The sequence below is a fragment of the Roseateles sp. YR242 genome, from assembly GCF_900109745.1.
In the GTDB taxonomy this organism is placed as follows: domain Bacteria; phylum Pseudomonadota; class Gammaproteobacteria; order Burkholderiales; family Burkholderiaceae_C; genus Roseateles.
On sequence record NZ_FOAV01000002.1, the window covers coordinates 755889 to 813559 of the forward strand.

At 67.3% G+C, this 57671-nt stretch carries 43 protein-coding genes (2 of these 43 cut by a window edge); 17 read left to right on the top strand and 26 right to left on the bottom strand.

What is annotated here, in order from left to right; all coding sequences use genetic code 11:
• The 3 genes in view from BMY53_RS06935 to BMY53_RS06945 are tightly spaced (each overlapping or abutting the next) and all read left to right on the top strand, a layout consistent with a single transcriptional unit that may run on beyond the window.
• Positions 1–392: the 3' portion of an MFS transporter gene (locus BMY53_RS06935; protein ID WP_404947857.1), read on the top strand. Its footprint begins 1315 nt before the window's first position; 392 of the gene's 1707 nt are visible here — the last part of the coding sequence; its start codon lies off the left edge, out of view; the stop codon is at positions 390–392.
• Positions 389–1654, top strand: a complete 1266-nt coding sequence (locus BMY53_RS06940) for an HlyD family secretion protein (RefSeq protein WP_092944969.1) — start codon at positions 389–391, stop codon at positions 1652–1654. Before BMY53_RS06935 ends, BMY53_RS06940 begins: the two co-directional genes overlap by 4 nt.
• Positions 1651–3114 carry an efflux transporter outer membrane subunit gene (locus tag BMY53_RS06945; protein WP_255370060.1) on the top strand — a complete coding sequence of 488 codons (1464 nt, stop codon included), beginning with the start codon at positions 1651–1653 and terminating at the stop codon, positions 3112–3114. The genes BMY53_RS06940 and BMY53_RS06945 overlap by 4 nt, the downstream gene beginning before the upstream one ends.
• A 50-nt stretch (positions 3115–3164) precedes the next feature.
• On the opposite strand, the gene BMY53_RS06950 is transcribed toward BMY53_RS06945, so the two are convergent.
• A complete protein-coding gene (locus BMY53_RS06950; RefSeq protein ID WP_092944971.1) occupies positions 3165–5198 on the bottom strand; it encodes an alkaline phosphatase in 2034 nt (677 codons plus the stop codon).
• Positions 5195–5839, bottom strand: coding sequence for a hypothetical protein (locus tag BMY53_RS06955; protein ID WP_092944973.1), 645 nt, complete (start codon positions 5837–5839; stop codon positions 5195–5197). Before BMY53_RS06955 ends, BMY53_RS06950 begins: the two co-directional genes overlap by 4 nt.
• 256 nt (positions 5840–6095) lie before the next feature.
• Between BMY53_RS06955 and BMY53_RS06960 the strand changes: the two genes are divergently transcribed.
• On the top strand, positions 6096–6731 hold the full coding sequence (locus tag BMY53_RS06960; RefSeq protein WP_092944975.1) for a class I SAM-dependent methyltransferase: 636 nt from the start codon (positions 6096–6098) through the stop codon (positions 6729–6731).
• A 145-nt stretch (positions 6732–6876) separates the two neighbouring features.
• Here the strand turns inward: BMY53_RS06960 and BMY53_RS06965 are convergent, their stop codons facing one another.
• A complete protein-coding gene (locus BMY53_RS06965; RefSeq protein WP_092944977.1) occupies positions 6877–7260 on the bottom strand; it encodes a PspC domain-containing protein in 384 nt (127 codons plus the stop codon).
• Between the two features lie 257 nt (positions 7261–7517).
• Here BMY53_RS06965 and BMY53_RS06970 point away from each other — a divergent pair, with 257 nt between their 5' ends.
• Positions 7518–8201, top strand: a complete 684-nt coding sequence (locus BMY53_RS06970; protein WP_092944979.1) for an alpha/beta hydrolase — start codon at positions 7518–7520, stop codon at positions 8199–8201.
• Positions 8202–8347: 146 nt separating this feature from the next.
• Positions 8348–11683 carry a S9 family peptidase gene (locus tag BMY53_RS06975; protein WP_143073969.1) on the top strand — a complete coding sequence of 1112 codons (3336 nt, stop codon included), beginning with the start codon at positions 8348–8350 and terminating at the stop codon, positions 11681–11683.
• A 14-nt stretch (positions 11684–11697) separates the two neighbouring features.
• Here the strand turns inward: BMY53_RS06975 and BMY53_RS06980 are convergent, their stop codons facing one another.
• From BMY53_RS06980 to BMY53_RS06995, 4 genes are all read right to left on the bottom strand, one after another.
• The gene (locus BMY53_RS06980; protein ID WP_177200767.1) at positions 11698–12840 is read right to left on the bottom strand and encodes a M48 family metallopeptidase; all 1143 of its coding nucleotides are present in this window, start codon (positions 12838–12840) and stop codon (positions 11698–11700) included.
• Positions 12841–12842: 2 nt separating this feature from the next.
• Entirely contained in the window at positions 12843–14471 is a 1629-nt protein-coding gene (locus tag BMY53_RS06985) for a YjgN family protein (RefSeq protein ID WP_092944985.1), read from the bottom strand.
• 177 nt (positions 14472–14648) lie between these two features.
• On the bottom strand, positions 14649–15029 hold the full coding sequence (gene speD, locus BMY53_RS06990; protein ID WP_092944987.1) for an adenosylmethionine decarboxylase: 381 nt from the start codon (positions 15027–15029) through the stop codon (positions 14649–14651).
• A gap of 55 nt (positions 15030–15084) precedes the next feature.
• Entirely contained in the window at positions 15085–15570 is a 486-nt protein-coding gene (locus tag BMY53_RS06995) for a MerR family transcriptional regulator (protein ID WP_092944989.1), read from the bottom strand.
• Between the two features lie 49 nt (positions 15571–15619).
• On the opposite strand from BMY53_RS06995, the gene BMY53_RS07000 reads away from it, so the two are divergent.
• Positions 15620–16675, top strand: a complete 1056-nt coding sequence (locus tag BMY53_RS07000) for an MBL fold metallo-hydrolase (protein WP_092944991.1) — start codon at positions 15620–15622, stop codon at positions 16673–16675.
• A gap of 774 nt (positions 16676–17449) precedes the next feature.
• Here the strand turns inward: BMY53_RS07000 and BMY53_RS07005 are convergent.
• From BMY53_RS07005 to BMY53_RS07035, 7 genes are all read right to left on the bottom strand, one after another.
• Positions 17450–18409, bottom strand: coding sequence for a M48 family metallopeptidase (locus BMY53_RS07005; protein WP_092944993.1), 960 nt, complete (start codon positions 18407–18409; stop codon positions 17450–17452).
• A gap of 15 nt (positions 18410–18424) precedes the next feature.
• Positions 18425–19219: a lysophospholipid acyltransferase family protein gene (locus BMY53_RS07010; protein ID WP_092944995.1), complete on the bottom strand. Its 795-nt coding sequence runs from the start codon at positions 19217–19219 to the stop codon at positions 18425–18427.
• On the bottom strand, positions 19219–19869 hold the full coding sequence (gmhB, locus tag BMY53_RS07015; protein ID WP_255370061.1) for a D-glycero-beta-D-manno-heptose 1,7-bisphosphate 7-phosphatase: 651 nt from the start codon (positions 19867–19869) through the stop codon (positions 19219–19221). The genes BMY53_RS07010 and gmhB overlap by 1 nt, the downstream gene beginning before the upstream one ends.
• A 17-nt stretch (positions 19870–19886) precedes the next feature.
• The gene (gene glyS, locus BMY53_RS07020) at positions 19887–22028 is read right to left on the bottom strand and encodes a glycine--tRNA ligase subunit beta (RefSeq protein ID WP_092944997.1); all 2142 of its coding nucleotides are present in this window, start codon (positions 22026–22028) and stop codon (positions 19887–19889) included.
• A gap of 5 nt (positions 22029–22033) precedes the next feature.
• On the bottom strand, positions 22034–22984 hold the full coding sequence (gene glyQ, locus BMY53_RS07025; RefSeq protein ID WP_092944999.1) for a glycine--tRNA ligase subunit alpha: 951 nt from the start codon (positions 22982–22984) through the stop codon (positions 22034–22036).
• Between the two features lie 73 nt (positions 22985–23057).
• Positions 23058–24554, bottom strand: coding sequence for an apolipoprotein N-acyltransferase (lnt, locus tag BMY53_RS07030; protein ID WP_255370062.1), 1497 nt, complete (start codon positions 24552–24554; stop codon positions 23058–23060).
• A 5-nt stretch (positions 24555–24559) separates the two neighbouring features.
• Complete coding sequence (locus tag BMY53_RS07035) at positions 24560–25444, bottom strand: HlyC/CorC family transporter (RefSeq protein ID WP_255370063.1); 885 nt, start codon at positions 25442–25444, stop codon at positions 24560–24562.
• A 119-nt stretch (positions 25445–25563) separates the two neighbouring features.
• On the opposite strand from BMY53_RS07035, the gene BMY53_RS07040 reads away from it, so the two are divergent.
• From BMY53_RS07040 to BMY53_RS07065, 6 genes are all read left to right on the top strand, one after another.
• Positions 25564–26685 carry a CobW family GTP-binding protein gene (locus BMY53_RS07040; protein WP_092945005.1) on the top strand — a complete coding sequence of 374 codons (1122 nt, stop codon included), beginning with the start codon at positions 25564–25566 and terminating at the stop codon, positions 26683–26685.
• A 218-nt stretch (positions 26686–26903) separates the two neighbouring features.
• Entirely contained in the window at positions 26904–27557 is a 654-nt protein-coding gene (dksA, locus tag BMY53_RS07045; protein WP_177200768.1) for an RNA polymerase-binding protein DksA, read from the top strand.
• A gap of 80 nt (positions 27558–27637) precedes the next feature.
• Complete coding sequence (locus BMY53_RS07050) at positions 27638–29371, top strand: hypothetical protein (RefSeq protein WP_092945007.1); 1734 nt, start codon at positions 27638–27640, stop codon at positions 29369–29371.
• A 707-nt stretch (positions 29372–30078) separates the two neighbouring features.
• Positions 30079–30615, top strand: coding sequence for an ATP-dependent protease subunit HslV (gene hslV / locus BMY53_RS07055; protein ID WP_092945009.1), 537 nt, complete (start codon positions 30079–30081; stop codon positions 30613–30615).
• Entirely contained in the window at positions 30612–31958 is a 1347-nt protein-coding gene (hslU, locus tag BMY53_RS07060; protein ID WP_092945011.1) for an ATP-dependent protease ATPase subunit HslU, read from the top strand. The genes hslV and hslU overlap by 4 nt, the downstream gene beginning before the upstream one ends.
• A 204-nt stretch (positions 31959–32162) precedes the next feature.
• Complete coding sequence (locus BMY53_RS07065; RefSeq protein WP_092945013.1) at positions 32163–32951, top strand: nucleotidyltransferase domain-containing protein; 789 nt, start codon at positions 32163–32165, stop codon at positions 32949–32951.
• 6 nt (positions 32952–32957) lie between these two features.
• Here BMY53_RS07065 and BMY53_RS07070 read toward each other — a convergent pair whose 3' ends face one another.
• Positions 32958–33737 carry a type III pantothenate kinase gene (locus tag BMY53_RS07070; protein WP_092945015.1) on the bottom strand — a complete coding sequence of 260 codons (780 nt, stop codon included), beginning with the start codon at positions 33735–33737 and terminating at the stop codon, positions 32958–32960.
• 163 nt (positions 33738–33900) lie between these two features.
• Here BMY53_RS07070 and BMY53_RS26680 point away from each other — a divergent pair, with 163 nt between their 5' ends.
• On the top strand, positions 33901–35739 hold the full coding sequence (locus BMY53_RS26680) for a methyl-accepting chemotaxis protein (protein ID WP_092945178.1): 1839 nt from the start codon (positions 33901–33903) through the stop codon (positions 35737–35739).
• Positions 35740–35796: 57 nt separating this feature from the next.
• Here BMY53_RS26680 and cobA read toward each other — a convergent pair whose 3' ends face one another.
• The 5 genes from cobA to BMY53_RS07100 are packed head-to-tail and all read right to left on the bottom strand — an operon-like array spanning position 35797 to position 43674.
• Positions 35797–36657, bottom strand: a complete 861-nt coding sequence (gene cobA / locus BMY53_RS07080) for a uroporphyrinogen-III C-methyltransferase (protein WP_092945017.1) — start codon at positions 36655–36657, stop codon at positions 35797–35799.
• Complete coding sequence (locus BMY53_RS07085) at positions 36654–39419, bottom strand: nitrate reductase (RefSeq protein ID WP_092945019.1); 2766 nt, start codon at positions 39417–39419, stop codon at positions 36654–36656. The genes cobA and BMY53_RS07085 overlap by 4 nt, the downstream gene beginning before the upstream one ends.
• Positions 39420–39436: 17 nt before the next feature.
• Complete coding sequence (nirD, locus tag BMY53_RS07090) at positions 39437–39817, bottom strand: nitrite reductase small subunit NirD (RefSeq protein WP_092945021.1); 381 nt, start codon at positions 39815–39817, stop codon at positions 39437–39439.
• A gap of 36 nt (positions 39818–39853) precedes the next feature.
• Positions 39854–42373: a nitrite reductase large subunit NirB gene (nirB, locus tag BMY53_RS07095; protein ID WP_092945023.1), complete on the bottom strand. Its 2520-nt coding sequence runs from the start codon at positions 42371–42373 to the stop codon at positions 39854–39856.
• Positions 42370–43674, bottom strand: a complete 1305-nt coding sequence (locus BMY53_RS07100) for an MFS transporter (protein ID WP_092945025.1) — start codon at positions 43672–43674, stop codon at positions 42370–42372. The genes nirB and BMY53_RS07100 overlap by 4 nt, the downstream gene beginning before the upstream one ends.
• 260 nt (positions 43675–43934) lie before the next feature.
• Here BMY53_RS07100 and BMY53_RS07105 point away from each other — a divergent pair, with 260 nt between their 5' ends.
• On the top strand, positions 43935–45260 hold the full coding sequence (locus BMY53_RS07105) for an ANTAR domain-containing protein (protein ID WP_092945027.1): 1326 nt from the start codon (positions 43935–43937) through the stop codon (positions 45258–45260).
• Positions 45261–45284: 24 nt separating this feature from the next.
• Here the strand turns inward: BMY53_RS07105 and BMY53_RS07110 are convergent, their stop codons facing one another.
• The 4 genes from BMY53_RS07110 to BMY53_RS07125 form a co-directional block, all read right to left on the bottom strand.
• Positions 45285–46100 (bottom strand): ABC transporter ATP-binding protein, encoded by an 816-nt coding sequence (locus tag BMY53_RS07110; RefSeq protein ID WP_177200769.1) that lies wholly within the window; start codon positions 46098–46100, stop codon positions 45285–45287.
• A 64-nt stretch (positions 46101–46164) separates the two neighbouring features.
• Positions 46165–47112 (bottom strand): nitrate ABC transporter permease, encoded by a 948-nt coding sequence (gene ntrB / locus BMY53_RS07115; protein WP_092945029.1) that lies wholly within the window; start codon positions 47110–47112, stop codon positions 46165–46167.
• Between the two features lie 96 nt (positions 47113–47208).
• Positions 47209–48432 (bottom strand): CmpA/NrtA family ABC transporter substrate-binding protein, encoded by a 1224-nt coding sequence (locus tag BMY53_RS07120; protein ID WP_092945181.1) that lies wholly within the window; start codon positions 48430–48432, stop codon positions 47209–47211.
• A 471-nt stretch (positions 48433–48903) separates the two neighbouring features.
• Positions 48904–49584: an ANTAR domain-containing response regulator gene (locus BMY53_RS07125; protein WP_177200770.1), complete on the bottom strand. Its 681-nt coding sequence runs from the start codon at positions 49582–49584 to the stop codon at positions 48904–48906.
• Between the two features lie 330 nt (positions 49585–49914).
• On the opposite strand from BMY53_RS07125, the gene icmF reads away from it, so the two are divergent.
• The gene (gene icmF / locus BMY53_RS07130) at positions 49915–53208 is read left to right on the top strand and encodes a fused isobutyryl-CoA mutase/GTPase IcmF (protein ID WP_092945033.1); all 3294 of its coding nucleotides are present in this window, start codon (positions 49915–49917) and stop codon (positions 53206–53208) included.
• 177 nt (positions 53209–53385) lie between these two features.
• Entirely contained in the window at positions 53386–54918 is a 1533-nt protein-coding gene (locus BMY53_RS26685; protein WP_310732101.1) for a methyl-accepting chemotaxis protein, read from the top strand.
• Positions 54919–55140: 222 nt separating this feature from the next.
• Here BMY53_RS26685 and BMY53_RS07140 read toward each other — a convergent pair whose 3' ends face one another.
• Complete coding sequence (locus tag BMY53_RS07140; RefSeq protein ID WP_092945037.1) at positions 55141–56250, bottom strand: calcium:cation antiporter; 1110 nt, start codon at positions 56248–56250, stop codon at positions 55141–55143.
• A 222-nt stretch (positions 56251–56472) separates the two neighbouring features.
• Positions 56473–57671 carry the 3' portion of a GGDEF domain-containing protein gene (locus tag BMY53_RS07145; RefSeq protein WP_177200771.1) on the bottom strand. Its footprint extends 1 nt past the window's final position, so only the last 1199 of its 1200 coding nucleotides appear in the window; its start codon straddles the right edge of the window (only 2 of its three bases are visible, at positions 57670–57671); its stop codon occupies positions 56473–56475.

Below are 57671 nucleotides of genomic sequence, written 5' to 3' on the forward strand. Positions count from 1 at the left end.
TGTTCTCCATCACGCAGACGCTGGGTGGGTTGATGGGCTCGGCGCTGCTCAACACCTACCAGTTGCAGCGGGAGCACGAGTTCTCCGCCGCGCTGGTGGCCACCATGAGCCGGACCGATCCGCAGGTGGCGCAACGGCTGGCCGCGCAGGGCGCCGCGCTGTCGGGCGTGATGGCCGACCCGACGCTGCGTGCGGCGCAAGGCGCGGCCCAATTGGCCCAGGTGGCGCGGCGGGAATCCAACGTCCGGGCCTACAACGATGTCTTCATGTTCAGCGCCATGACGGCGGTGGCCTTCCTGCTGTGGCTGCTGGCGCTGCTGGGCCGTACCGCCTGGGCCCGGCGTCGTGAGGCAGCTTCTTCCACATCCGTCGTCCAGGGCCCCGCCACATGACCTCTACGCCGCCTTCAGCTCCCGGCAACGAGCCTGCGGCGCCCCTGCCGCCTCCGGCTCATCCGCCCGGCTACCCGCCGGCGCCCGCCCCCACGTCAGCTGGCGTGGCGCTGGCGGCATCGGCGGCAGAAACGGCCGGCGCCAACATCGCGCTGCCGACGGATGGCGAGGGGGCAGCGCCGCCGCCCAAATATCTCAAGGCTTCGCCCACCGCCATCGTCCTGATGCTGGTGGTGCTCCTCGTGGGCGTGACGCTGATCCTGCGTGCCTGGGAAATCGGCCCTTTCGACAGCAGCCTCGAGACCACGGACAACGCCTATGTGCGCGGTGCCGTGACGGTGCTGGCACCCCAGGTGAACGGCTACGTGGTGGAGGTGCTGGTGAAGGACTTCGAGGATGTACGGGCCGGCCAGCCGCTGGTGCGCATCGATGACCGGCTGTATGTGGCCGCCGTGGCGCTGGCCGATGCGCAGCGGGCCAATGCCACGGCACAACTGGAGAACTTCGCGCAGAACCAGGCCCAGAACCAGGCCACCTTGGGGGCCTCTCGCGCGACGATGACATCGGCCGAAGGGGAGCTGGCGCGCTCGGACGCGGAGCTGGCGCGGGTGGAGGATCTGGCCCAGCGCGGGTCGGTCTCGCTCAATGAACGCGACCGCGTGCGCAGCAGCCATCGGCTGGCACAGGCCAATGTGGAAAAAGCCCGCGCCGACATCCGTATTGGCGAGGAGCGCGTCAAGGCCACCACGGTGGGCCGCGCCAGCCTGCGGGCGCAGGTGGAAGCGGCCGAGGCGCAATTGGCGCAGGCGCAGATCAACCTGGCCAACACGGTGGTGAAGGCACCGGCGGACGGTCAGGTGAGCGAGGTGTCGGTTCGGCTGGGGCAGTACGTGACGGCGGGGTCGCAGTTGCTGTTCCTGGTACCGAAGCAGCTGTGGGTGGTGGCGAACTTCAAGGAGACGCAGACCGGGCACATGGACATCGGACAGCCGGTGCACTTCAAGGCGGATGCACTGAAGGACGTGCGCTTCACCGGGCGCATCCAGCAGATCGCCCCAGCCACCGGCTCGGAATTCAGCGTGCTGAAGGCGGACAACGCGACCGGCAATTTCACCAAGGTTGTGCAACGGCTGCCGGTGCGTATTGCATTGGATCCGGACCAGCCCATGGCGTCGCGCCTGCGGCCAGGCATGTCGGTGGTGGTGAGTGTGGATACGGCCGCCTCTGCCCCCGGAGCTGCGGCATCCGGGGCCTCCCGATGAGGCCCGGCACTGCGGCTCTGTGCGCCGGCCTGTTCGCCGGCCTGTTCGCCATGACGGCCGCTGGGCTCAGCGGGTGCGCACCGGTGATCCGGCCGGCGCCTGAGGCCGCGCATGTGGCGATACCGGCGAGCTGGCGCAACCCGCCGGCCTCCGCCGTTGGCGCCTCGGCGGCCCCGGCCTCTTCTCTCCCCACGCCAGCGGGCGCCGACTCCGCAACGGCCGCTGCCAGACACGGTGTCTCCCCCTGGTGGGAATCCTTCCAGGACCCGGTCCTCAACGCGCTGGTGGACCGCGCGCTGGACCACAACAGCGACCTGCTGCTGGCGGGCGCTCGATGGGAAGAGGCCCGCGCCGCGCTGGGTGCCAGCCGCGCGGCGGAGGGACCTGCCGGCAACCTGCAGCTTCCCTACCAGGCCTCGCGCACGCTGCAGGTCACGGGCATCTCCCAGACCCACCTGGTGCAGCCGACGCTGGCGGCCAGCTGGGAGCTGGACCTGTGGGGGCGTAGCCGTGACCTGACCCGTTCCGCCGAGTTGCGGCTGCAAGCCAGCGAAGCGGAGCGCCAGGGCGCAGCGCTGAGCGTCTCTGCGGCCACGGTGCAGTCCTATGTGGCCATGCTGGCGCTCGATGCGCAACTGGCCCTTTCCCGCGCCACGCTGGCGTCTCGCCAGGAAGCGCTGCGGCTGGCGCAGGACCAGGCGCGGGTGGGCTACATCTCACAGCTGCAATTGACGCAGGCACAGGCGGAATACGCCTCGGTGGCGCAGGCCATCCCTCAGCTGGCACTGGCCATCCGCCGCCAGGAGCAGGCGCTGGCCTTGCTGGTGGGCGATACGGCCCGCGAGCAGCCGCGTGGGCTGGCGTTTGACCGCATGGCGCTGCCGGCGCCCCCGGCCTCCATGCCGTCGGCACTGCTGGAACGGCGGCCGGACCTGGTCCAGGCGGCTCGCCAGCTGGCCGCCACGGACGCCACGCTGGCGGCTCGCCGCAGCGCCTTCCTGCCGCAGGTCAACCTCAGCGCCACCGCAGGCAAGCTCTACATCGATGCGCTGGACTATGACCCGATCCGGGTCTGGTCCATCGGGGCCAGTGTGCTGGCACCACTGTTCGACGCGGGCCGGCTGCAGGCCCAGTTCGACGCGGCCACGGCGCAGCGCGACCAGGCGGCCTTCAACTACCGCGCCCGTGTGCTGACGGCGCTGGCGGAGGTCGAGAACGCATTGGCCGGCCTGGACCGGCTGGCGGAGCAGCGCCGTTACGCGATGGAGCGGCGGGATGTGCTGGCCCGCTCCCTGCAGTACGCGCATGACCGCTACGAGGCGGGTTATGCCGGCTACCTGGAAGAACTGGATGCGCAGCGCAATCTCTTCGCGCAGGACAACGAGCTGATCCGCCTGCGGCAGGCCGAGCTGGAGAATCGCATTGCGCTCATCCGCGCGCTGGGGGGCGCGCCGCAATGAAAAAGGCCGCAAGCACGCGCTTGCGGCCCTGGGTCGGGGTGCCGACCTGCTCAGCGTGCGGTGCGCGCAGGCCGCTTGGCACCGGAGGCATCGGCCGGTGCCGTGGTGCCCTTCACGGCGGCCTGGGCCAGCTTGAAGAACACATCGGTGTTGTCGATCACGCCGGTGAAGGCCAGCGCGCCGGGGCCAAAGGCCGACAGCGGGATGTCCGTGGCCGTATGAACCGCCGACTCGCCGGGCACCTGGCCGGTCACCAGGTAGTCGCCCAGGGCGTCATCCCGCTCGGACGGGTTGGGCGGGTACCACTTCAGCGGCTCGCTCTTGGCCAGCGGCTGCTGCGGATCACGCAGCGGCGTGGTGTTGGTGCGCCAGTCTTCATACCGGTCCGCATTGGCGCCGTAGCCCACCAGCAGGCGGTAATCGATGTCGGTGGCCTCGGGGTAGCCGTCGGCGGCCAGGCGGTAACGCGGGAAGCCGGCCTTCTCGTACACGCCCACCACCTTGTCGCGCAGGTGGGCCGCGCCCTTCTTCTGGATGGCTTCCTGCAGCGCCAGGTCGCTCAGCATGGAGCCGCCGATCAGTGCGGCGCCGGAGCATTCGTGGTCGGCGGTGACGATGACCAGCGTGTCGCCGTTCTCGCGGGCGAAGTCCTGCGCCACCTGCACGGCGCGATCGAACTCGATCGTGTCCAGCATCCAGCGCTCGGTGTCCATGTTGTGGGCCTGCTTGTCGATGGAGGCGCCTTCGATCATCAGCACAAAGCCCTTGGGCTGCTTCTTCAGCGTGCCGAGGGCGGCACGGGCCATCTCGTCGAGCATCGGCTGATCGGGGAAGCCGTAGTCGTCCACCACCGTGCCGGTGATGCCCTTTTTCGCGCCGCGGCGGCCGTCGATCTTGTCGAGCGCCACGTTCATGTTGGAGAACGCGAACAGGCCCAGCAGCTTGTCCGCGCCTTCGGCGGCGGCGAGTTCGGTGCGGGTCGGTGCGTAGCGGTAGCCGGCATCCTGAAACGCCTTGATCAGGTCGCGGTCCTTGTCCTTGTTGCCAGGGGCGGCGCCCCAGCGCTTGACGATCTCGGCGGTGTGGGCGTCGGTGCTGGAGAACGCGTAGTCGTTGGACTCGGCACGTTCGGAGCCAGGGGTGCCGGCGGGCAGGAACCACTTGCGGCCACCGCCCAGCAGGACGGTCAGGCCGGTGCGGCTGCGGTCGTCGAAGAACTGGTCCACGATGCCGGTGCCCGCGCCCCGGTTGCTGGTGTGCACGGCGTTGCCGGCGGGCGTGGCGTCAAACACATCGGCGGTGGTCACGATGCCCAGTGCCTTGCCCTCGGTGCGGTGCAGATACTCGGAAAGGTATTCGACGCGCGGATTGTCAAAGGCATCGGTCGTGTCGTCGGGGAACACGCCCTCTTCATTGTTGTTGTTCTTGTTGCCGGAGACGTAGGACGTCATGCCGGGCGACGAATCCGTGACCACCGAATTCAGCGATGCGGTCTTGACCAGCGCCGTTGCGGGGAAGGTGTCCATCGCCAGCGGCGTGATGACCTTGCCCTGCGCATAGCCCCCCTTCACGATGCGGGCGGCAGTGCGTTGGGCAGCGCCCATGCCGTCGCCCAGCAGGATGATCACGTTCTTCACCTTGGGACCCATGGCGGTGGAGAAGGGCACCACGTCGAAGTCGCCCCGGGCGCTGGCGGTCTGGCCGTCGGCCTGCGTGGCTTCGATGCGCAACTCATGGCGGCCGGCCTTGTCCAGGCTCACCGCTCGCACCGTGGCGATGGCAGTCTCGGCGGCCAGGCCCTTCACGCAGCCACTGGCGCAATCACGCAGCGCCACGGTGGCGTCGACCGGCTTGCCGTCGATGAAGAAGCGGGCGGCCGTGATGCGCTGGCCGGCATCCGGCTTGACGGTGGCCTGCAGGTCGAAGCGTTGGCCGGGCAGGAAGCGCGCGATGACGGGTTCCGGCTGGCCGCTGGCGAACAGCTCGCTGGGTGGGGTCAGCCGTGTGACCGTGGGCGCGGCCTGGACGGTGGCCGCCGCCAGGAGGGCACTGGCGGTCGCCAGCAAGGTGGGGAGGTGTTTCATGGATGGGGGGTGACAGATGGAGAGGGAGACGTGGTGCCCGGCTGGGCCTCCAGGGCTTGCGGGGGCAGTTCCAGGCGGATCCAGGACACGCGCCCGGTGTCATCTTCGAAACGCCCGACGCGCAGGCGGCCGGTCAGCACCAGCAGGCCGTCGCGATGAGCGACCAGGCGGTCCTGCTGGGCGGGGTCCAGTTGCACGGTCACGGTGGCGGGGGGCAGGTCGTCGGCTTCGCCGTCGGCGTGTTCGCTCATGCGTACCGGGCGTGGGGTGAGCCAGAAGCGCCCGGCCTTGGGCAGCTCCTGGGCCACCATGTAGCCCACGAGACGAACCTCGCGGCCATTGGCGGCCAGGAGCGCCTCGGACAGCGCCAGGCCATGGTCCCCCACGGGCTGGCGGAAAAACTGGGCAAACTTGAGTTCCAGGGGCGGCGTTGGCGCTTGTGCCGGCTCTTGTGCCGCCTCATGTGCCGCCTCTTGTGCGGTTTTTGGTGCGGACGCTTGTGCGGCCTTGGCGGCCTCCATGCCGGTGATGCCCGGCAGGAGAACCAGGAGTGTGGTCAGCAGCGTGACTCGTGACAGGGCCACCGGCAGGCGGAGGCGGCGATGAGCAAGCGTCATGCCTGCAAAGCGTTGGGCAAACATGGCCGGGCATTGTTCCGGCCGCTCATGACGATGGCGTGACACACCCGCCGCCGCACGGCACCACGCGGGCGCGTACGCATGCCGGTTGAACGGGGGTCCCGCGCCAGTGAACTGATTTTTCTGCGGAAGCAGACGCCGAGAACACGCTTGACGGGCGCCGACGCCATGGCGAAGCTAGGGAAGCTCTGCATCACTCCCGCGAGCCGAGGTGCTTGCGTGTTGCAGGGCGCCTTGAATCAAGGGGAAGGAACCCACGATGAGCTTGTCCATCGAGCGCCTGCAGGCCTTGTACACACGCCGTGCGGCGGTGTATGACTACGAGCTGATGCCGGTAGCGCCGCTGCGTCGTGAGGCCATCGCTGCGCTCGAGCTGGCGCCGGGGCAGACGGTGCTGGATGTGGGCGGCGGCACGGGGCTCAGCCTTCCGGCGCTGACGCAGGCCGTGGGCGAGCGGGGCCGCGTGATTGCCATCGAGCCCTGCACGGCCATGATGTCGCAGGCGCGGCGCAGGGCCGCCGTGGCGGCATGGCGCACGCCCATCGACTTCGTCGACAGCACGGTGGAGGAAGCGCCCCTGGAGACGCTGGTGGCGCCAGGGAGCGCCGACGCCGCGCTGTTCTTCTTCACGCACGACGCCTTGCAGCAACCGCTGGGCTTGTCCCGGGTGCTGGGCGCGCTGAAGCCGGGGGCCCGCGTGGTGGCGGCAGGCCTGGTGTGGGCAGCCCCGTGGTGGCCACTGAGCAACCTCTTTGTGATGGGCGCCGCCATGCACTCCATCATCTCGCCGCAGCGGCTGGACTGCCCCTGGCATGACCTGGCACCGCGCCTGGCCAGCGCCGAGGTGGAGCGGCGCTGGCTGGGGTCGGCCTACTTGCTGAAGGGCTGGCGGTAGCTGCCTTTGCGGCCTTTGCGGCCTTTGCGGCAGTAGCGGCCTTTGCGGCAGTAGCGGCCGTTACGGCCGTTGCCGGCAGTAGCGCGCGATGCAGCGCCTGCGCAGGCCCAGGCCCGTGCAAGGCGATGCCCTGCTGCGCTGGGGCTCAGTCCTCCTGCGGAACGAAGATCCACAGCAGCAGGTACAGCAGGAAGCCGCTGCCGGCGCAGGCCACCAGGAGCACGAACACAATGCGCCAGAACCACGACGGCAAACCGCTCAACCGCGCGATGCCGCCGCACACACCGCCCAGCCAACGGTCGTAGCGGCTGCGGCGCAGTGCGTTGATGGCGTCCACCGCAGGGGCGCGTGGCGCGGTGCTGGCATAGGCACCTGCATTTGAGCTGGCGCTTGAACTGGCGTTGGCACCCGCGCTGTGGGCGTAGTCCCCGCCCAGCACACGCGCCTTGGCCTGTGCAAATTCCTCGTCGCTGAGGATGCCGCGCTGATGCAGGTCGGCAAGTTTTTGGAGTTCTTCGCTGGCGGACATGGAGGGGGGCTCCTTGGTGTGCGGTGAGGGCCGGGGATCGGCTTCTTTCCGTTGATGCTTCGCAGCGTATCGACCCCCGTTTTTTCGGCCATCCGCTTCCGATCAACTGCAGCGGGCCGCGACACATTGCGTGACGAAAGGCGTCAGGCGTTTTGCGCTCGGGCCTTGATGCTTCGTTGGCCTTCGTTGGCGTTCGTTGCCCTTCATTGCACTAGCATGCGCTCATCGCATGACACTCATCTCAGGACCCCCTCACCATGGCCCTCGAAACCATCGAACTGCAAACCCGCGAAACGCCGCGCTTCAGCATCATCGTGCTGCATGGCCTGGGCGCGGACGGCAACGACTTCGTCCCGGTGTGTCAGGCGCTTGATCTGAGCCCGGTGCTGGCCAAGGGCGGGCTGCGTTTTGTGCTCCCCACGGCGCCGACCATCCCGGTCACCATCAACAACGGCATGCGTATGCGTGCCTGGTACGACATCCGCCATGGCGACCTGCGCCAGCGCGAAGATGCCGAGGGCCTGCGGCGTTCACAGTTGCTGGTGAACGAGCTGATCGAACGCGAAGGGCGTGAACGCGGCATCCCGCCTGAACGCATTGTGCTCATGGGCTTCTCGCAGGGATGCGCCATGACCCTGCTCACCGGCCTGCGCTACCCCCACCGCCTGGCGGGCCTCGTTGGCCTGTCGGGCTACCTCCCCCTGCTCGACAGCACCGAACAGGAGCGCCACCCGGCCAACGCGGCCACCCCGATTTTCCTGGCCCACGGCGACAACGACCCCATCGTCGCCCCGGCCCGCGCCCAGGCCAGCCTCGACGAACTGCAGCGGCTGAACTATCCGGTCCAGTGGCAGACCTACCCCATGGGTCATGAGGTCAGCATGGAGGAGATCCAGGCCCTGCAAAACTGGTTGAACGCGTTGCTCATCCAGGAAGGATGAAACCCACCCGCGCTCCGCACACTCGGTCCGCCAATCGACCGTGCATTGCATGTCCCTCGGGAATGCCTTTGTTCCAGAAACGGTGTCGATTGATATAACGGGCGATCCTCTGCCTCTGCCCGTCCTGCGGCTTCGACCTCCGGTTCATGACTTCACTGCTCCGCCCCTCCCTGTCCGCCCTGCCCGCATTGAAGGCCCTCGCTGTGGCCCTGCCCTTCGCCCTCTCGGCGATGCCGGCGGCATTGACGGCCGCCACACTGGAGCGCCATGCGCCCGCCCTGACGCTCAAGCCTGTGGCGGCGGCAGCGGCCGCGGCCGCCACGGCGGTGCCCGTGTCGGCCACCCGGCCCCTCACCTATGACGTCTACGCCAACTGGCGCAGCATCCAGGGCACCCAGCTCAGCCGCGATGGCCAATGGGCGGCCTATGCCCTGGTGGCGCAGGAGGCGGACGGTGAACTCGTGGTCCGCCACCTGACCGATGGCCGTGAATGGCGGGCCGCGCGCGGCACCGCCCCAAGCTTCAGTGCCGATGGTCGTTACCTGGCCTTTGCCGTGCAGCCGACCCGTGCCGCCCTCGACCAGGCCAAGAAGGACAAGAAAAAGGGCGATGACGCCCCCAAGGCGGGTGCAGCGCTCATGGACCTCGCCACCGGCCAGGTCGAGATCGTGGAACGCGTCAAGCGTCTGGCCTGGCCCAAGGAGGGTGGTCATGTACTGGCCCTGCTGCTGGAGACCGCGCCAGGCAAGAAGGAGACAGCCAAGGACGCCGCCACGCAAAAGACGGATGACGCCCTCGTTGCTTCGACCGATGACAGCGACGCCCACGGCGCGGACGAGGTGGCCGATAACGACGTCATCGGCGGCATGGCCTCGCCCATCGACCAGGAAGCCGCGGCCGACGCCGCCCCCGGTGCCGCCGCGAAGAAGACCCCCGGTACGGACCTGATCCTCATCGAGGCTGCCACCCGCAGCCGCCATACGGTGCGTGACGTGGCGGACTTCGCCTGGTCCGATGACGGCCGCCGACTGGCCTATACCGTGTCGGTGAAGGAAACGCCGGCCGCCAAACGCAAGCCCGCCGACACCGACAGCGCCAGCGGCACGGCTTCGCGCAGCGTGGTCCCTCTCACCGCCGAAACCACTGGATCCACCCCGACCCGCGCGGGCACGCCGGACGCTGGTGCCCGCGAAGGTGTCTACCTGCTGGACCCGCTGCAGCCGGACCAGGTCACGACGCTGGTCGCTGGTGCAGGCACCTATCGCCAACTGAAGTGGGCCGACAAGGGTGATCAGCTCGCCTTCGTCAGCAACCGCGATGCGTTGGCGGCGCGTGCGGCCGCCAAGGCCGCAGGCAAGGACAAGACCGGCGACACGGGCACCGGCGACGCCAAGGACACCAAGGAAGCCAAGCCCGATCCCACCCCCTACAAGGTCTTCCTCTGGCGCGACGGCAGCACTGCGGCGGCCGTGCTGGTGAGCGCCGACACCTCCGGCATGCCGGCGAGCTGGAGCCCCAGCGAGCATGCACCGCTGGCGTTCAGCAAGGACGGTCAGCGCCTCTTCCTCGGCACCGCCGAGACCCCCAAGGCCGAGCCTGCCGATGCCCCCGAACCCGTCAAGGTGGACCTCTGGCACTGGAAGGACCCGGAGCTGCAATCCGCGCAGAAGGCCAAGGCGGAACGCGAGAAGGTGCGCAGCTACCGCGCCGTGGTGCACCTGGGCGAGACCGTGGACCAGGCCCGCTTCGTGCAGCTTGGCCGCCAGGACCTGCCCAACATCCAGGTCAACGACAACGCCACCGTGGCCCTGGGCCTGAGCGACCTGCCCTACCGCCCGCTGCGCTCCTGGGACGGTGAGTACACCGACGCCTATGCCGTGAACCTGCAGACCGGCGAGGCTCGCCTGGTCGCCCGGCAATTGCGCCAGGCCCCCACGCTCTCTCCCACCGGCCGCTATGTGCTGGGCTTCGAAGCCCCGCAACGCCGCTGGGTGGCCTGGCAGACGGACACGGGCGCCGCGCGCGTGCTGACCGCCCGCATTTCGGCGCGTTTCGACAATGACGAACGCGACGTGCCCGACCTGCCCGAGCCCTATGGCATGGCGGGCTGGACGCAGGACGACAACAGCGTCGTGCTCTACGACCGCTACGACCTCTGGCAGATCCAGCCCACCACTGGCCAGGCCACCAACCTGACGCAGGGCTGGGGCCGCCGCCAGCATGTGCAGCTGCGCGCCGTGCCCCTGGACCCCGAGGACGCCGACAAGCGCCCCCTGGCGGCCGACACCTGGCTGCTGACCGGCACCCATGATCAGACCCGCGACAGTGGCTACTACAGCGTAGCGCCCACCGGTGGACAGCCCAAGGTGCTGATCCAGGACCAGAAGATGATCGGCGGCCTGATCAAGGCGAAAAACGCCGACCGCATCGTTTTCACCCAGCAGACCTTCAGCGAGTTCCCGGACCTCTGGACCGCCGCCCTGGACCTGGGCCGCCCGCTGAGCCAGCCGGGCCGGATCAGCCAGGCCAATCCCCAGCAATCCCAGTTCGTGTGGGGCACCCAGGAGCAGATCGAATACACCGCCGCCGACGGCCGCAAGCTGCGTGCCCTGCTGGCGAAGCCGGACAACTTCGACCCGGCGAAGAAGTATCCGTTGATGGTCTACATCTACGAGAAGATGACGGACAACCGGTATCGCTACGTGCCACCGGCGCCCAGCCAGAACATCAACGTGACGCGCTATGTGAGCAACGGCTACCTGGTGCTGCGGCCCGACATCGTCTACACCACCGGCCATCCCGGCCGCAGTGCGATGAACACGGTGTTGCCGGCCATCCGTCAGGTGGTGGCGCAGGGCCATGTGGACCCCAAGCGCATCGGCATCCAGGGCCACAGCTGGGGTGCTTATCAGATCAACTACCTGATCACCCACACGACCATGTTCCGTGCGGCCGAGGCAGGCGCCTCGATGGCCAACATGATCAGCGGCTACGGCGGCATCCGTTGGGGTGCGGGCATCAGCCGTGCCTTCCAGTACGAGCATGGCCAGAGCCGCATGGGGACGACGCCGTGGGAGCGGCCCGACCTGTATGTGGAGAACTCACCCATCTTCCAGGTGGACAAGGTGCAGACGCCCTACCTGACCATCCACAACGACGATGACGACGCCGTGCCCTGGTACCAGGGCATCGAGTTCTTCACGGCGCTGCGCCGGCTGGGCAAGGAAGCCTACTGGTTCAACTACAACGGCGAGAAGCACGGCTTGAAGGACCGCGACCACATGAAGCACTACACGGTGCACATGGGCGAATTCTTCGACCACTTCCTGCTGGGTGCGCCCCGGCCGGCCTGGATGGAACAGCCCGTGCCCTACCTGGAACGCGGCAAGCGCGATGTGATGGGGCTGTTCAAGCCCGTGGTGCCTGCGGCGTCGGCGGTGGCCGGTGCGGGCAGCGCAACGGCGGGTGAAGGAAAGAACTAGTTTTCAGCCGGCACTCAGCGGGGCGCCGCCATCGCGCGCTCCGCGCTCTCGATGCGTTCCTGCAGGCTCGGGTGTGTGGACAACAGCGCCGGCAGTGCGCCATCGCCGTCCCCGCCCTTGGCCTGCAGCTTGCGCCACACCTTGGTCAGGGTATCGGGCGGCAGCCCTTCCTCGCGGATCACCCGCTGGGCCTGCGCGTCGGCCTCGCGTTCGGCGTCCCGCCCGTAGTGCAGCGCCTGCACGGTGCCCACGGCCTGGGCCGCGATGCCGGAATAGTCACCCAGCACCACGCGTGCCACGGCAACAAGACCGATGCCCGACACCATGCCGCGCATCACGTGGCGGTACTTCACGTGCGCAATCTCGTGGGCCAGCACGGCCATCAGCTCATCGTCCGAGAGCTCGTTGGCCATGCCGTCGAGCAGGAAGATCGTGCCGTTGGGCAGGGCAAAGGCGTTGTAGCCCCCGCTGTCGTCACGCGTGCCGTCGGACATCTCGATCTGTGCGCGCCCGAAATGAAGTTCCGCATACACGCCGGGGAAGCGGCGCTCCGCCATGGCGTCGAAGCGTGCTTCCAACTGCTTGCGACGGGCCTGGGGCAGCTCGGAGTTTTCCAGCCAGCGACGGGTGATCCGGGTTTGCGCCGCGTCACCGACCGCGATATCCACCGTCTCCGGCACCAGCGGCAGGGCCGCGCTCGCCAGCAGCCCGGCGCCTTGCCGGTCAAACCACGTCACCAGGGCGATCAGCAGCACCAGGCTCAGCAGCACACCGGGCCAGCAGCCGATCAGCCGGGTGGCCAGGCTGCGCGGTGCCAGGGCCTTGGCCACGGCGCTGTCGGGGCTCAGCATCACCGAACCACCATCGGGCAGGAGCACAGACACGGGGGTGTCGCGCCAGCGCTCGCCCACCTGCAGCAGGGCACGGGCGTACTGCCGCGCCGTCCCTTCCACGGGGACGGCGGGGTAGCGGCTCGCCGGGCCGCGACGGGCGGCTTCGGCGTTGCTGCCGCTGCTGCTCGGCAGCGGTCCGGAGGAGTCGTCCCCGAAGTGGGGCACCAGTTCGAGGTGCTCGCCATGGATGCGCACCAGCGCCATCCGGGGCCGGTTGTCGCGGCCGTCGAACCAGCGGGCGTTGGTGGAATAGACGTCGCTCATGCTCACCATCCCAGGTCGAGGCCGAAGGCATCGGCGGCGGCATCACCCACCACGCCGTGCTGGTGGGCCAGCCGCGCCTGCACGATGACATCGACCAGCGGTTGGTCCGCCAGCACGGTCAGGGCTTCGATACGGAGGCGGGCCAGACGCACGGCGAGGAAGGGCCAGTACAGGCCCAGCGTGAGCAGCACCAGCAGGCCATGGGTGGCCAGCACCTTGACCAGGGCGGCGGTGTCGATGTCGTACTGAAACTCGATGCCACCGGCCAGCCGGGTATTGCGCCACACCAGCCGCTGCAGGCGCGCCACGTAAGTGGGCCAGGCCAGCACCAGCGTCACGGCGCCGCTGGCGACACTGATCAGGGCCGAGACGGATTTCGGGTCTACGCCGGTCGATGACAGGGCTCGCAGCAGTACCAGGGTGGTGAGGCCCGAACCGATGGAGACCAGGGCCACCAGGCCGATGATCGCCAGGTAGAGCCCGTAGAACCCACGCACCGACAGGTCGAAGCTGAACGGCAGCTGGCCGTAGGCCGCATGCTGGTGCTGGAAGCGCTTGAGCCAGCCGTGGGCGACCGGGAAGCCCAACACCACCGCAAAGGCGGCCGCACCGACCACCCACGATGCGACGCCGGCCGCCAGGCCGACCGAGGTGACTGTCCAGGCCACGACCAGGGGCAGGCAGGAGGCATAGACCACGCCAGCGCGTGCCTGGAAGCCGAAGCGCACACCGCGCCAGCTGGTGTTGCCCAGGCGGAAGCGCTGGGCACCGGCAAACAGGGCGGGGCCGAAGAGATAGAGCACCCCCAGCATGGCCCAGCCGGCCCACAACGACCACTGGAACGCATGGGTGTAGCCCACCAGCAGGGTCAGCGCGACCAGGCGGCCCACCAGGATGCGGCGGGGGTCGCCGTGGAAATCGAAGGGTTCACCGTCCAGGAAGGTATGCCGTGCGAACCAGCGCTGCTTGCGGCGCTTGGCCCAGGGCGAGTAGAGCCCCAGGGTGAGCAGGGTCAGCAGGGTGTTGACGACCCAGATGCGGAAGTATTCGGTGCCCGTGCCGGTGAAGCGCACGGTCTGAGCCACTGGTTTGGCCAACAGGCCGGTGATGGCAGCCAGCGGTTGGTCGGCGACGCTGCGGCGCCTGGCAGGCGTGGATGGAGTTGTGGCGGAGCGCGACGAGCCGGGCACGAAACCATCGGCGCGCGGGTGCGCCTCGCCCGATGGGTTGTCCAGATAGCCGGGGGGCAGGTCGTTGAGATAGTCGGCCGGGAGGTCGTCGAGGCAGTCGGACGGCTGCGTGCTGACGAAGTCATCGAAATCGACGGCGTGGCGGGCTGCATGCCGGCCGGGGAAATCGCGCAGGCGGCTGGGGTTGCTGGCGATTTCGCTGGTGATTTCGCTGGTGTGTTCGCCGTTGTCGCTGGTCGTGTGGCTGGTGATGTCGTCACGGGTGCCACCAGTACCGCGGCGGTTGTCGGGCAGGAGTCCGTCGTCCGAGGCCAGCCGCAGGGCGACAGGGACGCCCGCCAACGGCTGCGAGGGGTTCTCCGTGCCTGGCCCGACCGGCTCGAGCACCGTCGGCACATGCCACGGGTCTTCCTCCCTGCGGCGGGTATTGCTGGCTGTCACATCACTCCCTTCAACCCGTCTTCGCGGGCGATGGGCGGAAGTCTAGGAGAGAGCCTTTCGAGGCGTGCGCGGGGCGGGTGGGTGAAAACCCTGAATGTGGGCGGTCCAACGCCATGGAATCGCTTGATCTGTCGAATCCGCCACGTAATTGCGTGTGGGGGACGGCATTGACACCGATCAGCCTGCCAACTGCCCTCGCTGCAGTTGCTGCCACTGCACCTGGCCGGCACGGAAGTGCTCAACGAGGTGGGTCATCAGTGCATTGGCCTTGCCGGAGTTGTCGGCGCCGTAGTTGCAGACGTAGACGTCCAGCGTCACGGCGGCGAGTTCGGGCCAGGTGTGAAGGGCGACGTGGGATTCGGCCAGCAGCAGCATGCCGGTGATGCCGCCGGGTTGGCCATCGGGGCTGTCGGGGAAGCGATGCCAGTGCTCGCCCACCACGGTGAGGCCCGCAGCCTCGGTGGTCATGCGGCAGTGGTGGGCCAGGGCGTGCTGGTCCACCAGCAGGGCCGTGTCGGCACAGCCGGTGAGGTCAGCAGTCAGGTGCAATCCGTTCATCGCCGCGCAGTTTAGGCTGGCGGGGACGGGTCGTCTCTCCGCTTCAAGGGGGGGCTCAGGCGGTAGGGTGGCCGGCGTCGGCGAGCAGGGCGAAGCAGCGTTCCTCATGCTGGGAGATTTCGGCCAGCGTGACCTCGATGTCGCTCAACTGCTGTTGGAGTTGGCGGCGGTGTTGGTCCAGCACGGCCAGGAATGCGCGCAATTGCGGCGCGGTATCGGATTGGCTGTCGTACATGTCCACCAGCTGTTTCACGTCCTGCAGTGACAGGCCCAGGCGTTTGCCGCGCAGGGTGAGTTTCAGGCGGGTGCGGTCCCGCTGGGTATAGACGCGGTTGCGACCGGCGCGGGCGGGGGTGAGCAGGCCCATGTCTTCGTAGAAGCGGATGGCGCGGGGCGTGATGTCGAACTCTGCGGCCAGTTCGGTGATGGTGAACAGCGGTCCGGCGGCGGCATTGGCCTCGGGCAGGGCTTCATTCTCGGACGCGGAGAACGCGCCCTCTGGGGAGTCTATGGCGGGGGCCGGGCGGGAAACGGGGCTCATGGCTACACTGTGGTGACGTTGACGTAAACGTAACCCGAAGTCTATCGCCATGGCCAACCCCCGCGAATCTGAACTGTCTTATCCCTTGGGCGACCAGCTGCCTGCGCCTGGTGAGGTGCTGGAGGTGCTGCCCGGTCTGCGCTGGTTGCGCATGGGGCTGCCCTTTGCGCTGGACCACATCAATTTATGGCTGCTGAAGGACGACATGGACGGCCGCGTGGGCTGGACTGTGATTGACTGCGGCATTCACAGCGAGGCCACGCAGGCGAACTGGGAGCGCATCTTTGCGGAGCATTTGGACGGTCTGCCGGTGCTGCGGGTCATCGTTACGCATTTCCATCCCGACCACATGGGGCTGGCGCACTGGCTGACCGAGCGCTGGGCGTGCCGTTTGTGGATCAGTGCCACGGACTACCACCTGGCCAAGGTGGCGTCTTCTTCCACGGTGGGCATGGGGGGTGAGGCGGCGGCCACCTTCTTTGGCAGCCATGGGCTGACCGACCCTGTGGCGCTCGAGAAGATCCGGGGCCGGGCCAGCTACTACCCTGGCATGGTGCCGGCGGTACCGGTGGCGTTCCGGCGGCTCATGGACGGCATGGTGGTGCGCATTGGTGACCATGACTGGCGCTGTCTGGTCGGTTATGGCCATGCGCCGGAGCACATCAGCCTGTTCTCTGAATCGCTGGGGGTGATGGTGGCTGGCGACATGGTCCTGCCGCGCATCTCGACGAATGTCTCGGTGGTGGACATGGAGCCCGAGGCCGACCCGTTGGGCCTGTACCTTGACTCCCTGACTCGCCTGCTGCCGTTGCCGGCCACCACCCTGGTGCTGCCGGCGCACGGCAAGCCCTTCAAGGGTCTGCATGAACGCATTGATCAACTGCAGCAGCACCATGCCGAGCGCTTGGCCGAGGTGCTCACGGCCTGCACTGAAAAGCCCTGCCATGCGGCCGAACTGCTGCCGATGATGTTCCGCCGGCCGTTGGACCTGCACCAGACCACCTTCGCCATGGGCGAGGCCGTGGCCCACCTCAACCATCTCTGGCTAGGTGGTCAATTGCGGCGCACTCTGGATGCGGACGGCATCCACCGCTTCTCCGTCTGACGACGCAACCGCATCGCCCCATCGCCGCATCGCGGCATCGCGGCACAGCTGCGTTGCTGCGCTGCGGCGCTGCGTAGCGGCGCTGCGTAGCGGCGCTGCGTAGCGACGCTGCGTAGCGGCGGTGCTGCATTGCTGCACAGCGAAGGAAGATGCACAGCGGCGGAGCTGCATTGCGGCCGTGCTGCAAAGCTGCAGCGCGGCGGTGCTTGGTCTGGGGAGGGCTGTCGAGGGCTTAAACCAGTCGCCGCCGCCCTTTCCGGGGGCGGCGGCGCTGAGCCTTGTATGCATCAATAACGGTTTGTCAGCGCGGATCGACCGAACACAGCGCAGGCTGCGAATCCTGACGCGACCGGAGCATCGTGTGAGAGCTCAGATGCGGTAATGACAGCGCTGGCGAGTGTGCATCTCCATCCAAATAGGGGGCAAGCCCCCCCAAAGGGGGAAATCCGGCGTTATTCCTCACCCCAACGAACACCAAGGGAAATCACTGAGCCCCAAAGTACGACCGTCGTACGAAACCCATTCCACCCGGCGTGCGGAGCTGCTTTCTCGCTAGGGCTCACTGACCAAAACATCGGTCTTGACTGGAAGCTGTCAAACGAGGCTGCCTCGATTCGGAAAGTGCCGATTGGCGCCTTCCAGGAATCCGGATTCGTGAAAGTGCCGCACGGCGCTTTAACGGAATGCCGCAATTCGGAGGGTGGCGTTGGGGTGTTCTCGAGGAATGTCTCGGTTCGGAGGGTGGTGGCGGGGTGTTCTCGATCGACCCCCAGCTCAGGCCCCCGCCCCTTCCGTATCCATCAACGGCAACACCACCTGCTTCAACCGATCCCGTGCCAGCTCGTAGTCGGGCATCACCGACCGCACCACCGCCCAGAAGCGTGGGCTGTGGTTCATCTCCAGCAGGTGGGACAACTCATGAGCTACCACGTAGTCGATCAACGCGGGTGAGAAGTGGATCAACCGCCAGTTCAGGCGAATCATCCCGTCCGCATTCGCGCTTCCCCACCGCGTCTGCGCCGACGACAAACGCAGCCCCGTCATGGTCACCCCCAGCTGTGCCGCGAAATGCCGGCATCTCGGTTCAAACCATGATTTTGCTTGCCGCTGCAGCCATGCTTGCACGGCATCCCGGATCTGATCCGGGCTGGCCTGCTGCGGCAGCCCCAGATAGAGCATGCGCCGCGGCACGGCCGCCAACGTCCCTTGCGAATCGGTGCGGCCTTCATCCAGCCGCGCACCCGTCAGGCTGGGATCCAGCACCACGATCAGCGGTTCGCCCAGATACGGCAGGCTGCAGCCGTCGCCCCAGGCTACCCGCGCGGCCTGCGTCCGCCGCGCCCGTTCCCGCTGCTCCACCAGCTTGCGCAGAATCCAGTCTGCCTTCTGCTGGAGCGCCTTGTCGATATCCCCCAGCGCCACCCACTTCGGCGCCGACACCCGCAGCCCGTCCTCGCTCACCGTGAACCCGATGCTGCGCCGACGCGCCCGCTTCAGGTCATACGGAATCGGCTGCCCATGCAGCAGCACATGCCGGGCCGAGCCCCCGTCAGCACGGGCGCGCGGCGGCGGCACCAAGGCCACGTCCGGCCGGGGTACGACCGGAGACGGTGGCGGTGCGCCACGCTCGGGCGCACGGGGAGACTCGGAGGCAGGGGGCGGGGCGCTGTCAAACAGCGACAACTGGGTGAACTTCAGCAGCTCGGCCAGGCCCCGCAGCTTGGAAGGCGGCATGGGCGGGGAGTGTACTCAGACAGGTGCCGGAGCGGGAGGGGCCGGCGGTGCACTCACCGGGGCCGGCGCGCTGGTCGGGTAGGCTTCAGGGTCCAGGCGATGCATCTCTGCCTCGATCCAGCCCCGCACCTCCTGCATCAGCTCGGCCGGCGTGCGGCCGGTGCTGGGAATCTGCGGCCCGATGGAAATGTCCACCACGCCTGGCCGCAGCAGGAAACTCTTGCGCGGCCAGCAGCGCGCCGAATTCACGGCGATCGGCACCACCGGCTGCCCGGTTTCCACCGCCAGCCGGGTACCGCCGGACTTGTACTCACCTGCACGGCCTCGGGCCACGCGAGTGCCTTCGGGGAACATGATCACCCAGGTGCCCTGCTGAGCCAGCCGCCGGCCCTGCGCGGCCACCTTGGCCCAGGCCTCGCTGCGCTTGCTGCGATCGATATGGATCATGTCCAGCCGCGCCATCGCCCAGCCGAAAAACGGCACATAGATCAGCTCGCGCTTGAACACATAGGCCAGCGGCCGGGGCATCAGCATGGGGTACGCAAAGGTCTCCCAGGTCGACTGATGCTTGGACAGCAGGATCACCGATTCGTTCTCCCCCTGGGGCAGGTGCTCCGCCCCACGGACCTTCCACTGCACGCCGCAGATGAACCGTGCGCCCTTCAGGGCCACGGTGAGCCATCCGGCACACATCCAGTACAGCCGGGTGCTGCTCAGGAAGGGGGAGACCAGCACCACCGCCGTTCCCCAGGGGATCACGGTCACGGTGAGATAGAGCACAAACAGCAGGGAACGCAGGGCGATGAGCATCAGCTCAGGTCTCCAGGTCGGGAATCGGGAGCAAACGCCTCGCCACGCGCACCAGCGCGAGCGCGACGCTCTTCTTGAATGACGGATTCGGCGAAAGCGGCCAGGTTGGCGTGCACACGGACATCCGGCACCAAGGCCAGTTGTTCCTGCAGGGATTGTTCGTCCACGCCCGCCAGCCGCTCGCCACGCACCAGATGCGGCCGGCAGCCCGCGGCCAGGGCAGTTTGCACGTCCCGGATGGTGGCGCCCACCATGTGGACCTGGGGCAGGTCCACCCCGAAGCGTTCACCGATCTGCTCGATCAGCCCTGGCAGGGGCTTGCGGCAGTTGCAGTTCTCTTCCGGGGCATGCGGGCAGAAGAACGCGGCATCCAGCCGCCCGCCCTTCTCCGCCAGCAACTGGTTCAACCGCAGATGCACCGCATTGAGCGAGGCCATGTCCAGCAGGCCGCGGCCGATGCCGGGCTGGTTGGTGGCCATCACCGTGTGCCAGCCAGCATGGTTCAGCCGCGCCACGGCTTCCAGGGCGCCGGGCAGGGGCTCCAGCTCCTCGGGCGCCTTGACGTGGTCATCACGGTAGCGGTTGATCGTGCCGTCCCGGCCCAGGATCACCAGCTTCATGCCGTGGGGATGCTCGGACCGGTTGGGCATCGTGCGTCCTTGGTGGCTCAGACGGCCAGACGGGAAAGATCGGCCACGCGGTTCATCGCGCCGTGCAACTGCTTGAGCAGTGCCTGGCGATTGGCGCGCAGGGCCGGATCTTCGGCGTTGACCATGACATCGTCGAAGAAGGCATCCACTGGCGCCTTGAGGGCCGCCAGCGCCTTGAGCGAACCGGCATAGTCATGCCGCTCGAACAGTTGGTCCGCCTTCGGGCCGACCTGGGCCAGTGCCTCGGCCAACGCACGTTCGGCCGCTTCCTGCAGCAGCGCGTCCTTGACCTCGGTCGGCAGCTCGCCCTCGATCTTCTTGAGGATGTTGCCCACGCGCTTGTTGGCCGCGGCCAGCGAGGCCGATTCCGGCAGGGCGGCAAAGCCGCGCACGGCTTCCAGGCGGCGCGGCACGTCACCCAGGCGGGCGGGCGACAGCGCCAGCACGGCATCCACTTCCTGGGCACTGAAGCCCTGGTCGCGCAGGCTCACGGCCAGGCGGTCCGCAAAGAAGCCCAGCAGCGCCTCGGACGGGTTCTGGATCAACTCGCCAAAGGCCGGCACCGCCGCCTCGATCAGCGCGGGCAGGTCCAGCGGCAGGTTTTTTTCCACCAGGATGCGGATCACGCCCAGTGCATGGCGGCGCAGCGCGAAGGGGTCCTTGTCACCGGTGGGCAGTTGGCCGATGCCGAACAGGCCCACCAGGGTCTCGAGCTTGTCGGCCAGCGCCACCACGGTGCCGGTATGGTTGCGCGGCAGCGCATCTCCGGCGAAGCGAGGCTTGTAGTGGTCTTCGATGGCGATGGCCACGCCGTCGCGCAGACCTTCGTGGCGGGCGTAGTAGCCACCCATGATGCCTTGCAGCTCGGGGAATTCACCCACCATGTCGGTCAGCAGGTCGGCCTTGGCCAGCAGCGATGCTTCCTTGACCTTGCTGTCCAGCACGTCGAATTCGTCCTTGGCTTCCACCGTGTAGGGCAGCGTGGCCATGCGCAACTGGTTGACGATGCTGTGCGCGATGGCGCGCACGCGTTCGCCGCGCTCACCCTGGCTGCCCAGCTTGCCGTGGTAGACCACCTTGGCCAGGCCACCGACGCGGTCCGCCAGCGTGCGCTTGCGGTCCTGGTCGAAGAAGAACTTGGCGTCGGCCAGGCGCGGGCGCACCACGCGCTCGTTGCCTTCCACGACGGCACTGGCGTCTTCCGGATGGATGTTGCTCACCAGCAGGAAGTGGTGGGTCAACTTGCCATGGCTGTCCAGCAGCGGGAAGTATTTCTGGTTGGCCTTCATCGTCAGGATGAGGCACTCCTGCGGCACGGCCAGGAACTCGGGCTCGAACTGGCAGGCCAGCACGTTGGGCAGCTCCACCAGGGCGCAGACCTCGTCCAGCAGCTCGGGCGCGTCGATGGGCGTGAGGCCCAGCGGGTCGGCCTTGGCCTGGAGCTGGCGCACGATGTCCGCACGGCGCTGGTCGAAGGAGGCGATGACACCGCCCTCCTCGCGCAGTTGCTGCTCGTAGGTGTCGGCCTGGCGCAGCTGGATTTCGGCGCTGCGCGCCTCGAAGCGATGGCCACGCGTGGTGCGGCCCGATTGCAGGCCCAGCGCCGAGACCGGGACCAGCGCGTCACCGTGCAGGGCCACCAGGCCATGGGCGGGGCGCACGAACTTCACATCGCTCCAGCCGTCTGCCAGCTGGTAGGTCATGACCTTGGGGATAGGGAGCTTGGCCAGTGCGTCGTCCAGCGCCTTCTGCAGGCCCTGGGCGAGCGAGACGCCAGGCACCACGGTGTCCAGGAACAGGGCCTCGGCCTTGCCATCCGGCGCGCGCTTGAGCTGGGGCACCACGGCGGCGTCCAGCCCGGCGGCCGAGAGCTTCTTCAGCAGGGCCGGCGTGGGTTGCCCGGCGGCGTCCAGGGCGACGCTGACCGGCATCAGCTTTTGCTGCACGGCGCGGTCGGCGGCCTTGTCGCCCACGGCGGTGACATGCACCGCCAGGCGACGCGGCGTGGCAAAGGGGGTGACCACGGCGTCGGCGCCAGCCAGGCCCTGGCCACGCAGGCTCTCCGCCAGCACGGCGGCAAAGGACTCACCGAGCTTCTTCAGCGCCTTGGGCGGAAGTTCCTCAACGAAGAGTTCAACCAGGAGATTGGAGGTGCTCATGGGATTCAGGCTGCCTTCTTCTCGACGTTCTTCTTCTCGATCTGGGCGACCACCTCGTCCGCCCAATCCTTGGGCGCCATGGGGAAGCCCAGGCGGGCACGGCTGTCCACATAGCTCTGGGCCACGGCACGCGCCAGGTTGCGGATGCGGCCGATGTAGGCGGCGCGTTCCGTCACGCTGATGGCGCCACGCGCGTCCAGCAGGTTGAAGGTGTGGCCGGCCTTGAGCAGTTGCTCGTAGGCGGGCAGCGCCAGTTGCCGTTCCATCAGCAGCTTGGACTGCTTCTCGTAGGCCCCGAAGGCCTGCAGGAGGAAGTCCACATCGCTGTATTCGAAGTTGTAGGTCGACTGCTCCACCTCGTTCTGGTGGAACACGTCGCCGTAGGTCAGGATGCGACCTTCGGACGAGGCATCGGAATAGACCAGGTCATACACCGATTCCTTGTTCTGCAGATACATCGCCAGCCGTTCCAGGCCGTAGGTGATCTCACCGGTGATGGGCTTGCAGTCGATGCCGCCCACCTGCTGGAAGTAGGTGAACTGCGTCACTTCCATGCCGTTGAGCCAGACCTCCCAGCCCAGGCCCCAGCAGCCGAGTGTGGGGTTCTCCCAGTCGTCCTCGACGAAACGAACGTCGTTCTTCTTCAGATCGAACCCCAGTGCCTCCAGAGAGCCCAGATAGAGCTCGAGGATGTTGGCCGGCGCCGGCTTGAGCACCACCTGGAACTGGTAGTAATGCTGCAGGCGATTGGGGTTCTCGCCATAACGGCCGTCCTTGGGGCGGCGGCTGGGCTGGACGTAGGCGGCTTTCCAGGGTTCCGGACCGAGCGCGCGCAGGAAGGTGGCGGTGTGGCTGGTCCCTGCACCGACTTCCATGTCGTAGGGCTGCAGCAGGGCACAGCCCTGCTTGGACCAATATTCCTGCAGGCGAAGAATCAGTTGCTGGAAAGTCAGCATGGAGCGTCGGCCCCTGGACACCGGGGCATTGGGGAGAAGGGAGCCATTCTAGGGGCGTTGGCCGGCCGCAAGCTCAGCGCCGACGCCGCAACCACAGGGCGGGAAGCAGGCCCAGTGCCACCCCAACCCACAAGGGCCACAGGCCGAACGCGGCGAGCCAGCGGGCGTACGGCGTTTCGCCCCGGCGGCCCTGCACCGTCACCTCCAGCACCCCGGGTTGTTCGGGCGGCAGCCGCGCGACGACACGCCCCTGGTGGTCCACCAGGGCCGTGGCGCCCGTGTTGGTGGCGCGCACCAGTGGCCGCTGGAACTCCAGCGCGCGCATCTGCGAGAACTGCAGGTGCTGGTCCTGCACCATGCGGGGCCCGAACCAGGCGAGGTTGCTGGTGTTGACGAAGATAGTGGCGGCCGCCTCGCCCTGGTCCAGGGCACTGGCCACCACGTCCTCGCCGAACAGATCCTCATAGCAGATCAGCGGGCGCAGGCGCTGGCCGGCCAGCGGCATGGCGCGCTGGTGGGTGCCATGGGCCTGGTCGTCCATGGGGATGCGCATGGCGCGCACGAACCAGTGGAAACCGGGCGGAATGAACTCGCCAAACGGCAACAGGTGGCGCTTGCCGTAGTCATACGGCTGGGGCGTACCCAGCGCCACCAGCGAATTCACGAAGCCCTGCTGTTCACTGCCCAGGAAGGTGCCCAGCAGCAGCGGGCGCTGGGCAGCGGCACGTTGAAAGCGCGCGACCTGCCCCTCATCCAGCCAGGCCAGGGGCAACGGCAGCACGGATTCCGGCGTGATGACCAGTTGGCCCCGCGCGGATTCGATCAAGGTGGCCAGCTTGTCGAGGTTGTCGTTGAAGCGGTCCCGGTCGAACTTCTGGTCCTGCGGGATGTTGGGCTGTACCAACGACACGGCCAGTTCGCCCGCCGGCTGGGTGAATGCCCCGGGCAGCGCCTGGCCGGCGGCGATGAGCACCACCACCAGGCCCAGCAGCCGCCAGGCGCGGGCCGCCAGGGCGGCCGCGACCAGCGCGGACAACGCCGTGATGCCGTAGACGCCGATCCATGGGGCGAACACGGCCAGCGGCCCTTGTGTGTGGGCGTAACCGCTGGCGATCCAGGGGAAGCCGGTCAGCAGCGTGGCACGCGCGAGTTCCGCACCGAGCCACAGCGCCGCAAAGGCCAGCGCTCGCGCCCATGCCGGGCCCGCCAGCCGGGCCGCCAGACCCAGGCCCAGCGCGTAATACAGGGAGAGGAAGGTCGCCAGCAACAGCACCGCCAGGGCGGATACCGCCCCGGGCAGATGCCCGAAATCATGCATGCTGATGTAGAGCCACCACAGCCCTGACGCCAGCCAGCCGATGCCGAACAACGCCCCCAGCAGCGCGGCGCGGCGCGGGCGCGCGTCCAGCGAGGCCCAGAACAGCCAGGCCAGGGCGAGCGGTTGCAGCCACCAGGCGGGGCTGGGCGCAAACGCACCGGTATGCAGCACGCCCGCCAGCAGGGCGAGCAGGGGATGGCGCAGGGCGGGCAGCCGCGGCTGCCCGGGCTGCCCGAGAGAGAGACCGGACACCACCATCAGCCGGTGTTGTCGTCAGCTTCCGAGGCGTGGACGCGGGTCACCTTGAACCAGCGCACCGCACCGCCGCGGTTGATCATCACCGAGAAGCGCAGGCCGGCGGATTCCACCGTTTCGCCGCGGCGCGGCACACGGCCATGCTCGTGGGCCACCAGGCCGCCGATGGTGTCGAAATCTTCGTCCGACAGGCTCAGCCCGAAGGCGTCGTTGACGGCACTGATGGTGGCATCCCCCGCCACGCGGAAGCTCCCGTCGGCCAGCGTGTAGATGCCGGCGTCGCCGTCACCCACGTCGAATTCATCCTCGATCTCGCCGACGATTTCCTCCAGCACATCCTCGATGGTGATGAGGCCGGCGGTGTTGCCGAACTCGTCGATGACGATGGCCAGATGGTTGCGGTTGGAGCGGAAATCCCGCAGCAGCTCGTTCAGGCCCTTGCTTTCGGGCACGAAAACTGCCGGGCGCAGCAGGGCCCGCAGGTTCAGCTCAGGCGCCCGCTGGAGCTTGAGCAGATCCTTGGCGAGCAGGATGCCGATGATGTTGTCCCGTTGGCCGTCGTAGACGGGGAAGCGGGAATGGCCGGTGTCGATCACCGCCGCCAGCAGCTCGTCCACGGTCGCGTGGATGTCCAGCTGATCCATGCGGGGGGCCGCCACCATCACATCGCCGGCGCTCAGTTCGGCCATGCGGAGCACGCCTTCGAGCATCTGGCGGGATTCGGGTGCGATGAGCTCACGCTCTTCGGCTTCGGCGAGGGTTTCGATCAGCTCGCTGGTGGAATCCGGGCCGGGATGGAGGAATTCAAGTACGCGGTCCAGCAGACCGCGATGGTCGTTGCCACGCCCGCCATGTTTGGCGGGCCGACTAGGCTGAGGTTCAGACACTGCAGTGTGTGCCGTCGTTGATGAGGCGCCAGAATAACCGATTGACATTGCGATTCGCTTGAACCACAGTCTTTCGCCCCCATTTGTCGGGCCCAAGCTTTCTACTTTTGCGGTACACCATGTCGACAGCAGCATCGAATGAACAGGTTTCTGGCCCGGCCGGAGCATCCCCCACGGGCGCCGGCGGGCTGATCCCGGCGACCATCCTCACGGGCTTCCTGGGCGCCGGCAAGACAACGCTGCTCAAGCGTGTGCTGACGGAGGCCCATGGCCAGAAGATCGCCGTGATCGAAAATGAGTTCGGCGAGGAGAACATCGACAACGACATCCTGGTCAGCGAGACCCAGGAGCAGATCATCCAGCTGAGCAACGGCTGCGTGTGCTGCACCATCCGCGAGGATCTGCGCACCACCTTGACCGATCTGGCCCAGAAACGCCGCAAGGGCGAGCTGGACTTCGAACGGGTGGTGATCGAGACCACCGGCCTGGCGGACCCCGGCCCGGTCGCCCAGACCTTCTTCATGGATGACGAGATCGCGGAGACCTTCCTGCTGGACTCCATCCTCACGTTGGTAGACGCCAAGCATGCGGGCGACCAACTGGACAGCCGCCAGGAGGCCCGCCGCCAAGTCGGCTTTGCGGACCAGATCTTCCTGAGCAAGACCGACCTGGTGGACGAAGCGGCGGTGGACGCCTTGGGGCACCGCCTCAAGCACATGAACCCGCGTGCGCCGCAGCGCCGGGTGCATTTTGGTGAGGTTTCCATTGCCGAGGTCTTTGACCTGCGGGGCTTCAACCTGAATGCCAAGCTGGAGATCGACCCTGAATTCCTGAACGTGGACGAACATGACCATGGTCATGACCACGATCACGGGCACGACCACCATGATCACGACCATGCGCCGGGCGAGCACTGCGATCACCCGCATCATCACCACCATGATGACGACGTGAAGTCCTTCGTTTTCCGCTCGGACCGGCCCTTCAACCCGGCCAAGCTGGAAGATTTCCTGGGCGCCATCGTGCAGGTCTACGGCCCGAAGATGCTTCGTTACAAGGGTGTCCTGAATATGAACGGGACTGACAAGAAGGTCATCTTCCAGGGTGTGCACCAGTTGATGGGTTCGGATCTGGGTCCGAAGTGGATGCCTGGGGAAGAAAGGATCAGCAAGCTGGTTTTCATTGGGATCGACCTTCCCAAAGACATCCTTCTCCAGGGGCTGGAAGGCTGCCTGGCTTAGTGACACACTCGCTGACCGGCCGATGGGGTGCGGACGTGGCTACAATCCGCCGCGCCCATCCTCGGTACGGGAGGGACAACCTGTGCAGGAGTTGGCACGAACGCGTGATTCCTGCCCAGATGAGCTGCCATGACACCCCGACCCGAGCGGGATGGGTGCCAGGGCGGCGGGTTGTCCCGCACCACAAGCAGGTATAAAGAGCCGCTAGGAGAGTGAACGTGAGCAAGACCCCGGCCTCCAAGACCTCGGCGCCGAAAGCAGGCGCAAAGGTTGCCAAGCCTGAGGCGGCCAAGGCCGCCAATGCCGCTGACGCCCCCGTAGCGGACGCTCCCGATAGCTCGGTCGCCACGCTGGACGCCCCCGTCCAGCGCCCGACCGCCACCTCAACCTCGAATCAGAACAACCGCACCGCCGTGAAAGCCGACCCCAAACTCGCCAATGCCTGGAAATCCAAGCCCGGTGCCGAACTGACTGACGCTGAAGTACTTGCCATGCCGGACGGCGAGTACATGAACGACAAACAGGTGGAATTCTTCCGCGCCAAGTTGACGCAACTCAAGGAAGATATCTTGTCCAATGCGGGCGAGACCACAGAGCATCTCCGTGAAGACACCTCCATCGTCCCTGATCCGGCCGACCGTGCCACGATTGAGGAAGAACATGCGTTGGAGCTGCGCACCCGCGACCGCGAGCGCAAATTGCTCAAGAAGATCATGCAATCGCTGACCCGCCTGGACAGTGGCGAATATGGTTACTGCGACGAGACCGGTGAACCGATCGGCCTGGGCCGTCTGATTGCACGGCCGACGGCGACCTTGTCGCTGGAAGCGCAGCAGCGCCGCGAGCTCAAGCAGAAGATGTTCGGGGACTGAGCCTCCCCTTTTCCTGACTGTTCTGACCGCTGCCCAGCCCAGAGACTGTTCCGAGACTGCCCAGAGAGACGCCACCCAGCATGACCGATCCCACCACCAAAGACGGCGAGAGCTTCTTCCGCAAGGTGGCGCGTTTTGTCGCCAACCCGACGACCGACTGGGCAGAAATCAACTCTCGCCAGGACGATCCAGAGGCTGACGCGGCCAAGGCGGAGCTGCGGGCGATGGTTGAGCGCAAGCGGCGCAATGACTTCGTGCGCAAGCGCGAGCTGGACATGCTTCGCCGCATCCGCCGCGAGGGCTTGACGCCCGAGCAGCTGGCGGCGCTGGGGGGCCATGCCACCTCGGGCATTGACGAGCTGGGCCGTATCAGCGAGATCAACGGCAGCCAGACCAGCATCAAGACCAAGATCGACCAGATCGAGCAGCAGATGGTGGGTGAGAGCTTTGCACCGACGCAGGTGCAAGGTCAGCATCCGCCCGCCTTCTTTGAGACCAGCACCCGTCCGGTCAATTTCAACGCCACGCTGCCGGCGGACCAGATTGGTGCGCGCTCACCGGATTTCGCCTCGCCCGCCGGTGCCGAGCGCCACGTGCCTGCGCCGGCATCCGCCTCGGCCGGCACGGGACTGTCGCCGCAAAGTGCGGCCGCAGCGGCCCCGATTCCCGACCCCAAGCAGGCCATCCCGACGCTGAGCTTCCACGTGGCCGACCCGAACGAGGTCGAGGTCAACGAGGTGGTGCACGACGCCGAACTGGACGAGGCGGTCATTGCCTTTGCCAATGGCGACTACGAGCACTGCGAGCGCAGCCTGGCGGACCTGACGCGGGAAGGTGGCGCGCGGCATGTGCATGCCGAGACCTGGCTGGTGCTGTTCGATCTGTATCGGGCCACTGGGCAGCAGGGCAAGTTCGAGCAACTCGCCAACGACTACGCCCAGCAGTTCGGGCTTTCCTCCCCGCAATGGTTCTCGCTGCCCAAGCTGGTGGCGGAGGCCGTGCAGCAGGAGCGTGCGCCGCGCGGCCAGGCCAACTCGGTGGCGTGGTCGTCGCCTGAATATCTGGACGTGGACGGCGTGCTGCAGATGCGCAACCGCTGCGAAAACCTTCCGCTTCCCTGGGTGCTGGACTGGCAGAACCTGCGCCAGATCGATCCGGAAGCCTGTGCACGCCTGCGTGAAGTGTTTCGTGCGTGGGCACCTCAGGCGCTGGACCTGCGCTGGCTGGCTGGTGACCACCTGTTCCAGATCCTGAAGGATCAGGCGCCGGTGGGCGCACGGGATGCCGACCCTGTTTATTGGATGGTGCGCCTGGAGGCCTTGCGCCTGGCCAATCGCCCGGACCAGTTCGACGAAGTCGCCATCGATTACTGCGTCACCTACGAAGTTTCGCCGCCCTCCTGGGAAAAGGCTGAGGCGCATGTGCGGGTCAGCGGCAACAGCCTCTCGACCAGTTCGCCGGTGCCGTCGGTGCTTCCCGCGATGGATACTGGCATCAGTTTCCTTGAGTCGACGATCACTGACGCGCTCAGCACGGCGGCCCAGATGGAGCTGTCCGGCCAGCTCAGTGGCGACATCAGTGAGACCTTGAAGCTCATGACCGAGCAACTGGGCCCGGCCTCGCTGGTCAACATTGCCTGCCCCAAGCTGATCCGTTTGGACTTCATGGCGGCTGGCGACCTGTTGAACTGGGTACTGGCCCGCCGCAGCGAAAACCGCGCGGTGCAATTCACTGACGCCCACCGCCTGGTGGCCTTGTTCTTTGGTGCCATGGGCATCAACGAACATGCGCGCGTCAAGGTCCGCCACGTTTAAGGCCGCAGCAAGACTGGTCTTTCTCTCCCCATCGTCACAGTGGTGATGAAACAGCATGCGCTGGCCAGTTCGGTGGAGCATGCCCGCCTCAAGGTCACCCCGGTTAGGGCGTCAGCGAGATTTTTCCTTCGTTTTCCGTTGCTCACGGTGGTGATGGAGCGGCATGCGGTGGCCTGTTGGGTGGGTGTGGGAGGAGCCGAGGAGCGGAGGAAGTCGGGGGGCGCGCGGAGCGCGCATCAATAACTGACTAGAGGGCCCGTCTGTTTGAGCGAAACGAGCCGAAGGTGAGAGAAGCGAGTTGGGCCCGCCCCGACTTCTGAGCACCGGAGGGGAGTTCTGAGGGCGGAGCCCTCAGAACCTCCGTATTCACCCACCCAACAGGCCACCGCATGCTGCGGAGCGCGCCGGCCGCGGCGACTGGCGCCCATCCTGGCGCGCTCTGGCGCACTTTCGCGCAACTTGCAGCGCTCCCCGGAAGCACCGATCATCCCGCCCAAGCGTGCTGTCGCGGCATGAGACCCCGGCTCGAATAGCGCCTCCGAGGCCCCAGTCAGCCACACGCACAACCCGGCATACGCACAACCCGCCCCAAAAGCGGCCCAAAAACCGGCCGCCCCCCAGCCCCCACCCCTTGTGATCCGACTCTCAGCCCCCCAGTTGAGAGAGTCATGACACCCAGCCCCGCCATGTCACAAGAATCTTCTCCATTGCCGCCGTACCACGGCACCACCATCGTCAGTGTCCGCCGCGGCAACCAGGTTGCCATTGGTGGCGATGGTCAGGTGACCTTGGGCACCATTGTGGTCAAGTCGACGGCTCGCAAGGTCCGCAAGCTCTACAAGGACCAGGTCCTGGCCGGCTTCGCTGGTGCCACGGCTGACGCCTTCACGCTCTTTGAGCGTTTCGAGTCCAAGCTCGAAAAGCACAACGGCCATCTGGTCCGTGCGGCGGTGGAGCTCACCCGCGACTGGCGAACTGACCGTGTGCTGCGTCGGCTGGAGGCCATGCTGGCCGTCGCCGACCGTACGGCTTCGCTCATCATCACCGGCAATGGTGACGTTCTGGAGCCTGAGCAGGGCATTGTGGCCATCGGGTCTGGCGGCGCCTATGCCCAGGCGGCGGCCAAGGCGCTGCTCAACCACAGCGAACTCAGTGCTGCCGACATCGTCAAGCAGTCCCTCGTCATTGCGGGGGAAATCTGCATCTATACCAATGGCAACCACACGTTGGAGGTGTTGGAGTGAGCAGTATGACGCCTCAGGAAATTGTCTCTGAACTGGACCGACACATCGTCGGGCAAGGGGACGCCAAACGTGCGGTCGCCATCGCCTTGCGCAACCGCTGGCGCCGCCAGCAGGTGGACGACAAGCTGCGCGGCGAGATCACGCCCAAGAATATTCTCATGATCGGCCCCACCGGTGTGGGCAAGACCGAGATCGCGCGCCGCCTGGCCAAGCTGGCCGACGCGCCCTTCATCAAGGTCGAGGCCACCAAGTTTACGGAGGTGGGCTACGTCGGCAAGGACGTCGACAGCATCGTGCGCGACCTCGTCGACATCGCCGTCAAGCAAGAACGCGAGCGCCAGATGCGCTTGCAGCGCACCCGCGCCGAAGACGCCGCCGAGGAACGCCTCCTCGACGCCCTCGTCCCCCCGCCCCGCTCCACCGGCTTCACCCCCTCCGAGCCCACCAGTGCCAGCGGCACCGGTGAAAGCACCGCCCGCCAGGTCATGCGCAAGCGCCTGCGCGAGGGCTCGATGGACGACAAGGAAATCGAGATCGAACTCGCCGAGCCCAAGCCGACCATGGAAATCATGGGCCCGCAGGGCATGGAAGAAATGGCCGAGCAGCTCAAGGGCATGTTCTCCCAGATGGGCCAGGCGCGCCGCAAGACGCGCAAGTTGCGCATCGGTGAAGCCATGAAGCTGCTGGTCGAGGAAGAGGCCGCCAAGCTCGTCAATGAGGACGAGATGAAGACCACCGCCCTGGCCAACGCCCAGGAGAACGGCATCGTCTTCATCGACGAGATCGACAAGGTGGCCAGCCGCGCCGAACATGGTGGCGCCGATGTCTCCCGCCAGGGTGTGCAGCGCGACCTGCTGCCGCTGGTGGAAGGCACCACCGTCAACACCAAGTACGGCATGGTGAAGACGGACCACATCCTCTTCATTGCCTCCGGCGCCTTTCACCTCAGCAAGCCCAGCGACCTCATTCCGGAGCTGCAGGGCCGCTTCCCCATCCGTGTGGAACTCAAGTCGCTGTCCGTGGCGGACTTCGAGGCCATTCTCTCCAGCACCCATGCCAGCCTGGTCAAGCAATACCAGGCCCTGCTGGCCACCGAAGGCCTGACACTGGAGCTGGGCGCGGACGGCATCCGCCGTCTGGCCGAGATTGCCTTCGAGGTGAACGAGCGCACCGAGAACATCGGCGCCCGCCGCCTCTCCACCGTGCTGGAACGCCTGCTGGACGACATCAGCTTCGATGCCCATAAGCATGCCGGGCAGACCGTCACGCTCGACGGCAAGGCGGTGGACGAGAAACTGGGCGCACTGGCCCAGAACGAAGACTTGAGCCGGTTCATTCTGTGAGGGCGAACACCACTGGGCGCGGCGCGCTTCAATAACGACTTTCCACAGTCTCGTCGCGGAAAAAACAACGCCAGGGCCACACCCTGGCGTTTTTTCTATGGGCGTGAGTTCGGAAATGCCTACAGTCCGCCGCCAGCGCTCCCACCCGGATCGCGCTGATCACGCCCGGACAACCGCCGTGGCCCCTCGCCCGTTTGAATGATCATGATTGACGACGCCCCCCGACGAGAAGTCCTGGCACGCCTGCGGCGTGCTGAAACCGAGCATGAAGCTAAGGTGCTGCTGGCGGTGGAGTCCGGCAGCCGCGCGTGGGGATTTGCGTCGCCGAACAGCGACTATGACGCGCGCTTCATCTATGTGCACCGCCCCGAGCGTTACCTCTCGGTCGGGTTGGAAGAGATGCGCGACGTCATCGAATACCCCATCGTGGATGAAATGGACATCAACGGCTGGGACCTGCGCAAGGCGCTGCGGCTGTTCTGGAAGTCCAACCCCGGCTTCGTGGAGTGGATCCAGTCGCCCATCGTGTACGAGAAGGCCGGCAGCTTCCACCGCCGCGCCTTGGCGCTGCTGCCCACCGTCTACTCGGTGGAACGGGGCATCTATCACTACCGCAGCATGGCGCAGACGAACTTCCGCGCCGCCTTGCAGAACGAGCAGGTGCCGCTGAAGAAGTACTTCTACGTGCTGCGGCCGCTGCTGTCCGTGCGGTGGCTGGAGCGTTACCAGCGGCCGGCGCCGATCGAATTCCGGCGGCTTCTGGAGATGGCGGAGAAGGAGCCCGGCCTGGTGTCGGCGATCCATGATCTGCTGGCCCTCAAGGAGGCCTCACCCGAGATGGGGCTTTCGCCCCGGGTGCCGCCCATTCAGCGCTTCATCGAACAAGAACTGGAACGGCTGGAAGCGGTTCGCCCGGAGCCGCAGCAGCGCTCGGAGGTGGAGCCCCTGCTGTCCGAACTGTTCCGGACGGTGCTGCAGGAAACCTGGGGCTGAATCAGGTCACAGGGCCAGGCGGTGCGACTGCAGCGCCAGCAGGCCATCGAAGATGAGCGAGTCGATCAGCTCATGCGGGATGTCCAGCGCCGGCGATACCTTCCAGCCTGCGCCACCGGTCATCAGCGTGACCGGCTCCTGGCCGCAATGCTTCACGATGTGGCGGTGCATGCGCTCGATGGCGCCAGTGATGGCGTAGTTGCCGCCGCTGGTCAGCGCGTCCGACGTGTTGGTGGGGAACTCCCGCACCTCGCCGGTCGGCACGCGCAGGCCGGCCGTGCCGCCTTCCAGCGCGCGCAGCATGATGCCGTGGCCCGGCAGGATCAGGCCGCCCAGGAAGCGGCCGTCGGCATCCAGCGCATCCACTGTCACCGCCGTGCCCACCATCACGACCAGCGCGGGCCGGGGCGCATGCCCCTGGCTTCGGGCCAGCACATGGTGGCGGGCCCCGATCAGGGCGACAAAACGGTCGGTGCCCAGGCGGTTGGGATGGTCATAACCATTGATCACACCGCCGGCCTGGGCGGACGAGGCCACCCAGCGCGGCTCCAGGTCCCAGAGCTCCTCGAGCTGCTCTTCCACGCGGTAGCGCATGCCGTCGCCCGCCACGTTGCAGCCCAGCAGGCTGCCAGGCGTGGCCAGGCGGGCCCAGTCGTGCTCGGCCAGCTTCTCGATGTTTTCCAGGAATTGGGCGCCGTGGGCCAGCATGGGGCTGCCCGGCTGAGGCCCGGCATACAGCGCCCATTTCAGGCGGGTGTTACCGATGTCGATGGCCAAAAAGCTCATAAGTTCACGCGCTGTCTGCGACAGGCGGCAGGTTAGCAGCGTTTGCCCTCAAGACGGGGCCCAACAGGTCGATGAGACTCGTGTTGGGGAGTTGTCTCAGTTTCAGGCACCCTTCCCTTGCCAGGGCCAGCCCGGCCCGGGCATTCTCGAAAGCATGCTGCCGATGAAGTTCTCAATCGCCACCCGTCTATGGATTCCTGTGCTGGTGATGGCGGTGATGACCGTCCTCATGGCTGTGGGGGCCGCCGTGCGAACGCGGGCCCTGCTGGCTGTCTCCCAGGTGACGCAGGAAAAACAACAGCAACGCTTCGAGCTGGCCCTGCGCTGGCGCGGGCTGACCGAGGCCAACGCCAGCCGGGTGCAGGGTGGCCTGGCTGCCAACGACATGAGCGTGACCGATGCGCTCAAGGCCGACATCGCCCGCACCACGGACACCATCAACGAGGTCCAGAAGCAGCTGGAGGCGCTGGCCGATGATGCGGCCGACAAAACCGCCATGGCCACCATCGCCGAGCGCCGCAAGGCCTACATTGCCGCGCGCAACGAGGCCGGCAAGCTGAAGGCGGATGGCCAGGTGGACGGCTCCCACACCGCGCTGAAGCAGAAGGTGGTGCCCGCCATCGAGCAATACCTGGCGGCGCAGCAGGCCTTTGTGCAGCTGCAGCAGGGCAAGGCCACCGCACTGCGGGAGGCGGCCGGCGCGGAGCGCATGCGCACGGTCTGGACCGTGGCGGGCGTGATGGGCCTGATCGTGGCGCTGCTGGCCGTGGCCACGGCCTATTTTGTGCGCACGATCTCGCAGCCGCTCAAGCAGTTGGTCCGGCAGGCGGAGCGCATCGGCGAAGGGGACCTGTCGGACCAGGCACCCGCGCTGCGGGGAGATGAGATTGGTGAGGTGCAGCAGGCGCTGCAACAGATGACGGCCTCGCTGCGAACGGTGATCCTGGGTTTTCGCAGCAGCGTGGACAGCATGCAGACGGCCAGCCAGGAAATTGCCAGCGGCAATACCGACCTGAGCCACCGGACCGAGCAGACGGCGTCCAACCTGCAGCAGGCTTCGTCGTCGCTGGCGCAGCTGACGGGCACCGTGCAGCAGAGCGCCGACAGCGCCCGCACCGCCAACCAGTTGGCCGGCAGCGCCGCCGAGGTGGCGCAGCGCGGTGGCGTGGTGGTGGGCCAGGTGGTGGGCACCATGGGCGAGATCGACACCAGTGCCAAGAAGATCAACGACATCATCGGTGTCATCGACGGCATTGCCTTCCAGACCAACATCCTGGCGCTGAATGCGGCCGTGGAGGCGGCACGGGCGGGCGAGCAGGGGCGCGGATTTGCGGTAGTGGCCAGCGAGGTGCGTGCCCTGGCGCAACGCAGCGCGGGGGCCGCCAAGGAAATCAAGTCGTTGATCGGTGAGAGCGTCTCCAAGGTGGAGGCGGGTTCGCAACTGGTGCGCGAGGCCGGCGCCACCATGCAGGAAATCGTCGCCAGTGTGCAGCGGGTCTCTGACATCATCAGCGAGATCAGTGCCAGCACGGTGGAACAGAGCCAGGGCATCGGGCATGTGAATGGCGCGGTGGCCCAGCTGGACCAGATGACGCAGCAGAACGCGGCGCTTGTGGAGCAGTCGGCAGCGGCGGCGGAGTCCGTGAACGAGCAGGCGCGCCGGCTCACCGGGCTGGTGGCGCATTTCCGGATGCAGGGTGGGGCGCTGGCACGGGCGCCATTGGGCAGCCCTGCCCCGTCGCCTGTACGGTCATCGGCGCCCTCCCCCGCCGCAACCGCCGCAACCGCATCATCGACCGTACCGCGGTCCTCATTGGCAAAGGCAACTCCAAAGGCCGCTCCGGCGCCGATCAAGGCCAAGACCCACACGGCCAAGACGCCCGCAGTGGGGAGTAGCGCGGCCCCCGCTCGCGCTACACCGCCCAAGGCAGTGGCGGTGCCCAAGCCCCAGGCGCCCTCCCCCGTCGCGCCGCCGAACGACAGCGACTGGGAAACCTTCTGACAAACCTTCTGACAAACCTTCTGACAAACGCGCGCCGCCCGGGTCAGGGGCGTGCGTTCACGCCGCCTGGACGGTCCGGGCCGCCTGACTGCTGGCCTTGACCAGGGGAGGCGTGCTGGCGGGCTCGGTGTCGCCTGGGTTCGCAGCAGGCAGCCCCGCCTGTTCTCGCCATTGGGACGACAGGGCCACCACCGTGCCGATCACCAGCAACGCCGGGCTTTGCATGCCGTGCGCCTCGATATCCGCAGGCAGGTCCGCCAGCGTGGTGAAACACTCGCGCTGCCGGGGCGTATGGGCCGCGCTGACGATGACTGCGGGCGTCTGCGCCGCGAGCCCGCCTGCCATCAAGGCCTGGCTGATCTCGCCCGCCCGTGTCAGGCCCATGTAGACCACCAGCGTCAGCCGGCTGCGGGCCAGCGCGGCCCAGTCAGGCAAGGTGCCGTGTTCGCCGTTGTGGCCGGTGACAAAGGCCACACCCGGCGTGCAGCGCCGGTCGGTGACCGGCACCCCCACGGCGGCAGGCGCGGCCAGGCCCGCGGAGAGCCCGTTGATCACCTCGACGGCCAGCCCCGCCTCGCGCAGCGCATCCACCTCTTCGCCGCCACGGCCGAATACAAACGGATCGCCGCCCTTGAGGCGCACCACGCGCGCGCCGGCACGGGCCTCCCGAATCATGAGCTCATGGATGAAGCGCTGCTCGGTAGAGACACAGCCCCCCCGCTTGCCCACCCGCAGCACACGGGCCTGCGGCGGCACGCAGGCCAGCACACGGGCGTCGACCAGGTCGTCGGTGAGCACCACCTCGGCCTGTTGCAGGCGCTTCAGCGCCTTGATGGTGAGCAGTTCCGGATCCCCGGGGCCGGCCCCGACCAGAGAAACCACCGGCAACGATGGGGCGGTCAAGTTGGCTTGTGTCATGTCACTTCCTCGGTCGATTGCACCCAGCGGCGCAGCGTGGGCAGGCAGGAGCCGCATTGCGTGCCGCAGCGCAGCGCCGCCTGCAGCCCGGCCAGACGTTCGGCCGGGCTGCCCGCTGGCTGGCGGGCGAGGCAGGCCTTGATCGCGTCTTCTCTCACATCCAGACAGTTGCAGACCTGCGGGCTTTGCTGCGGCGTCGGTTGATCCGCGTCCTGCGCCAGCAGGCGGCGGCCGAAGGGCGCCACTGGTGTCTGCTCACGCCAGAGCGTGTCCAGCCAGTTGGCCTGGGCGCCCTCACCCACACGCAGCAGGGCCTGCAAACGGGCTTGGGCCCCCTCGCCAGCCAGCCTGAGCAGGCGGCTGCGGCCACGGCGGCCGTCGGCATAACGCAGCACCCCCACGCCATTCAACTGCAGCACGCTGGCCAGGGCCTGCACCACCGTGGCCGGGGGTTGATCGGCAAAGGCCAGGTCCAGAATCCAGCCCTCCTGACTGCCATCACCCACCGCCGGCAGGCAACTGGCATAGGCGGCTTCATCCATCAGGCCCCGCAGTTGGCTGCGCAGCACGGCGCCTTCGCCGGGCGCAACCCAGGCCGCCCCCACCACGCGCCACGGCAGGTCCACTGCCTCCACCGAGATCGCCGCGAACTTGAGCTCCGGCTGGCGGGCATCCGGACAGAAGGCGGGTTGGGTGATCGCATTGACCCCGGCCTGCCCCTGGCCGCCGAGGAACTCGCTGCCCCAGTGCATCGGCATCCAGGCGCCTTGCGGCGGCAGTCGGTCATCGCCTCGCAACGGCACGATCAACGGGCCACGCCGTGATTGCACACGCACCAGCGCGCCTTCTTCCAGGCGACGGCGCGCCATGTCGGCCGGGTGCATGCTCAAGGCGGGCGACGGCTCGCCGGCAAACAACCGGGGCACGACGCCACTGCGGCTCATGCCGTGCCATTGGTCGCGCAGGCGGCCGGTGGTGAGCGCCAGGGGGTAACGCGCGTCCTGGGCTTCCGCCGTCGGCACAAAGGGCTTGGTGATGAAGCGCGCGCGGCCGTCGGCATGGGCGAAGCGGCCGTCTTCGTAGAGACGGGCCTGGCCGGCCGTGGCGCCTTCGGGCCAGGGCCACTGTGCGGGCGCGGCTTCGAGCATCGGATAGCTCAGGCCGGTGATGTCCAGGTCCCGTCCCCGCGTGGCGGCACGGTGCTCTTCCCACAATTGCTCGGCACGGTCCCACGCAAACAGGCTGGGCCGCCCAGGCCGCAACGCGGCCTGCATGCGCAGCGCCACGTCCCGCACGATGCGCCAGTCCTCGCGGGCCTCGCCGGCCGGCGGCAGGGCGGCCCTTACGCGGCTGATGCGGCGTTCGCTGTTGGTGACCGTGCCCTCCTTCTCCGCCCAGGTGGCAGCGGGCAGCAGGACGTCGGCGAAGTCGGCCGTGGCGGTGCCGCTGAAGGCCTCCTGCAGGATCACCAGCTCGCAGCGCGACAGGGCCGCGCGCACCAGCGCCTGGTCCGGGAGCGACTGCGCCGGGTTGGTGCAGGCAATCCACAGGGCCTTGATCTCACCACGTGCGGCCGCCTGGAACATCTCCACGGCGGTCTTGCCCGGCGTCTCCGGCAAGGGGTCACTGCCCCACAGGCGGGCCACCTCGTGACGGTGCGCCTCGACGGCCGGGTCACGATGCCCCGGCAGCAACGAGGCCATGCCGCCACTTTCTCGGCCGCCCATGGCGTTGGGCTGGCCGGTCAGCGAGAACGGGCCCGCCCCCGGGCGACCGATCTGGCCGGTGGCCAGATGCAGGTTGATCAGCGCCGTGTTCTTGGCGGTACCGCTGCTGCTCTGGTTCAGGCCCATGCAATACAAGGACAAGGTGGCGGGCGAGCGGGCGAACCACTGCGCGGCCTCCAGGATCTGCGCTTCCTTCAGGCCGGTGAGCCGCGCCGATTCAGTGGGCGTCATGGTGCGGACCAGCGCCTTCAGCGTGTCAAAACCGGCCGTGTGCTGGTCGATGAAGTCACGATCGATCCAGCCTTCCCAGATGCAGGCATGCAGCATCCCCTGGAACAGCGCCACATCGCTGCCGGGCCGCAAGGCCAGGTGCAGGTCGGCAAACTCGGCGGTCTCGGTGCGGCGTGGGTCCACCACGATGATCTTCATGTGCGGCCGCGCCGCGCGGGCGGCCTCGATGCGGCGGAACAGGATGGGGTGGGCCCAGGCCGTATTGGAGCCGGCGATGAACAGGCAGTCCGCCTGTTCCAGGTCTTCATAACAGGCCGGCGGCGCATCCGCCCCCAGCGATTGCTTGTAGCCCACCACCGCAGCGCTCATGCACAGGCGCGAGTTGCTGTCGATGTTGTTGGTGCCGACCAGGCCACGCGCGAGCTTGTTGAACGCGTGATAGTCCTCGGTGAGCAACTGGCCGGAAATGTAGAAGCCGATGGCATCCGGACCATGGGCCGTGTGGATGGCCAGCAACTGGTCGGCGATGCGCTGGGTGGTGGTGTCCCAGTCCAGCGGGGCCGGCGAGGACGCGCGCGAGGCCCGCCAGGCCGGGTGCAGCAGGCGTTGATGCTGCCGGACCAGCGGCGTGGCGGTCAGGTGCAGCGTCGCGCCCTTGGTGCAGAGCCGGCCCGCATTGGCGGGATGGTCCGGATCGCCGCGCACGCCGGTGACGCGATCCCCATCCGCATCATGGGTCGAGTCGATCAGCACGCCACAGCCCACACCGCAGTAGGGACAGGTCGATCGCGTGGTGCGGTTCATGGCGGCGGCGCCTCGGCTCAGCAGCTCACCCGGGTGCAGGGACCGGCCTTGACCGGCGGCAGGTCGATGCCAACCGTGTCCAGCTCCTCGCGGTCCAGCATCACCTGGCCGTCTTCGACCCGCACCTGGAAGACCGGCGTGTGGCCCTCATCCGGTTCGCGGGCACAGCCGCTGTCAAAGGCGATGGTCCAGTTGTGCAGCGGGCAGGCGACCGCGTTGCCGAACACGATGCCCTGGCTGAGTGGGCCGGCCCGGTGGGGGCAACGGTCCAGCAGCGCATGCACCTGGTCGTCCGAGGTGCGAAACAGCGCGACCTCCGGCCCCTGGGCGCGGCTGACGCGGCGGGCCCCCAGCACGGGGATGTCGGTGACGGCGCAGATGGTGATCCAGGAAGACATGGGGGACCTCAGGGTTCTCAGTGGGTTGGCGAAGGGCTAGCGGTCGGCGGTGGCAGCGACGGCATCGCTCACCACCGAGGTGGAGGGTGCACCGGTGGCGGTGGGGTTGGTGCCGGGCACCGACAACGCCGGCAACGCATCGAACTGCCGCAGGTCCACCTGCGCCTTGCTGAATTCGAACCAGGGATCGGGCTCACCATCCAGCGCAAACTGCAGCTCCGCCCAGAGCGCCTTGCGGCCCTCATGGTCCTCGAGGATGTGCTTCTTCACATGGTCCAGCCCCACACGGCTGACGTAGTGCACGGTGCGCTCCAGGTACCAACCCTCCTTGCGGTAGAGCTGCATGAAGGCCCCGGTGTATTCCAGCACCTCCTCGGCGGTCTTGAGCTTGGTGAAGAAGTGGGCCACCTCGGTCTTGATGCCACCGTTGCCGGCGATGTACATCTCCCAGCCGGAATCGACGCCGATGATGCCGACGTCCTTGATGCCGGCCTCGGCGCAGTTGCGCGGGCAGCCGCTGACGGCGTACTTGACCTTGTGGGGCGCATACATGCGCCACATGGCGCGTTCCAGGTCCTTGCCCATCTGGGTGCTGTCCTGGGTGCCCATGCGGCACCATTCAGAGCCCACGCAGGTCTTCACCGTGCGCAGCGCCTTGGCATAAGCATGGCCGCTGGGCATGCCGATGTCCCGCCAGACATGGACCAGGTCCTCCTTCTTCACGCCCAGCAGGTCGATGCGCTGGCCGCCGGTGACCTTGACGGTCGGGATCTTGTATTTGTCCACCGCGTCGGCGATGCGGCGCAACTCGTCGGCACTGGTCTCGCCGCCCCACATCCGCGGGATGACCGAGTAGGTACCGTCCTTCTGGATATTGGCGTGGCTGCGTTCGTTGATATAGCGCGACTGCGGATCGTCCTGGGCCTCCTTGGGCCAGGAGGAGATCAGGTAGTAGTTGAGCGCCGGGCGGCAGGTGGCGCAGCCGTTGGGGGTCTTCCAGTTCAGGCGCTCGAAGACATCGGCCATGCGGACCAGGTGCTCATCGAAGATGGCATCGCGCACTTCCTGATGGCTCTTCTCGGTGCAGCCGCAGATGGCCTTTTTCTTGGGCGTGGCGGAGTAGTCGCCACCGGCGGTGAACATCAGCAGCTGCTCCACCAGGCCGGTGCAGGAGCCGCAGGAGGCGCTGGCCTTGGTGTGTTTCCTCACCTCTTCCAGGGTGAACAGGCCCTTGTCCTTGATGGCCTTGCAGATGCTGCCCTTGTTGACACCATTGCAGCCGCAGACCTCGTCGCTGTCGGCCATGGCGGCAGCCTTGTTGTGGCCCTGGTGGCCAACGTCGCCGATGTTGCTCTCGCCGAACATCAGCTTGTCGCGGATGTCGCCAATCTTGCGGCCATCACGCAGCAGCTTGAAGTACCAGCTTCCGTCCACCGTGTCGCCATACAGGCAGGCGCCCACCAGTTGGTCGTCCTTGATGACCAGCTTCTTGTAGACCCCGGCGAAGGGGTCGCTCATCACGATCTCTTCGGTGCCCTCGCCGCCCATGAAGTCCCCGGCGGAGAACAGGTCGATGCCGGTGACCTTGAGCTTGGTGCTGGTCTGGCTGCCCAGGTAGCGGCCGATGCCGAACTGCGCCAGGTGGTTGGCGCAGACCTTGCCCTGCTCGAACAGTGGCGCCACCAGGCCGTAGGCAATACCGCGGTGTGCGGCGCACTCACCCACGGCGTAGATGCGGGGGTCGGTAACGGTCTGCAGCGTGTCGGTGACGACCACGCCACGATGGCAGTGCAGGCCGGCGCTTTCGGCCAGGCTGGTGTTGGGACGGATGCCGGCGGCCATGACCACCAGGTCTGCCGGGATCTCGGTGCCGTCCGAAAAACGCACCGCCAGGACACGGCCGTCGGTGCCGCCGATCAGCGCCTCGGTCTGGGCGCCCAGCTTGAAGCGCAGCCCGCGGTCCTGCAGGGACTTGCGCAGCAGGTCACCGGCCTGATCGTCCAGCTGGCGTTCCATCAGCCAGGCATTGAGGTGGACCACGGTGACCTGCATGCCGCGCAGCATCAGCCCGTTGGCCGCCTCCAGGCCCAGCAGCCCACCGCCGATGACCACGGCATGCTGGTACTTCTGCGCCGCCTCGATCATGGTGTTGGTGTCGGCGATGTCGCGGTAGGCGATGACGCCTTCCAGTTCCTTGCCGGGCACCGGCAGGATGAATGGCGAGGAGCCGGTGGCGATCAGCAGCCGGTCGTAGTCCGCCACCGTGCCATCTTCGGCGATGACCTGCCGGCGCACGCGATCGATCTTCGTGACGCGCTTGCCCAGGTGCAGCGTGATCTGGTTCTCCTCATACCAGGAGACCGGGTTGAGGATGATCTCGTCCAGCGTCTGTTCACCGGCCAGCACGGGGCTCAGGAGGATGCGGTTGTAGTTGGGATGCGGCTCGGCACCGAAGACCGTGACCTCGTACAGGTCCGGAGCGATCTTGAGCAGCTCTTCCAGGGTGCGCACGCCGGCCATGCCGTTGCCCACCATCACCAGCTTCATCTTTTTCATGCGGCACTCTCCATACGGAAGGAGGCCACGGCGGCGGTCTCGCCATGGCCGGTCATCGGATCACCCTTGGCGACCTCGGGCACCACCACGCCACGCGCACGTCCGCCGCGCTCGACCCAGGTGCGGGTCCAGCGCACCTGCATGACGCGCATCACCACCAGCATGGCCAGGCCGAACGCGGCAAACACGACAAAGCCCCAGAGATAGGTGCCGGCGTACTGCCGGGAAATGCCCATCAGGTTGGGCACCGCACCACCGCCCAATGCACCGATCTCGCCGATCATCGAACCGGCGACGGCGGTGGCGGTCGGCCAGCGCAGCGGAACGAGCTGGAACAGCGCGCCGTTGCCCGCCCCCAGCGCAGCAAAACACAGCATCAGCAGTGCGGTGGTCAGCACGAGGGACTGCGCCGACAGCCCGACCAGCACCAGCGAGACACTCACCACGACCAGCACCACGGTGAGGGTGTTCACACCACCCCAGCGGTCCGACATCCAGCCGCCCAGCACGCGTACCGCCGCGCCCATGAAGGCGGCCAGCATGGTGAGCTGCCCGGCCTGCACCTTGGAGACACCGAACTGGTCGTAGTAATAAGTGGGCAGGAAGGTGGTGAGGCCGATGAAACCGCCGAAGGTGACGGCATAGATCAGGCTGAAGGCCCAGCCGTCCTTCTCGACGAGGCAGGCCACGTGGTCGCGCAGCCCGGCATGGGCATCCACATCCGGTGGCTCCTTGGCAAAAACGATCATCACCACCATGGGCACCAGGATGGCCCCGGCCGCGACCGCATAAACGGCCTGCCAGCCGAGCCACTGCGCCAGCGGCGGTGCCAGCAGCACCGACACGGCCGTGCCGACATTGCCCGCCCCCACCAGCCCCATGGCCAGGCCCTTGTAGCGCGGCGGGTACCAGCCCGCCCCCAGCGACAGCGCCACGCCGAAGCTGGCGCCAGCAATGCCCAGCAGCACGCCCATGGCCAGCAGGTCGTTGAAACTCTCGACCATGAAGAAGCCGTAGAGCATGGCCACGGCGATCAGCACCATTTCCACCAGCGTGGCTTTCTTGCGCCCGATGTACTGCGACAGCACCCCCAGCGGAAACCGCATCAGCGCGCCGGCCATGATGGGAATCGACAGCATCAGGCCCTTCTGGGACGCAGTGAGCTGGTAGGCCTCGCTGATGAAGGGCGCCAGCGCCCCATTGAGCACCCAGATACAGCAGGAGCACGCGAAGTACAGGAAGGCGGCGCCCAGGGTGGGCGCGTGGCCTGATCTCAGGAAGGTCCGGAAGAACACTGCCATGGCTGCAAACGCAAAAAGGCCGCGTCGAGCACCAGGCTCGGCGAGGCCGAATGAAGGATGGGACGCCGCAGGGCGGCGAGATGGGGGCGATGGCGGAGCATCGCGGGGCGGGGCGCGTCGTTGCACCCCACCGGTTCTCTCGCAAGTCCTGTGCCATCAGGGGCTGCCCGGACGGGCCTCGCGTCAGGCCCCTTCCCTGCCGTATGCTGCAGCGCTTCCTCGATGGACAGGTTGGACCGCAATCTCTCTCTGTACAGGCCATGATCGCCCCCGCCTCACCGCTGCCCTTGCCCACCGCCCCGACGGCCGACGAAGCGCCCGCGCGCGTCCTGCTGCTGGGCCAGCCATGGCTGGCCAGGGAAGATAAAGGGGCGCCGATGCACTGGATCTGCGCACACCTGCACCAGGACGAGCGCAACAGCCTGGTGCATGCGGTCCAGGCCCATGCCCCCGATGCCCTGCTGCTGCACGCGGACAGCCCGGCGGCACTGGAGGCGTGGCTGGACACCCTGGAAGCCGCCCGGGCGGCAGGTTCGGCCGAGGACGGACGGCAGCTCCCGCCCGGCGTCTGTGTCTCGGCGGACACCACGCCGCAACGGCAGCGTCGCGCCCTGGCGCTGGGCGTGGAGGTGTGGCTGGAGGCACCGGTCAGCACCGAGGCGCTGCATCGCCAACTCCGCTGGGCGGTCTGGCGCGCGCAGGCCCACGCGGCCCAACTTGCACTGATCCAGGGCCAGCTGGACGACCGCAAATGGACCGAGCGCGCCAAGGGCCTGCTGATGACCGCGCGCGACCTGGATGAGGGCGGCGCCTTCCGCCTGCTGCGTGAAGCCGCCATGCATGCCCATCTGCGGCTGGGCGAGGTGGCCCGGTCGGTGGTCCATGCGGCCCAGCGTGCCGAGGCGGTAAACCTGGCCGGCCAGCAGCGCATGCTCAGCCAGCGGCTGGTCAAGCTGATGGCCCAGCGCGCCGCCGGCATCGAGGCCAAGCGTGCAAAGCTGCTGCAGGACGAAAGCTGCGAGCGGGTGTCCGCCAACCTGGCTCGACTGCCCAGCTTGTTGGCGGCAGACGTGGACCTGGCCGCGCTGACGCTGGCCTGGGAGCGACTGCAGCGCTGCCTGCGCGGCAAACCTGACCTCGCCCTGCTGCTGGAAGCGGACGCGGCCGCGCAAACCTTGCTGGACCTGTCGGACCGGCTCGCGACGGACATCGCCGCCGCCGGCATGGGCCGGCCCTTGCACATCGTGAACCTGTGCGGGCGCCAGCGCATGCTGAGCCAGCAGCTGACGAAAGAAGCCTTGCTGGCGGACCTGCTGCCGCAGCGTGATGCCGGCGCGTTGGCGGACAGCCTGGACCGGTTTGCCGCCGGGCTGGTGGAGCTGGAGGCGGCGCCGCTCTCCAGCGAGGCCATCCGTGCCCTGCAGGCCGAGGTGGGCGCGGAGTGGCTGCGCCTGATGCGCTGCCTGCGCGACACCCACGGCAAGGAGGCGGCCACCGGCCTGGCCCGCAGCAGCGAAGTGTTGCTCCACCAGCTGGACATGTTGACGGGCCTGTATCAGCAGAGCCTGCAGCTCATCCTGGGCTGAGCGTCACGCGTCGGGCGTGGCGCCTCAGGCGGCTGCCGACTCGCCGTGACGGTGGCGGGTGTAGAGGAAATCGATCACGGCCTTGCGGGCATGCATGTAGACCGGGTCCTCCGCCAGCGCCACCCGGTCACGCGGGCGTGCCAGCGTGACGGGGAGGATCTCGCCGATGGTGGCGGCCGGGCCGTTGGTCATCATCACGATGCGGTCGGACAGCAGCACGGCCTCGTCCACATCGTGGGTGACCATCACCACGGTGCTGTGCGTGGCAGCGACGATCTTGAGCAGCTCGTCCTGCAGATGGGCGCGGGTCAGTGCATCCAGCGCGCCGAAGGGCTCGTCCATCAGCAGCACCTTGGGCTCCATGGCCAGTGCACGGGCAATGCCCACCCGCTGCTTCATGCCGCCGGAGATCTCATGGGGGCGCTTGGCCATCGCATGCCCCATGCCGACGAGTTGCAGCGCCGCCTCGGTGCGCTCGATGAGGCGGGGCTTCGATTCGCGAGGGCCGAAGACCGTCTCGACGGCCAGCATCACGTTGTCGAAGCAACTCAGCCACGGCAGCAGCGAGTGGTTCTGGAACACCACCGCGCGCTCGGGGCCCGGGCCCGCGATCTCGCGTCCGTCGCACAGCAGGCCGCCGTTGGTGGGCCGCAGCAGCCCGGCGATGAGATTGAGCAGGGTGGACTTGCCGCAGCCGGAATGGCCGATCAGCGACACGAACTCACCGCGGGCAATGTCGAGGTTGATGTCACGCAGCGCAGGGAATTTGCCCTGCTTGGTCGTGAACACCATGTCGGCCTGCTGCACCCGCACGAATGGCGCCAAGGATTGGGTCGTCATGTTGGGCTCCTGGGAGGATCACGAAATAAGGCGAGAGACAGTGGAAGCGGGAGACACGGCGCTATCACTCGAAGCGGCGGGCCAGCGAGACCAGCATCCACTCCAGCAGCATGCCCACCAGGCCGATCACGAAGATGGCGATGAGGATGTGCTGCACGTTGAGGTTGTTCCACTCGTCCCACACCCAGAAGCCGATGCCGGTGCCACCGGTCAGCATCTCGGCCGCGACGATCACCAGCCAGGCAGTGCCCACCGAGAGCCGCACGCCCGTGAGCAGGTAGGGCATGACCGCCGGCAGCAGGATGCGGGTGACCAGCTTCCATTCAGACAGGCGCAGCACACGTGCCACATTGAGATAGTCCTGCGGCACACGCTGCACACCGACGGCGGTGTTGACCACCATGGGCCAGATGGAGCAGATGAAGATGGTCCAGATGGCCGCAGGGTTGGCGCTCTTGAAGACCAACAGGCCGATCGGCAGCCACGCCAGCGGGGAGACCGGCTTGAGCAGGCTGATCAGTGGCGAGAGCATGCGGCTGGCGAAATCAAAGCGGCCGATCACGAAGCCCAGCGGAATGCCCACCGCCGCTGCCAGGCCAAAACCCAGGGCCACGCGCTGCAGCGAGTTCAGGACGTTCCAGCCAATGCCCTGGTCATTCGGGCCGTTGCGATAGAAGGGATCGGAGAACAGCTTGACGGCGGCCTCCCAGGTGGACGCTGGCGTCGGGAAGGCGCCGCCCTTCTGCGTGGCCAGTTGCCAGACCAGCAGCAGCACGGCCAGGCCGACCACCGGGGGCAGCACCCGCATCCAGAAGGCGCGCCAGGCCGCCGCATGGCGCCAGGGCGGCCTGCTGACCACCGGCATCGGTGTCATCGGCACGGGTGCCGGCGTTGGAGACACCACACTGGTGGGCTGGGCATCACGGGCCAAAGGCAGGGGCGACGCCGCGACCGAGACGGTCACCGGACCGGCACTGCCGTCACTGGGGGAATGGAATACTGCACTGACCATGGCACTCTCCTGGCGGCAATGAGGCTGATGGGCACTTGATGGGCACCTGATGGGCGCTAGAACGACGCTTGAACGACGCGCGAAAGCGCGGCGCCGTCAGGCCCGCACCTTGAAGCTGTCGGCGTATTTGGCGGGGTCCTTGCCGTCCCAGACCACGCCGTCCATGAGCTTGCTGGTGCGGACCACCTCCTTGGGCACGCTCACGCCCAGGGCCGAGGCGGCCGACTTGTAGAGGTCGATCTGGTTGATCTGCCGCGCCACGCCCAGATAGTCCGGATGCTCCTTGAGCAGGCCCCAGCGCTTGTGCTGCGTGAGGAACCACATGCCGTCCGACAGGTAGGGAAAGTTGACCGCACCATCATTGAAGAACTTCATGTAGTTGGGGTCGTCCCAGGTCTTGCCCAGGCCGTTCTGATAGCGGCCCAGGATGCGCTGGTTGATGGCGTCCACACTGGTGTTGACGTAGGCCTTGTCGGCAATGGTCTCGGCCATCTTCTGCTTGTTGGACAGACTGGCATCGATCCAGCGGCTGGCCTCCAGCACCGCCATGATCACGGCACGAGCGGTGTTGGGGTACTTCTTGACGAAGTCGCCAGTGGTGCCGAGCACCTTCTCGGGATGGTCCTTCCAGATGTCCTGCGTGGTGATGGCGGTGATCCCGATGCCATCGATGATGGCGCGGTGGCCCCAGGGCTCGCCCACGCAGAAGCCGTCCATGTTGCCCACCCGCATGTTGGCTACCATCTGCGGCGGCGGCACGGTGATGACCTTGGCCTCCTTCATCGGATGGATGCCCGCGGTGGCCAGCCAGTAATAGAGCCACATGGCGTGGGTGCCGGTGGGGAAGGTCTGGGCGAAGGTGTATTCGCGCTTGTCCTTCTGCATCACCTTGGCCAGCGAGCCGATGTCGGTGGCGCCTGCATCGGCCAGCTTCTTCGACAGGGTGATGGCCTGGCCGTTGTTGTTCAGGGTCATCAGGATGGCCATGTCCTTCTTGGGACCCGCCACACCCAGGTGCACGCCATAGATGAGGCCATAGAGCACATGGGCCATGTCCAGCTCGCCGTTGACCAGCTTGTCGCGCACACCGGCCCAGGAGGCCTCCTTGGTGGGCACGATCTTGATGCCGTACTTCTTGTCGAAGCCCAGGGCAGCGGCCATGACCACCGAGGCGCAGTCGGTCAGCGGGATGAAGCCAATGCGGACTTCCTCCTTCTCCGGCTTGTCAGAGCCCGCCGCCCAGGCGCCCCCGCCCGGAATGGCCGACAGGCCGGACAAGGCCGCGCCCGTGGCGAGCAGCTTGCGACGCTCAGCACTCATCAAACCCTCCTTGGATGTCTCGGAACCGCTGGGACCGCTGGAACTGTTGTGCATGCAGGAATCTCCGATGCCGCGCGGCGCTTGCCGCGCAAGTGGCCAGAACAAACAAAAAAGGCGTCTCGATCGGGCGCGTGCCGCAGCAGCGGCACACACCGGATCGGACGCCTTTGTCCAATTCGCCGATGGGCAGGAGGCCTACGCCGTTGCAGGCCTCAGCAACGGTCTCGCATGAAGCGTGCCAGCGGGAGCGCAGCCCGCTGCCATCACGCGCCAGCGGAAGACCTGCCGTCCCTACCCGGGGGGGAGTGCGCTGGCACGGTGGGCTGCGGCGCCAGACCGGGAACGGCGGCCGTGCACTGTCCGGTGGCCGATTGCGCCGCAATGGTGCGCCACCACGGTGCATGGCTTGACCAGTCCGTCGCGCAGGACCTGCCTGCGCCGGTTTCCACCTCAAGCTCGGTCCGGCCCCGCTCAGCCCGGGCGCAGCAGCTCATGCGCGTCGATCACGCGCTGCGCGACCTGCGCCAGGGTCTCGCCACGGTCCATGGCGAGGCGCCGCAGGCGCTGGTAGGCCTTGTCCTCGTCCAGGCCCAGCTCGCTCATGAAGATGCCCTTGGCGCGGTCCACCAGCTTGCGGGAGGCCAATTGCACCTGGGCCTTGTTGAGCTCCTCGCGCAGCGCAAGGTCCTGCTCGAAACGGGTAATGGCCACCTGCAGCACCGGCGCCAGCCGCTGTGCCTGCAGCCCGGCCACCACATAGGCGCTGACACCGGCCTTGATGGCGCGGCGCATGGGGGCCTGGTCGGCGTCCTCTGAAAACACGACCACGGGCCGTGGCATGCGCGCCGACAGGGTTGCCAGGTTCTCCAGGGTGTCGCGCGTGGGGGACTCCGCATCGACGATGACCACGTCCGGCTGCAGCCGCAGCACGCAGTCGTGGATCAAGGTGGCCTGCTCGATCACGCCGACGACCTCACAGCCCTGGCGGGCCAGTTCTTCGCTCAGCAGGTGCACACGGTGTGCGCCGTCGTCGATGAGCAGCACCCGCAGGCCCTGGGTGGCGGGCGGCGAGCTGTGTGGCGCGGCCGACGCAGTAGGCGCAGAAGGCGCGGACGGCGGTGCTGGCGTGGAGGGTGGGCGGGGGGCTTGCACCGTGGGCGCCGCGCAAGTTTCATGCCGCGGTGGCGGGCGATGGCGATGGCGATGGCGATGGCGATGGCGATGGCAGTGGCGGGCAGCGGGCAGCGGGCGGCGGGCGGCGGGCGGCGGGCAGCGGGCGGCGGGCGGCGGGCGGCGGGCGGCGGGCGGCGGCGACACGGTTTCAACATGGCGGGGGCGGATAAGAGGGTTTACCCTTGGATACCGTTTACGTTAACGTCAATCGGCGCCTAGAATCGACCGCAACCGGAACGCCCAGCGTCGCCACGAGCGACACAGTCTGCAATCACGACGGACGCGGGCGGCCGTGCTGGAGACAACCGTATGACCGAGATGTCCGCCGCGTACCAGGCCCTGGCCGAGTACCGCCCTACCCACAAGGTCCGTTTCGTGACCGCCGCCAGTCTGTTCGACGGGCATGACGCCGCCATCAACATCATGCGGCGCATCCTGCAGGGCATGGGGGCGGAGGTGATCCACCTGGGCCACAACCGCTCGGTGGACGAAGTGGTCACCGCCGCCTTGCAGGAGGACGCGCAGGGCATTGCCGTGAGCAGCTACCAAGGTGGCCATGTCGAGTACTTCAAATACATGGTGGAGCTGCTGAAGCAGCGCGGCGGCGACAGCATCCAGGTGTTTGGCGGCGGCGGCGGCGTGATCGTGCCCGCCGAGATCCGCGACCTGAACGACCACGGCGTGCGCATCTACAGCCCGGAAGACGGTCAGCGCATGGGCCTGCAAGGCATGATCGGCGAGATGCTGATGCGCTGCGACCAGGCACTGGCCGCCCGGGCGCCCTACCGTCTGGAGGACCTGCAGGGCCATGACGAAGCCGCCTGGCGCGCATTGGCGCGCACCATCACCGCACTGGAGAACGAGCAGGCCGATCCGGACTTCCAGGCCTTCACCCAGGCCTTGCGGGCCACCGCCGCCGATATTCGCGCCCCGGTGCTGGGCATCACCGGCACGGGTGGGGCGGGCAAGTCCAGCCTCACGGACGAACTGATCCGCCGCCTGCGGCTGGATGAGGGCGACCGGCTGCGCGTGGCGGTGATCTCCATCGACCCCTCGCGCCGCAAGAGTGGCGGCGCGCTGCTGGGTGACCGCATCCGCATGAACGCGATCAGCCCGTGGTCGGCAGGCCCCAGGGTGTACATGCGTTCACTGGCCACGCGGGATTTCGGCTCGGAGATCTCCAAGGCGCTGCCGGATGTGATCGCGGCGGCGAAGGCGGCCGGCTTTGACCTGGTCATCGTGGAGACCTCGGGCATCGGCCAGGGGGATGCCGCCATCGTGCCGCATGTGGATGTGCCGATGTATGTGATGACGCCGGAGTTCGGCGCGGCCAGCCAGCTCGAGAAGATCGACATGCTGGACTTTGCCGAGTTCGTGGCCATCAACAAGTTCGACCGCAAGGGTGCGGCCGATGCCTGGCGCGATGTGGCCAAGCAGGTGCAGCGCAACCGCGAGGCCTGGGGCCGCAAGCCGGAGGAGATGCCGGTGTTCGGCACCATGGCCAGCCGCTTCAATGACGACGGCGTGACCGCGCTCTACCAGGCGCTCAAGCCGCGGCTCGCCGCGTTGGGCCTGTCGCTCTCCGCTGGCCGGTTGCCGCTGGCGGACACACGTTTCAGCACGCACCAGACCCCCATCGTGCCGCCGGCGCGTGCGCGGTATCTGGCGGAGATTGCCGATGCGGTGCGGGCCTACAAGCGCCGCGCACAGGCGCAGGCACGCCTGGCACGTGAAGTGCAGCAGCTCCAGGCCAGCGCGGCCATGCTGGGCGAGGCCGACGCGGCGGCGGACGTCTCGGCGCTGCATGCGCTGGCCGAGGACCGCCAGGCACGGCTGGATGCTGACGCCCGGGGGCTGCTGGCGCGGTGGCCCGAGGTGCAGCAGGCCTATGCGGGCGACGACTATGTGGTGAAGATCCGCGATCGGGAGCAACGCACCGCGCTGGTCTCGAGCAGCCTCTCCGGCACGCGGATCCGCAAGGTGGTGCTGCCGACCTATGAGGACCATGGCGAACTGCTGAAATGGCTGATGCTGGAGAACCTGCCAGGCTACTTCCCCTTCACGGCCGGTGTGTTCCCGTTCAAGCGCGAAGGTGAAGACCCGACCCGCATGTTTGCCGGTGAAGGGGATGCCTTCCGTACCAACCGCCGTTTCAAGCTGGTGTCCGAAGGTCTGCCTGCCAAGCGCCTCTCCACAGCCTTCGACTCGGTGACGCTGTATGGCGCCGACCCAGCCCCGCGGCCCGACATCTACGGCAAGGTCGGCAACTCCGGCGTGAGCATCGCCACGCTGGACGACATGAAGGTGCTGTACGACGGCTTTGATCTTTGCGATCCGACGACCTCGGTCTCCATGACCATCAACGGCCCAGCGCCCACCATCCTGGCGATGTTCATGAACACCGCCATCGACCAGCGCCTGGCGCGCTTCCACCAGGAGCACGGCCGCGCGCCGACGGCCGACGAGGCCGCCGGCATCCGGGCCATGGTGCTGACCCAGGTGCGGGGCACCGTGCAGGCCGACATCCTCAAGGAGGACCAGGGCCAGAACACCTGCATCTTCTCGACCGAGTTCTCGCTGAAGGTGATGGGCGACATCGCCGACTACTTTGTACGGCACAACGTGCGCAACTTCTACTCGGTATCGATCAGCGGCTATCACATCGCTGAAGCCGGCGCGAACCCGATCTCGCAGCTGGCCTTCACGCTCTCCAATGGCTTCACCTTTGTGGAGGCCTACCTGGCGCGCGGCATGGACATCGACGACTTCGCCCCCAACCTGAGCTTCTTCTTCAGCAACGGCATGGACCCGGAGTACACCGTGCTGGGCCGTGTGGCCCGGCGCATCTGGGCCGTGGCCCTGCGGGACCGCTACGGGGCCAACGAGCGCAGCCAGAAGCTGAAGTACCACGTCCAGACGTCCGGCCGCAGCCTGCATGCGCAGGAGATCGCGTTCAACGACATCCGCACCACGCTGCAGGCGCTGATCGCCGTCTACGACAACTGCAACTCGCTGCACACCAATGCCTACGACGAGGCGATCACCACGCCCACCGAGGAGTCAGTGCGCCGCGCCATGGCCATTCAGCTCATCATCAACCGCGAATGGGGCCTGGCGAAGAATGAGAACCCCAGCCAGGGCGCCTTCATCATCGAGGAGCTGACGGCGCTGGTGGAGGAGGCGGTGCTGGCCGAGTTCGAGCGCATTGCTGAACGGGGCGGGGTGCTGGGGGCCATGGAAACGGGCTACCAGCGCGGCAAGATCCAGGAAGAGTCGATGCATTACGAGATGCTCAAGCACACCGGTGAGTTCCCCATCATCGGGGTGAACACCTTCCGCAACCCGCAGGGGGACCCGGTGCCGGAACACATCGAGCTGGCCAGATCGACCGAGCAGGAGAAGTCCGGCCAGTTGCAGCGGCTGGAAGCCTTCCAGACCCGCCATGCGGCCCAGGCTCCGGCGTTGCTCAAGCAATTGCAGCAAGCTGTGATCGATAACGGCAACGTGTTCGAGGTGCTGATGGAGGCGGTACGGGTCTGCTCTCTGGGCCAGATCACGGCAGCGCTGTTCGAGGTGGGGGGGCAGTACCGGCGCAGCATGTGAAGGCCGGGCTGCGCCATCGCCGCCTGCGCACGACGTCACATTCGCCGTCCCGATCCGCGTGAACGCGGGGATCACCCACCCTGGCCGCTGGTTGCCGCCCGCGGAGCCCACTCCCATAATCAACGGCACACTTATCGACGTTGGGGGTCCGCCATGCTGTTCCAGGGGCTCAATCGGATGAAGATCACCACGCTGCTGCAGGTCGGTTTTGCAGCGGTGCTGGCGATGGCGGCGCTGATGACCGGCGTCGGGGTGTACAAGCTCCGCGAGATGATGCGGCTCAGCGAGGCGCTGCATCAGCAGGAGCAGCGCCGCAACCAGGCCGCGGTATGGCGTGGCGCCACGGAGCTCAATCTCAACCGTGTGATGGCCATTGCCAAGTCGGGTGGCCAAGCCACCTTGAGCGAGTATCTGAGTGGCCAGATGGGGAAGACCACGGAGCGCATCAATCAGCTCCAGTCCGAACTGGATGCCGGCATCACCGACAAGGAACAGAAGGCGCAGCTCGGGGAGATCGCCGAGGCGCGCAAGCGGTATGTGGACATCCGCAAATCGGTGATGGCGGCCATCCAGGCGGACCCGACCACGGGCCAGCGCCAGGTGGACCAGACCCTGGCACCGGCAGCGGCCGCGTATCTCGCCGCCGTGGACAAGCTGGCCTTGCTGATTGCGGAGGATACGGATGCCTTCGCCGTTCAGCAGGCCGCCCAGGCCCGTGAAGCCAGCGTGCTGATGATGACGTTGACCGGCTTGGCGGTGGCGTTGGGTGTGCTGATCGCGTGGCGCATCACGCATTCGGTGCGGGCGCCCATGGTGCAGGCCGGAGCGGTGGCCGCGACGATTGCCAGCGGCGACCTGAGCCAGGACATCCATGTGGACCGCCATGACGAGATCGGCGCCCTGCTGCGCGAACTCAGCCGCATGCAGGACGCCTTGCGGCGCATGGTGAGCCAGGTGCGCGAAGGCACCGAGACCATCAACGTGGCCACACAGGAAATTGCCACCGGCAATCAGGACCTCTCCTCCCGGACGGAGGCCACGGCCTCGAATCTGCAGGAAACCGCTTCTTCACTGGAGCAGCTCACCGGCACGGTGGCGCACACTGCCAGCTCGGCGCGTCAGGCCAATGACCTGGTGAGCGCGGCGCGAAGCTCCGCTTCCAAGGGCGGCGCGGTGGTTAGCGAAGTGGTGGCGGTGATGCAGCAGATCGAGACCAGCTCACGCAAGATCAACGACATCATCGGCGTGATTGACGGCATTGCATTCCAGACCAACATCCTGGCGTTGAATGCGGCGGTGGAAGCGGCCCGTGCCGGCGAGCAGGGCCGGGGGTTTGCGGTGGTGGCCAGCGAGGTACGGGCCCTGGCGCAGCGCAGCGCGAGTGCGGCCAAGGAGATCAAGGCCTTGATTGGCGAAAGCGTCGACCGGGTAGCCTCCGGCACGCGACTGGTGACGGATGCCGGCGAGGCCATGGGGGAGATCGTGCAGGGCGTTCGCCACGTGGCGGAGATCGTCGGCGAGATCGCCACCGCAGCCGCGGAGCAAAGTGGCGGCATCGGCCAGGTCAACGTGGCCGTGCAGCGGCTGGACGAGATGACACAGCAGAACGCCGCGCTGGTGGAGGAGTCCGCCGCTGCGGCAGGCTCGTTGCAGAGCCAGGCGCAGCAGCTCAATGCGCTGGTGAGTGCGTTCCGCCTGGTGGGGCGCTGAAGCGCCCGCTTGTTGGGGCGCTTCAGCGCGAGGTACGTCAGCGCGAGGTACGTCAGCGCGAGGTACGTCAGCGCGAGGTACGTCAGCGCGAGGTACGTCAGCGCGAAGTGCGTCAGCGCGAGGTGTTTCAGCGCGTGGGGCTTCAGTGGCCCGCTACCTGAGGCACGAGATCAGTTCACCACGTCAAAGCACCTCGTCAAAGAACCTCGTCAAAGAACCTCGTCAGGGCACCACGGCGAGGAACAGGAACACCGCGAACACCACCATGTGAACCGCCCCCTGGAGGACGGTGGCCCTACCGCCCGCCAGTGTCAACCCGCCCACGATGAAGGTCAGGAAGAGCAGCACCATGCTCAGCGGTGTGAGCCCCAGCACCAGTGAATGCGGGAACAGAGGGGACAGCACCGCCACCGTCGGGATGGTGAGGCCGATGCTGGCCAGGCCGGAGCCCAGGGCCAGGTTGAGACTGGTCTGCAGACGGTTGTGCAGGGCCGCCCGCACGGCGGCCACGGTCTCGGGCAACAGGACCAGCAAGGCCACGATGACCCCGACCAGCGACGGCGGTGCGCCCACACTGCTGACCGCCTTTTCGATGGTGGGCGCCAGCAACTTGGCCAGGCCCACCACCCCCACCAGGCAGGCCATCAGCAGGGCCAGGCTGACCAGGGCCACGCGGGTGCTGGGCGGCGCGGCATGCGAATCCTGGTCGTCCACACCGGTGACCGGCAGGAAGTAATCCCGGTGGCGGACGGCCTGCACAAAAACGAAGGCGCCATACAGGACCAGCGACACCGCCCCGGCAAACAGCAGTTGCGTGCGGGTGAAGGTGGGGCCGGGTGAGCTGGTGGTGAACGCGGGCAGGACCAGCGTGAGCACCGAGAGCGCGGCCAGCACCGCCAGCGTGGGCCCGGTGCCCTCGACCCGGAAGTTCAGCTCCCGGTGGCGCCAGCCGCCGACCAGGATGCACAGGCCCAGCACGCCGTTGCAGACGATCATGATGGCGGAGAAGACGGTGTCCCGCGCGAGGGTGTTGGTGGACTCACCACCGGCCAGCATCAGCGAGACGATCAGCGCCACTTCGATGATGGTGACCGCCACCGCCAGGACCAGTGACCCATAAGGTTCACCGACGCGGTGGGCCACCACCTCCGCGTGGTGCACGGCGGCGAGCACCGCGGCGATGAGCAGCACACTGACGGCCGACAGGGCCACCCAGCCTCCGCCGTCTGACAGGCCCAGCAGGGCTGCAATGGCGGCCACCGGGGACAGCAGGGTCCAGAGCGGCAGTGCTGCGGGCAGGCGGAGGAGCAAAGAGGTCTTGGAGGTAGCCATGGACCAAGCATAGACCACCCTCACGCGCGGCCGCCATGACTGTCAATGACCGTTGGCACACGGAATTGTCCAGTCCGGGGCGCCATACCCGAAGACCGTCAGGAAGCTGCCAGAACGGGGTGGGCGCCACCACTGGAGGTGGGGATGGCTCCGGAAAATCCGGTGGCGCGCTCAGGCGCAGCATTGACTGAACGGAACGCGACGGGTCGGGACGCGACGGGGTCAGGCCGTGCGGCCGATGATGTCTGCGGCAGGCGGCATCACCGGGCCTTCATGCACATGCACGCGATTGCGTCCTGCCCCCTTGGCGCGGTAGAGGGCCTGATCGGCCAAGGTGAAGAGCTGCTCCGCGCCCAGCTGCAGGCCGGGTGTTGCCACGGCGATGCCGGCGGAGACGGTGATGTTGAAGGGGGCACCGCTTTCGTCCTTCAACTGCAGGGCGGCGATGCCTTCGCGGATCTGGTCCACCAGGCTGGTGGCGCCAGCACCATCGGTGGCTGGCAGGATGAGCACGAACTCCTCACCGCCCCAGCGGCCCATGACATCGGAGCCACGCAGCCGTTGCCGGACCTCGCTGGCAAAGCAGCGCAGGGCGGTGTCGCCGGCCGGGTGGCCGTGGCTGTCGTTGATCACCTTGAAGTGGTCCAGGTCCAGCAGCACAAAGGCCACGGGGGAGGCCTCGCGACGGCCGCGTTCGAGGGCGTGGCGCAGCAGGGTGTCTGCCGTGCCACGGTTGAGGCAGCCGGTGAGGGTGTCGGTGGAGGCCATCTCTTCCATGCGGCGGGCGATGCGCTCGAAGTTGGCCAGCACGAAGCCGAAGCCCGCGCCGATGAGGCAGATGAAGCTGAAGAGGAAGGTGAGGCCCTGGCCCAGGCTGCCCTGCATGAGGTCGAGATAGTCCTCGGGGTGGCGCCAGGCGTGGACGGCACGCAGGATGAGGCTGGTGGCCGCCAGGACGAGGGTGAGGGCCACGCTGCGCAGCGAGGACTCGGCACGCCAGCCGGGGCCCAGCAGGACCGCGATGCCGGGCATCAGCAGCGCGGCAAAGACCAGCGAGATGGCCCCGGTGCGCACCGCCAGCGGCCAGGCGAGCATCCATGCGGTGAGGACCCAGGCCAGACCAGGGCCGCACCACCACCACCAGCGGGGCAGCGAGCGGCCGAGGACATGGCGAAAAATGCCCTCGCAGTAGATGACGATGCCCAGGGCGATGAGCCCATTGCCAGCCAGTGCGGAGATCCAGGTGGGCAGGAACACGCGGGCGGCCAGCATGCTGAAACCGGCCAGGAGCGTCCAGGAACCCCAGGTCCAGAGGCCCAGGTCCAGGTAGCGCAGGCGGCTGCGTTGTGCCATCCAGAGCTGAATGCCGAGCATCGCGAACCCGCTGAGCAAGGCCAGCATCAAGGTCGGGATGTGAAGCA

Bases quoted from the DNA above. Each gene is read 5' to 3' on its own strand.
- nirB (WP_092945023.1), bottom strand. From the start codon at position 42,373: ATGAAAAAGATGAAGCTGGTGATGGTGGGCAACGGCATGGCCGGCGTG.
- glyS (WP_092944997.1), bottom strand. From the start codon at position 22,028: ATGAGCACCTCCAATCTCCTGGTTGAACTCTTCGTTGAGGAACTTCCG.
- nirD (WP_092945021.1), bottom strand. From the start codon at position 39,817: ATGTCTTCCTGGATCACCATCTGCGCCGTCACCGACATCCCCGTGCTG.
- BMY53_RS07100 (WP_092945025.1), bottom strand. From the start codon at position 43,674: ATGGCAGTGTTCTTCCGGACCTTCCTGAGATCAGGCCACGCGCCCACC.
- BMY53_RS06955 (WP_092944973.1), bottom strand. From the start codon at position 5,839: ATGTTTGCCCAACGCTTTGCAGGCATGACGCTTGCTCATCGCCGCCTC.
- BMY53_RS06945 (WP_255370060.1), top strand. From the start codon at position 1,651: ATGAGGCCCGGCACTGCGGCTCTGTGCGCCGGCCTGTTCGCCGGCCTG.
- BMY53_RS07070 (WP_092945015.1), bottom strand. From the start codon at position 33,737: ATGAGCTTTTTGGCCATCGACATCGGTAACACCCGCCTGAAATGGGCG.
- cobA (WP_092945017.1), bottom strand. From the start codon at position 36,657: ATGACACAAGCCAACTTGACCGCCCCATCGTTGCCGGTGGTTTCTCTG.
- ntrB (WP_092945029.1), bottom strand. From the start codon at position 47,112: ATGGTCAGTGCAGTATTCCATTCCCCCAGTGACGGCAGTGCCGGTCCG.
- BMY53_RS07140 (WP_092945037.1), bottom strand. From the start codon at position 56,250: ATGGCTACCTCCAAGACCTCTTTGCTCCTCCGCCTGCCCGCAGCACTG.
- BMY53_RS06950 (WP_092944971.1), bottom strand. From the start codon at position 5,198: ATGAAACACCTCCCCACCTTGCTGGCGACCGCCAGTGCCCTCCTGGCG.
- BMY53_RS06970 (WP_092944979.1), top strand. From the start codon at position 7,518: ATGGCCCTCGAAACCATCGAACTGCAAACCCGCGAAACGCCGCGCTTC.
- BMY53_RS06940 (WP_092944969.1), top strand. From the start codon at position 389: ATGACCTCTACGCCGCCTTCAGCTCCCGGCAACGAGCCTGCGGCGCCC.
- glyQ (WP_092944999.1), bottom strand. From the start codon at position 22,984: ATGCTGACTTTCCAGCAACTGATTCTTCGCCTGCAGGAATATTGGTCC.
- BMY53_RS06965 (WP_092944977.1), bottom strand. From the start codon at position 7,260: ATGTCCGCCAGCGAAGAACTCCAAAAACTTGCCGACCTGCATCAGCGC.
- BMY53_RS06995 (WP_092944989.1), bottom strand. From the start codon at position 15,570: ATGAGCCCCGTTTCCCGCCCGGCCCCCGCCATAGACTCCCCAGAGGGC.
- icmF (WP_092945033.1), top strand. From the start codon at position 49,915: ATGACCGAGATGTCCGCCGCGTACCAGGCCCTGGCCGAGTACCGCCCT.
- BMY53_RS07005 (WP_092944993.1), bottom strand. From the start codon at position 18,409: ATGCCGCCTTCCAAGCTGCGGGGCCTGGCCGAGCTGCTGAAGTTCACC.
- BMY53_RS06960 (WP_092944975.1), top strand. From the start codon at position 6,096: ATGAGCTTGTCCATCGAGCGCCTGCAGGCCTTGTACACACGCCGTGCG.
- BMY53_RS26680 (WP_092945178.1), top strand. From the start codon at position 33,901: ATGAAGTTCTCAATCGCCACCCGTCTATGGATTCCTGTGCTGGTGATG.
- gmhB (WP_255370061.1), bottom strand. From the start codon at position 19,869: ATGCCCAACCGGTCCGAGCATCCCCACGGCATGAAGCTGGTGATCCTG.
- BMY53_RS07120 (WP_092945181.1), bottom strand. From the start codon at position 48,432: ATGAGTGCTGAGCGTCGCAAGCTGCTCGCCACGGGCGCGGCCTTGTCC.
- BMY53_RS07110 (WP_177200769.1), bottom strand. From the start codon at position 46,100: ATGACGACCCAATCCTTGGCGCCATTCGTGCGGGTGCAGCAGGCCGAC.
- speD (WP_092944987.1), bottom strand. From the start codon at position 15,029: ATGAACGGATTGCACCTGACTGCTGACCTCACCGGCTGTGCCGACACG.
- BMY53_RS07040 (WP_092945005.1), top strand. From the start codon at position 25,564: ATGTCGACAGCAGCATCGAATGAACAGGTTTCTGGCCCGGCCGGAGCA.
- BMY53_RS26685 (WP_310732101.1), top strand. From the start codon at position 53,386: ATGAAGATCACCACGCTGCTGCAGGTCGGTTTTGCAGCGGTGCTGGCG.
- BMY53_RS07085 (WP_092945019.1), bottom strand. From the start codon at position 39,419: ATGAACCGCACCACGCGATCGACCTGTCCCTACTGCGGTGTGGGCTGT.
- BMY53_RS07065 (WP_092945013.1), top strand. From the start codon at position 32,163: ATGATTGACGACGCCCCCCGACGAGAAGTCCTGGCACGCCTGCGGCGT.
- BMY53_RS07000 (WP_092944991.1), top strand. From the start codon at position 15,620: ATGGCCAACCCCCGCGAATCTGAACTGTCTTATCCCTTGGGCGACCAG.
- BMY53_RS06980 (WP_177200767.1), bottom strand. From the start codon at position 12,840: ATGAGCGACGTCTATTCCACCAACGCCCGCTGGTTCGACGGCCGCGAC.
- BMY53_RS07050 (WP_092945007.1), top strand. From the start codon at position 27,638: ATGACCGATCCCACCACCAAAGACGGCGAGAGCTTCTTCCGCAAGGTG.
- BMY53_RS06975 (WP_143073969.1), top strand. From the start codon at position 8,348: ATGACTTCACTGCTCCGCCCCTCCCTGTCCGCCCTGCCCGCATTGAAG.
- BMY53_RS07010 (WP_092944995.1), bottom strand. From the start codon at position 19,219: ATGCTCATCGCCCTGCGTTCCCTGCTGTTTGTGCTCTATCTCACCGTG.
- BMY53_RS07105 (WP_092945027.1), top strand. From the start codon at position 43,935: ATGATCGCCCCCGCCTCACCGCTGCCCTTGCCCACCGCCCCGACGGCC.